Here is a 57,671-nt window from a genome sequence, read left to right as displayed (position 1 = left end):
ATGGTGGCCGCATCTTCACAAGGATGCACACCCACGGTATAACCGACATCTGCATGGCGTGCGGCAATTTTTGCCAGTTCGATATGGTCATCCAGATCGACCGAAATACTCATAAATTTAGATACGCCGGCTTCTCGCGCCTGCGCCAATGCCAGATCCAGATTTCCATCATACGGAGTTAAATCGAGCATGGTTAAATGACAATGCGTATCTACAAACACAGGCGTTTCCTACAACAACTTAGAACAGACTACATAGTGTAACTGTTTCGATTTGAAGACTTAAGTCCTGCCAGTAGTCTTTCTGCTTCTGCTTTGTAATACAGACCCTTTTCACCACTGAGTTGAATACCAAAGCCCTGTAATTTCACCCCATTCTGTTTTTGTGAAATCCAGATTACTTTACCGGTCAGTGGAATTTTTTGTGATTGTTCCGGCAAGGTCGCCAGTACAAAGATTTCTTCGCCCATCTGCACCGGTTGCTTGGAAGGAATAAACAGTCCGCCATCGACCACATAGGGCATATAACTTAAATAGAGCGTTTCTAGATCTGGAATATTGGCCTGAATAATTCCGCCCATACGTGGCTGCATACTGTTTCCCCTTAAAGATTCATCAATTTTATACACAGCTGATCAAGAATCAGATTGCTTTGAACATTCTGCTCTGTCATCTGTTTTGATTGTTGTATATCACTATAAATATCAAATAATGCTTCCAGCGAATACTGCTCGGCCAGCGCACTTAGTGTCAGGTCGATGTTTTTCACCGGTTGATTTAGCTTGACACAAATCAAATCTGACAACAAGTATTCAAACATCTGACCAAATTCACTAAAACTCAGCTCTTTATTCCACTTGGTTGCAATTGCCATCGGCATATTTTTCTGACTGACCAATTTTTGCCAGTCCTGTACAAAGTCGGCGCGCTTAAAGAACCAGTCCTGCTCGGCCACCTGAATGGCTTGCAGCGGCATCTGATTGGACAGATTCATCAGCAGCTGTTTTTGCTGCTCGCTGCTCTCCGGCAAGTGCTGGCTTAAAAAATCATGGGCCAGTTCCGGAGCAATCCGGTCAAGGGCAAAATGCTGTAAACGACTGCGAATAGTCGCGGGCAGCTTTAGGTAATGATCGGCCAGCAGGATAATCACCACCCGCTCGCCCGGCTCTTCCAGTGTTTTTAGCAAGGCATTGGCAGAAGCAATATTCAAGGCTTCTGCCGGCTCAATCACAATGACCCGCCAGCCATCTACGGTTTGTTGCACAAATGGTAATAAATCACGGATCTTCTCGATCTTAATTTTCGCGTTTTGTTTTTTATTCTCTTCATCGATCGTGACATAAACATAATTCGGATGCGTATCTGATTTTAACCATTGACAACTGCCGCACTCGCCACAGGGCAGATTGCGCTCATGACGATGCTGGCACAAAATCCAGGCCAGAAACTGCTGCGCAAAAGCTTCTTTGCCACAGCCTTTTTTACCATAAAACAGCAGTCCATGGCCCAACTGGGGAAATCTGCCCGTTAGTGTATCCCAAACTGTTTGCTGCCAGGGATAAATCTGCGCAGTCACTTCATTCTGCATGGCCAGCTCTACGATTCAAAATGCGCAAGATCAAGCGCATTCAGGCGATCCAGATCTTCCTGGGTATCGACACCCGGTGGTAAATTGGCTTCAGCCACGGCAATCGCAATCCGATGACCATTTTCCAGCACACGCAGTTGCTCCAGACTTTCCAGACGCTCCAGCAGACCCATGTCCCAGGTCACATATTCCTGTAGCAGTTTTACCCGATAGGCATACAGGCCCAAATGACGATAAGCCTGATCATGCAATTGCGGCACGGCATCTTTCGCCCCGTCACGATCATAAGGAATGGTCGCACGGCTAAAATACAAAGCCTGATTTTGCTTGGACATCACCACTTTGACAATGCTATCACGCTGAAACTCATCCAGCGCATGAATCGGTTCACACAGTGTCGACATCGAACAGCCTGGCTGATCGACCAAGAGCTGCGCCACCTGTTTCACCAGCTGCGCAGGCAACAAAGGTTCATCACCTTGCACATTGACAATAATGTCATCACTGGCCCAGCCTTTGATTCGCGCTACTTCACTTAAACGGTCAGTCCCGGAAGGATGATCTGCTGAAGTCAAGACCACATCCACCCCTTCAGCGCGGCAGACATCGGCAATACGTACATCATCTGTCGCCACACATAAGTCATCAAAACCTTCGACTTTTTTGGCCTGATCCACCACCCGTAAAATCATGGGACGGCCATGAATTTCAAGTAAGGGCTTACCCGGTAAGCGTGAACTGGCAAAACGTGCAGGAATAACGATGTGTTTCATAACTGTCCTTCATTCAGGGTCAAACCCAGCTGCGCTAACTGTTGATGCAAAACCTGATAACAAGCAGGTGACAATACCGCTTCAACCGGCACCACCCAGATTTCCCGGTTAAAATCAGGATACTGTTTCAGCAAGGGCAAAATTTTCACCGCATCTTTTTCGGTGGTAATAATCGGTTGATGATCTTCAAACTGCAAGTCATCAATTTCATAATCATGATGATCTGGAAATTCGTGGCACTGGAATTGCTGGATGCCCATCGACTCTAAGGTGCGATAAAAACGCTGCGGAAAACCAATCCCAACCACGGCATAAAAAGCCTCTTGCGGATTAAACACCTTACCCTCTATGGCATTAAGTAAATAAGGCTCAGCCACTTCCAGATGCATATTCAGCGCTGAACTTGGCTGTGCCGCATGTTCAATCACGGTTGCTGTATTCAGGCGGCTTTTCGGCTCTCGCAAATAACCTTCAGGCAGAATTTTTTCATTGCCCAGACCGCGGTTATTGTCCAGCACAATCCATTCCAATTGGCGATTGAGCGCCAGATGTTGCAAACCATCATCACTGATAATCAGGTCCAGTTCATGTCTGGACAGCAGCAATTCAATACTCTGCTGACGATTGGCACCGACCGCCATTGGCGCACCGGTAGATTGTACAATCAGACAGGGTTCATCGCCGACCATGTCCGGCGTCGATTCAAAATCAACATAGGCCGGGAATGGGCCTTTGCCGCCATAGCCGCGGCTAATTACGCCAACACGCACATTCAGGCTATGCAGATAATTAACCAGATGAATCAGCAGCGGCGTTTTGCCGCTACCGCCTACGGTAATGTTGCCAATCACCATCACCGGCACTGGTGCGGTATAGGCTGCTTTCATCCCCGAAGCATACAGCTTCTGATTCAGCACACTGCCACCACGATATAACAGCGCCAACGGCCGTAGCACAACCAACCATTTGGCTTGCTTGTTCCAAGCGTCCTGAATGAATTGTGCAAATGACATGGCTGATTATTCCTCGAAATTGCGCTGATGCAACTGATAATAAGCACCCTGCTGGTTTAACAGTTCCTGATGGGTACCCTGTTCAATAATACGCCCTTGATCCATCACAACAATACGGTCGGCATTTTCGATGGTAGATAAACGGTGTGCAATGACAATGGTGGTACGATTCTGCATCGCTGCATCAAAGGCACGTTGGATAAAGTATTCAGATTCATTGTCTAATGCACTGGTCGCTTCATCCAGAATCAGGATCGGTGCATTTTTCAAAATAGCACGGGCAATCGCGATACGCTGACGCTGACCACCGGACAGGTTTAAACCCTGCGCACCGAGTGGTGTGTCATAGCCTTGTGGTAAGGCCATAATAAAATCATGCGCATACGCCGCTTTAGCTGCCGCGATGATCTCTTCATCGGACGCACCTTCCAGCTGACCATACGCAATATTTTCACGCACGGTACGATTAAATAGCACCACCTGCTGATTGACCATGGCAATTTGGGTACGCAGGCTATTCAGTTCAATCTGATGAATATCCAGCCCATCCAGTTTGATCCCGCCTGAAGATAATTCCTGAAAACGCACCAGCAAATTGACCAGTGAGCTTTTGCCCGCCCCTGAACGTCCGACCAGTGCCACGGTTTCACCGGCTTTAACATTCAGGCTAAAGTCATGAATGGCATGATGGCCATCGGCATAGACCAGATTGGCCTGATCAAATTCAATATTGCCTTTTAAGGTTGGAGTTAAGGTACCAGTATTTTTTTCTTCCGGCATATCCAGCAGTTCAAATACAGAATGCGCCGCCGCCATACCGCGTTGCAGTTTTTCGTTGATATCGGTTAGCGCTTTAATTGGTTTGCTCAGCATCCCGGCAGCAGTAATATAAGCCACAAATTCACCAGCTGAGGTATCGCGTAAAATTTCCGGGCGCAGTGCAATCCAGATCACAATGGAAAGTGCAATCGACATGATCAACTGTACCACCGGGCTGTTTAGCTGCTGCACAGCTACCATTTTCAGGCCACGGCGCAAATTTTCCAGCGAGTTCTGTTTAAAACGTTCCTGCTCGTATTGATGACCCGCAAAACCTTTCACCACCAGATTGCCGTTTACGGTTTCCTGCACCACGTGGTTCACATCACCCATGGTATCCTGCACCTGAATTGACAGCTTACGCATACGCTTGGCGGCTTTCCGGATTAACAGGCCAATCAGCGGGGCAAAAATCAGGATACAGATGGTCAAACGCCAGTTGCTATAAAACAGGTAACCAAGCAAGGCGATGGTAATTAAACCCTGTTGCAGCAAGGTACGTAAAGATTCGGTGGAGGCTGCTGTCAGCTGCTCCACGTTATACATGATTTTGGCAGTAATGTGGCCACTGGTATTGTCCAGATAATACTGCGACGGTAAGCGCAGCAATTTGGCAAATACTTCCTGACGCACATTAAACACCAGATTACGTGAAATGACCGCGGTATAGTAGCCGCCCAGAAACAGGCCGACACCGCGAAAAAACATCAACAGCACCACCAGAAAAGGAAACAGGTGGGTGAAGGTGTAGTCTTTTTCCTGAATTGCCGTAATAATTTTTTCCAGCAACTTGGCCACTGATACCTCAGTCGCCGCATTGATGGCAAAACCCACCACAACCAGAATTGCGATTCCCCAGAAAGGTTTTAAATAACCGAGTAGACGCAGGTAGACTTTATAATCCGGATTCACTAATAGCCTCGAGTTGGTACTTTCGTACTGATGTTAATGTTGACGAAACCCAGTTGTCCCGCAACATCCATGACACGAATCACATCCTGATGAGAAGCTTTCGCGTCTGCCGCAATGATAAACATTAAATCACGTCGATCATTGGAAATTTGTTTAATTGCTGTATTTAAATCAGCAACTTCCTTGCTGGAAAGCGCCTGCCCGTTGACCGAATAATGCCCGGAAGCATCGACCACCACCTCGACTTTCTGGTCATAGGCTTTCGGTGGCACCCCTTGCGCTTCCGGCAAGGTCAGGTTCATCCGGCTAAACTGGTTAAAACTGGTGGACAGTAACAGGAACACCAGAATAAACAGCAAACAGTCAATCATCGGTGTCAGGTTAATATGAATATCTTCCACTTGCGAGCGTTTGAATTTCATAGGTCACCTTAGCCTGCTTTTTTAATGTCTTCATCAACAATCTGGGTTTTATGAAACAGCGCAGCATGAAACAACGTCGCCTGCTGTTCCAGCTCGGCCACATATTCCTGTACCAGACGCTGGAAATAACGGTAAGCAAATAAGGCCGGCACCGCAATCAGCATACCCGCTGCGGTGGTAATCAGCGCCTTGGAAATCCCCGGAATCATTAAAGTCGGGTTGCTTGAACTGATATCAATCATCAGGAAAGATTCAATAATCCCCAGAACGGTCCCCAATAAGCCCAGCAGCGGCGCCACAGCACTTAAAGTCCCGAGGAAATTAATATTTTTTTCCAGATAGCCAATTTCCTGAGAGGCTGTCGCTTCCATCTGCGCACGCGCAAACTGTTCAGACTGGTGTTTATTTTGCGCACCAGCCATAAAGATTCGGCCCAAAGTACTGTGCTGTAAATTTTCCGATTGCTGCAACTGCTGTAACACGCCTTGCACCGGCTGTCCGGTTTGTAATTGCAAGGCTTTCGGCACCACACCGGCACGCTTAAGACGTAAAAAACGCTCAATACTGATGGCCAGCGTAAACACAGAGCACAACAGTAACGGCAGCATCAGCCAGCCGCCTGCTTTTACCAATTCCCACATTCGATTTTCCCCAATAAATCTACAATAAAAATTAATCAGCCAAGCAGATATTTAAAATACCATCTAGTTCTTCTAAGGAGTGATAGCTGATCACCAGCTTCCCCTTACCCTGCTTGTTATGATCAATTTTGACATTGGCACTGAAACGCTCTGACAGACGTTGTGTCAGTTGCTGAATATCCGGTGCCGGTTCTGCTTTTGGTTTTTCTTTTTTTGGTGCGCTCCAGTCACGCACCAGCTGTTCGGTCTGACGGACCGACAAACTCTTTTCAATCACCAGTTCAGCCACTTTCAGCTGATCTTTGGCTTTTAAGGTCAAAATGGCGCGCGCATGGCCCATATCCAGCAGCCCTTGCTGCATCAGGTCTTTAACTTCTTCAGTTAAAGTCAACAAACGCAACAGGTTACTGACCGTAGTTCGTGCCTTACCGACGGTGTCGGCAATTTCCTGATGGCTCAGACCAAACTCGTCATGGAAGCGCTGCAAGGCCATGGCCTGATCAATCGGATTCAGATCCTGACGCTGAATATTTTCAATTAAAGCCAGTGCAATCGCCACCTGATCGGTCAGGTCACGGACAATTGCCGGAACTTCGGTGAGTCCCGCCAGCTGTGCGGCACGCCAGCGACGTTCACCAGCAATAATTTCATACGGATGCTGTTCGTCATCAATCGGACGAATCACAATCGGTTGCATGACCCCGTGTTTTTCAATCGAGGCGGCAAGTTCCTGTAAGTCCTGTTCATGGATAAAACGGCGTGGCTGATATTCACCCCGTTTTAATAAATGCACATCAATCTGTTTTAGCTGACCATGATCCAAAGACTGGGCTTCAAGTTGTAATTTTTCTTTCTGGATCGACCCAAGTAAGGCATCCAAACCACGACCTTTGGCGAGTCCGCGTTTTTTTATGGTCATGCTTTACTTCCTTTTTTCACTTTGCTTTTCTTTAACATTTCAGCTGCCAGATTCAGGTAAGCAACTGCACCCTTTGAACTTTTCTCAAAATAAATTACAGGCAAACCATGCGCCGGTGCTTCGGCCAGACGCACATTACGTGGAATCACGGTGTCATACAGTTTTTTGCCAAAATACTGCTGCAGCTCTTCAGACACATCACGGGTTAATGCATTACGCGCATCGTACATGGTTCGCAGCACGCCAATAATTTCCAGCTCTGGGTTTAAGGCCTGCTGAATCCGGTCGATGGTCTGGGTTAAATCGGCCAGGCCTTCCAGTGCATAGTATTCACATTGCATTGGAATCATCACGCCCTGTACCGCAGCCAGCGCATTCACGGTAATTAAGCTTAAGCTTGGCGCACAATCGACAATAATATAGTCAAAACTTTTTTCAATTTCGCCCAGTGCATCACGCAGAATAAACTCGCGCCCTTCCTGCTCGGCAATAGCCAGTTCCACACCGGACAAATCACGGTTTGCGCCTAAAACCTTATAACCCACTTCCGATTTGGTAATGGCCGTTTCAATTGGCACTTCGCCCAGCAACACATCGGTAATAGAATATAGAAGGTCGTTTTTTTGGATACCAGAACCCATCGTGGCATTTCCCTGTGAATCCATATCCACAAGTAAAACGCGCTTTTTCAAAACAGCTAACGATGCTGCCAAATTTACTGCGGTTGTAGTTTTACCGACACCACCTTTCTGGTTCGCAATCGCAATAATTTGTGCCATGGTAACCCCAATCCTTAGAATGAATTAAATATGTTTTAATAAAAGTAGATGACGCTGTTCGTCCAGACGTGGAACTTTTAGCTCGATAATTTCACAGCTGAACTCATCTTTCAATGCTTCAACCTCATCGGCCGGAATCAGACCTTTCATGGAAGCAATAATACTCTGTCCATGCATAAACGGTTTTGATGCCGCCACAAAATCGGTCAGAGATGCAAAGGCACGGCTGGTGATGACATCAAACTGGCCTAACTCACGGATACTGTCTTCATTTTCGACTCGGGTTTGGACCGCCACCACGTTTTGCAGTTTCAGATCGGCAATAAACTGCTTCAAGAAACGGATTTTTTTGCCATTCGAGTCCAGCAACACGCACTGACGTTCCGGCTGACATAAGGCAATGATCATGCCCGGCATACCGCCACCGGTACCAATGTCCAGCAAACGGCCGGCAGGTAAATCGTTGAGAATACTCAGGCTGTCGAGCAAATGCTTGACCAGCATTTCTTTCGGATCACGAATTGCGGTCAAGTTATACGCTTTGTTCCATAGCACCAAAGCATCTTGATATTGGAGTAATAAATTTAAAGTCTCATCGCTGAGCTCTAAACCCAAGGCCTGACTACCCTGCTTGAGTTCCTGAAAAAACGTATGCATAAACAATGAACGTCTCGAAAAAGTTAGCTGAAAGTATACCGATTTATCTGCCAAGTCACAGCAGCGAGTGCTTAGTGAATATGCACTTAAGCGTACACACCTTGCTGAATTTGTTGATCCAGTGCATTTAATCGCTCAGGAGTGCCAACATCTACCCAGACACCCTGCAATTTGCTGGCGGCAATTTTTTCATCCTGCATGGCCTGTTTCAATAACGGTGCCAGTGGACGCTTGCCACCTTCCAGGCCCTGGAACATCTGCGGATCAATCACGGCAATACCGCTATAGGTCAGATTTTCACCGGATTTTTCCTGATCAAAGGTATAGGCTTTTTGTTCCGACAAGGTGAAATCGCCTTGCGGATGCTGTGCCGGATTCTCTACCAGCACCAGATGCGCCAGCTGATTCTCTAGCTGTACCGACAATAATGGCGCAAAATCCATGGTGGTCCAGATATCGCCATTGACCAGAATAAAGGGCTCATTACCGAGCAGCGGCAGCGCGTTAATAATCCCGCCTGCGGTTTCCAAACCTTCGCCTTCATGCGACCAGAGAATATTAACGCCAAACTGGCTGCCATCCCCCAAAGCCTGAGCCAGTTTTTCACCCAGCCAGGCGGTATTGATCACAATTTCGGTTACGCCAATGCGCTGCAGTTTTTCGATATGCCAAACAATCAGCGGCTTACCGCCCACTTCCAGCAAGGGTTTAGGCTTATGCAAGGTTAAAGGACGCATCCGGTTACCTAAACCGGCAGCAAGAATCATGGCTTTCATCAGGCAGCTACCTCATAACGGCCATATTTGGCTTCAAATGCCGGCATAACTTTTTCACGAATAAACTGCATAAAAGGCTGCAATTCGGCATAAGGCTGCGATTCTTCCAGTAGATACCACATCACGCGCGGCAAATCTTTTAAGTAACCCGATTTGCCATCACGCTCGAACAGGCGCACAAAAATACCCAGAATCTTGATATGACGCTGAATCGCCATCAGGTCGGCGTCTTTCTTGAACTGCTCAAAATCACGCTCCTGTTTGGCGCTTTCCGGCAGCAAATCATAAAAGGTTTTAAACCAGTGATAGACACGATCTGCATTCCACTGCACGTAGGCATCACGGGTAATTGAAATCAGATCATAGGTATCGGCGCCAATTACCGCATCCTGAAAATCAATCACCCCAAGTTCGGTTTCACCTGCAATTTTCATCAGGTTCCGGCTGTGAAAATCACGATGTACAATCACTTGTGGCTGGGCCAAAGCCGCATTGGCCAGAATGGCAAAGGTACGCTTGATTAACGCGCTCTCTTCTGCGGTTGGCTGAATCTGTAATGAGGGCAACATCCAGTCGGTGAGCAGCTCCATTTCACTGATCAGTTTTTCATAGGAATAGTCCGGGAAATGGCCTTCGCCAGCAATGGACTGCAATTGGATCAGCTGCTTAAAGCTTTGTGCATAGTAGTCATCGACAGTCTGTTCATTTAACAGGGTCGAGAGCAATACATCACCAAAATCTTCCAGTAGCAAAAAGCCCTGCTGCAGATCTTTGGCGATGATATGCGGCACGCGTACACCATGCGCATCAAAAAATTCATCAATCGTCACAAAAGGACCACAATCTTCTTTTTCTGGTGGTGCATCCATCAGCATAAATGTTTTATTATTCAATTTGATTCGTGCATAACGACGGAAGCTTGCATCGCCTGCTAAAAAATGAGTTTCAAATTGATCTGAACCGAGTACAGATGTAATCCATGTTTGTATCAATTGTTCACGTTGTGTATTCATTTGCAATAAATTCTAATACAGGCTGAGTTTTTAAAGTGCTAAGTGTAGCTACTTCTGCGCTTTTTCTCTATGATGCGACAATAATTAATTGCGATTAAGCACTCTTGGTTAATGAGACAAATGAAGCATCAGTTTAAATTTAATCCTTTAGCGACTGCGATCTTGACCCTGTTATGTGGACACGCGATGAGCAGTCATGCAGAGACCACAGAGCCCGCTTCATCCATCACCAATCAACAACTCAAACAGAGCATTCAGGATGCTTATCCGGGCCAGTCGTTTTTTGAACAGTATTATGTCGATAAAACCGCGCCGGAAGCCCAGCAGCATTTTGGCCAAGAGCTGAGTTCAGCCTATTGTCAAGGCGCCTGGGTCACGCCAATTAGCCCGGACACCGTGGCCGTTGCTGCTGAAGAAGCCACCTCGACCGTTACCGCTGATTATGGTCACTATAATCCTAATGGGGATTCGGTTTTAGAAGGCAATGTGGTAATTGACCAGCAAGGCCGCCAGATTCGTGCCGATAAAATTACCATTGACCAGACCCAGACCTATGCCAGTGCCGAAGGCCGGGTACAAATGGCGCAAGCCGGTTTACTGGCGCAAAGCGACCAGATCAATTACAACCTGAAAACCCAGCAAGGCGATTTACACAACAGCTTCTATATTGCAGAAGAACAGCACGCACATGGCATGGCGGAAAAGATTGCCCGCACTTCAACCAATACCTTGGTATTGAACAATGCCACCTATAGCACCTGCCCGCCTGAACAGGCACCGACTTGGAAAATTCAGGCCGATGAAATCAAGCTAAATCAGGAAACCGGTCGCGGTGAAACCCGTGGCACCAAACTGTATGTAAAAGATGTGCCGGTGCTGGCAGTGCCATATTTTAACTTCCCGATTGATGACCGTCGTACTACCGGTATTTTGACCCCGAGTTTTGGCTTTACCAATGATGGTGGAGTTGAACTGGCGGTACCGGTCTACCTGAACCTGGCTCCAAACTATGATGCCACCGTGACACCACGCTATATTGGTGACCGTGGCCCGATGCTGGAAGGTGAATTCCGCTATCTGACCGAGAATTTTGGTCAGGGTCAGATCTGGGGCGGCTACCTGGCCTCTGACAATAAATACAATGATGAAGATCGTAAGGATTTTCACTTTCTGCATAACTGGCAGATTAACGAGCAGTTCAATACCAATCTGGAATATAACTACGCTTCAGATAAAGACTATTTTGCTGACTTAAACAACAACCCGAACTCCAGAACCGACCTGAACTTACGCCGCGCCTGGGAACTAAATTATCGCAATGGCATTCCGGGTTTAAGAGCGCAGCTAAAAGTTGAAGATTTCCAGACGCTGGACCCAACTATTCCAGATGAAGACCGTCCGTATGCGCGTTTACCACAGTTCTTATTGAACTATAAAACTGGTAATCCGCAAGGTTTCCAGATCGAGTTTAACCACGACACGGCTTACTTCAAGAAAGATATTAACAATCTGGAAGCCAGTGCCACTGACCTGAACAGCTATGAACCAAGTGGTACCCGTATCTATAACGATTTTAAAGTACGTTATAACTACCGCAACCCATGGTCTTTTGTGATTCCAGAAGTATCACTTCGCAACGTCAACACCTTCTTTGACAAAGACACCCAAAATGCGCTGAATCAGTTTGATTCGTCTAGCGAAACCAAATCGGTGACGGTGCCGCAGTTTACCCTGGACGCCGGTCTGACCTTTGAAAAAGAAGGTCGCTTCCTGCAAACCATTACCCCGCGCGCCTTCTATGCCTATGCGCCGTATCAGAAGCAGGATGGTCATCCAAATTTTGATTCAGCCACTGCTTCCATTAATTATGACCAGCTGTTTAGCCCATACCGTTTCTACGGCCATGACCGCCTGGAAGACAACAACTTCCTGTCGCTTGGTTTAAGCTACAGCCTGTTTGATGAAGTAGGTTTAGAGCGGATTCGCGCCAGCCTGGGTCAAAGCTTCTTCTTTGAAGATCGTCGTGTGACCCTGGAAAATACTGCAGACAGCTTTGATACCGAAAGCCGCACCGGCCCGGTAGTGAGTCTGGCCAGCCAGTTAACCGAAAACCTGAATATTGGTGCCAATGCCGCCTGGATGTCAGACGGTGACAATGCCCAGCGCGATCTGCACCTGTTCTATACCGGTGAACAAGGCAATTTATACAATGTCGGCTATATTAACCGTCGTCATATTCTAAACCGTCAGGATCATTATGATCAGGTGGTGGCTTCGTTCATTCAACCGGTCTACAACAACTGGCGTATTCTGGGTCATGCCCAATACGATTTGGACAATAGCGTCGCCCGTGAATATTTACTCGGTGTGAACTATGAATCCTGCTGCTGGGGCATCTCGGTCTACGGCCGCTCTTATTATAATGATCTGGATGATGTCTCCGATCACAACGTCAAGCCGAAACGCGCCATCATGGCTGAATTGAACCTGAAAGGCCTCGGCAGTTTCAACAATAAACTTGCATCTTTACTTGAAAACCGTATTTTAGGGTTTAATAGAACTAATCAAACTTGGACACAACGTTAATGAAGACACCACAGTTAAAACAATTTTTTAAAGCCACAGCCTTAGCTTTATGTATTTCTTCAGCTGCACCTGCTTTTGCACAAACTGTAGATCAGGTCGTGGCCGTGGTGGATAACAGTGTCATCCTACAAAGTGATTTAGCGCAAACCGCTGCCGAAATGCAGCAACAATTACAGGCACAAAACAAAACCGTGCCACCGGCCCAATATTTACAACAACAAGCCTTAGAACAACTGATCGTGCGTCAGGCACAGCTGGAACAGGTCAAACGTTACAACATCAAACCTGATGAAAAAGCATTAAATGAAGCGGTGATGCGTGTGGCCCAGCAAAATGGCAGCAAAAGTCTGGAAGATTTCCAGCAGAAAGTCGACCGTATTGCACCGGGAACCTACGCCTCGTTACGCAACCGTATTGCTGAAGATTTGGCAATTAACCGTCTGCGTCAGCAAGTCGTGATGTCACGGATTAAAATTAGCGATCAGGATGTCGATAACTTCCTGAAAACCCCGCAAGGTCAAGCCGCTTTAGGCAGTCAGGCGCATGTGTTGCATGTGCGCGTATCCGGTGAAAATGCACAGGCCACCGCGGAACAGGTTAAAACTGCACTGAATAACAGCAATGACCTCAATGCCATTAACAAGCAGTTCAGCACAGCTGCCACCAAAGTTGAATCGGCTGATATGGGTTTCCGCAGCCTTTCTGAAATTCCGGCTGAACTGGCTGCACGTGTAAGTGCACTTGACGTCGGTCAGACCACTGAGCTGATTGCAGTCAATGATGGTATTCATGTGCTGAAACTGGTCGATCGTAAAGCCGGTGAACAACGCGCGCTGGTCCCACAATATCAAACCCGTCATATTCTGATTCAGCCAACAGAAGTGGTGAGCCCAGAAAATGCCAAGCACATGATTGACAGTTTGTATAACCGCCTCAAAGCCGGTGAAGATTTTGCAGTGTTGGCCGGTACTTTCTCAACCGATACCGGTTCTGCCCGTGATGGCGGTAGCCTGGGCTGGGTTAGCCCTGGAGTGATGGTGCCTGAATTTGAACAGCAAATGAAAAGTACCCCGGTAGGTGAAATCAGCCAGCCATTTCAAACCCAGTTTGGCTGGCATATTCTACAGGTGACAGATACCCGCCAGCAGGACATGACCCGCGAATACCAGGAACGTATGGCACGCCAGATTCTAGGTGAACGTCAGTTTGATACCGAACTGGACAGCTGGTTACGTGAAATTCGCAGCAATGCCTTTGTCGATATTAAAGATCCAAACCTGGACCGTAAAAATAACTAGGTCTTAAAAAATGAAAAACCAGTGCCTGCACTGGTTTTTTTAATTCTGGCTTTTCACCTCGCCATCAATAGCAATAAAAAAACCGCTGAATTCAGCGGTTTTTTATAAGAGGACTTAAGCCATTAATATTGATTAACGGTTGTTGTCATCTTCTTGAGAATCTTCAAATTTAGAGTCGTTATCAAAACCAGAAGCTTGACCACCGAAGCCAGCGCCTTGACCACCGAAGCCACCTTGACCGCCGAAGCCGCCGCCTTGACCACCGAAGCCGCCTTGACCACCGAAGCCGCCTTGACCACCGAAGCCACCTTGACCACCGAAGCCGCCGCCTTGACCACCGAAGCCGCCTTGACCACCAAAGCCACCACCTTGTCCGCCGCCGAAGCCACCACCTTGACCACCGAAGCCACCAGCACCTTGAGCACCAGCAGGACGTGGATTACGTGCAGGTACAACTGTAGAAATCGCGTGTTTGTAAACCATTTGGCTTACTGTATTTTTTAATAGCACCACATACTGGTCAAAAGATTCGATATGACCCTGTAATTTAATACCGTTTACAAGGAAAATAGAAACTGGAATACGTTCTTTACGGAGAGAATTCAAGAACGGATCTTGTAAAGTTTGACCTTTAGACATGTTATAACTCCAAAAATAATTAAAAATCAGCGCAAAAACTATCTTTATTTTTCAATTAAAATTTATAAAAAAGACAGTTCATAAATTTTGCTTTATCCGTAACAGTTTCGCAAGTTTTCTTGAGCCTGCTTTATCGTAAAATATGTTTGAATTTTATGCGATTCCTGCAACGATCTGAGCCAAGTATATTGACGTTTTGCAAGTTGTCGTGTTGCAAATAGGGCCTTATCCTCCATTTCCTGCTTTTTATTGAGACTTTTATCACTTTTCTTTAGAAATTCTAAAGCTTGTCGGTATCCAACAGAGCGCATAGAGGGTAAATTCTCATCTAAATCGTATTTTTCAATAAGCCTTTCTACTTCATTCAAAAAACCCATTGACCACATTATTTCTAATCGTTTTTCTATACGTTGATGTAATTCTACCCGATCTGGCAGCAAGGCGTGATTATGAAAAGTGTAACGATATGGTACATTTTTGGGTTGTTCTGCTTGTAGTTTAGTAATGGGCTGGCCGGTTAACTTGAACACTTCTAAGGCCCGGATAATCCGCTGCTTATCGCTGACTTTAAATTTCTGCCCCGCTAAAGCATCTACCGCGCACAATTCGGCATACACGGCTTCCCAGCCCTCACGTGCCGCCTTATCTTCAATTTCAGCGCGCACCGCATAATCTGCACTTGGCAAATTACTGGACAACCCTTCTAGCAATGCCTTGAAATACAGCATGGTTCCGCCCACCAAAATGGGGGTTTTGCCACGCGCATGCATATCATCAATTAAAGCGCAGGCATCTTCCACAAACTGTGCAGCAGAATACACTTCTAAAGGGGTAATAATATCAATCAGATGGTGTGGATAACGCGTCTGCTCGGCTTTGCTTGGTTTAGCCGTACCAATATCCATATCCTGATACACCAAAGCGGAATCGACTGAAATCAGCTCAAAATGCCCCAGTTCATAGAGTTCACATGCCAAAGCAGTTTTACCGCTTGCAGTAGGTCCCATTAAATTGATGACCGGCAATTGATTTGACATGTACCACTACTCTCCTCGAGCAAAAAGTTTATCTAATTGAGCCAATGGAAAGGCACGCCAGGTCGGGCGGCCATGATTACATTGGCTGGCAAATTCGGTTTGTTCCATCTGGCGCAGCAAGGCGTTCATTTCAGACAGGCTGAGCATACGATGCGCACGCACGGCACCATGACAGGCCATGCCGGCCAGAATCTGGTCACGTTTTTGTAGCAGTGCTTGTGCTTCATCAGCCGGGTCCAGATCATTCAGTAGTTCAGGAATCAGGGCGTCAAAATTGGCCTTATGCAAAATCGCCGGCACCCCACGCACAATCACCTGTTCATCACCATATTGATCCAGATCCAGCCCTAAACGCGCCAGCTGCGGTTTCAGCTCTTCAATCCGCATCGCCTGCATCCGGCTAATGCTAATCACTTTAGGAATTAGCAGCTGCTGTGAGGTCCAGAATTCCGGCTTATCCCAGGCCGATTTCATTTGCTGTAATAAAATCCGCTCATGCGCCGCGTGCATATCGACAATAATCAAGCCTTCGGTATTTTGCGCCAGAATATAAATTCCATGTAACTGGGCGATGGCAATGCCGAGTGGATGTTCATCTACCGGAGCTGGCTGTGTATCATCCGCGACCGACTGTGGGCTGGACAATGCAGATTCATCCAGCTCACGTAACGGTGCCAGATAGCTTTTCAGCGCATTGTTCAGCTGCTGTGAGCCGGTATAGGCATTGCTATAACCCGTATTCTGACCACTGGCCATTTTCTGGCCTTGTGGCAGTGCATAATCCACACTTTGCGGGCGGGTGTCACTAAAATCTGTCAGTAATTCTGGCGCGGCCTGATTGGATACCGGTACGATGGCTTCGGCTACTTTATGCAACTGAAATTGTTCCTGATAACGTGGCTGCGCCGCAAACACTGGCTCCGGCGTCTCGGTTTTCATGGTCGTGGCCAAGTCGGCACTGGCGGTTTGGAACTGCGCCAGGGTTTCTTTGCCATAATGACGCACAAACTCATGCACTTCACGCTGGTTTAAAAAGCGGATTTCATGCTTGGTTGGATGCACATTGACATCAATATTTTCAGGTTCAACTTCCAGAAACAGCAAATACGCCGCATGCTGATGACCATGCAAAATACCATCATAGGCCATGCGTAGCGCATGTGAGATGGTCTTGTCTTTGACAATCCGGCCATTTACATAGACATATTGTAAATCGGCCTGTGCCCGCGCATCGGAAGGATGGCCCAACCAGCCCGACAGACGCATGCTGATACTATCGGCATCAATCCAGTAAGCATTTTCGGTAAACTGTCGTCCCAGCAATTGCTGTACACGCTGAAAACGCAGCTCGCCGCTGTCAGCAACCGGCAGGTTCAGCTTGATGCTGTTATTATGTTCCAGCACAAAACGGATATCAAAATGCGTCAGTGCCAGACGGCGCACAATTTCTTCAATATGGCCAAATTCGGTACCCGGCTTTTTTAAAAATTTACGGCGTGCCGGCACATTAAAAAACAGATCCTGCACCCGAATATGGGTTCCTTTCGACGCAGCCACCGGCACAATCTCCTGATGATCAAAAGCCGTGCCATTCACTTCAACCTGATAGCCCACCCCTTCATCTGTCTGGCTGCTGATCAGGCTTAAACGCGATACTGCGGCAATGGATGCCAGTGCTTCACCACGAAAACCGAGGCTGACAATGGCATGCAAATCATCGGCAGTTTGAATTTTACTGGTGGCATGACGCATGACTGCCAAGGGTAGATCTTCAGGGTGAATGCCGCGCCCATTGTCAATAATTTCAATCAGGGTACTGCCGCCCTGTTCCACCCGGATAATCAGTTCGGTCGCACCGGCGTCAATCGCATTTTCTAATAATTCTTTGACCACAGAAGCCGGACGCTCAATAACTTCACCGGCGGCAATCTGGTTGGCCAGTGCCGGATCAAGCGCGCGGATACGACGTGTACTTAAATCAGCCGACATGGGTAAAATTCTGCTCCAGAGCGTGTTGTAAAGCGGCAGAAGACGAGCTGAGGGTTGCGGTGCGGCTCAATTCATCTTCAGACTTTAGAATATTAATAATCAGGTCCGGTGCTGGAATTTCATCCCCACCTTTTGATGGCCATTCAAATAAAAATAAGGCGTTTGCTGTATCCAGATAATCACGGATGCCCATCAGTTCCAGTTCATACGGGTCATTCAGGCGATACAGGTCGAAGTGGAAAATATCCTGGCCATTGACCTGATACGGCTCCACCAGGGTATAGGTCGGACTTTTTACCGATCCCTGATGACCTAAGCTTTGTATCAGATAACGGGTTAGCGTGGTTTTCCCTGCGCCCAAATCCCCAATCAGATAAATCACCCCGCGCGGGAAATGCGCCGCCAAAACCTGAGCCAGATTTTGGGTCTCTTGTTCATTGTTCAGGTTCAGACAAAATGAATACTGCATAATACTCGCGACATGATTCAAAACAGCAATTATGATAGCATCGCAGCCGTTTAAAAGCCTATTCGACTGCGTCAGAATCTGTATTTTTTCACAGCATTTGTTGCCTAATTTGAGATGTGCACCCGTTCATGAGCTCCACTGCCGATTTTATTCCCCCGATGATTAATGGTGTTAGCGCCAGCAAAGTTTACTTGCAGCCATCATCGGCAAGTACAGTGTATGCCTACCTGTGCCAGCAGTTTCCGCATATTTCTGCAGCTGAATGGCTGTCGCGCTTTCAGGATGGTCTGGTCTATGATGCACATGGTCAGCGTCTAAACACAGACAGTCCTTTTCAGGCGCATACGCACTGTTTTTACTATCGTTTTTTGGCCCATGAAGTAACGGTGCCGTTTCAGCATCAGATTTTATTTGAAAATGAAGATTTGCTGGTGGTAGATAAACCGCATTTTCTGACCATGAGCCCAACCGGACAATATGTGCAGCAAACCTTACTGGTGCGTTTGAAACAGCAAACTGGCAATGAACAGCTGACCCCGATTCACCGTTTAGACCGGGAAACTGCCGGCGTGGTGCTATTTTCCAAACAGCCGGCCAGTCGTGGTCTTTATCAGCAAATGTTTGCCGAACGTCAGGTCCGCAAGACCTATCATGCGATTGCACCTTTTCGTGCCGATTTAAGTTTTCCTTGCACCACCCGTTACCGCATGGAAAAAGGTCAGCCGTTTTATACCATGCAGGTGGTGGATGGAGTACCCAACAGCGAAACCGATATTGAGCTGTTAGCGCATAACGGTCATTTGGCAAAGTATTTGCTTAAACCTGTCACCGGTAAGCAGCATCAATTGCGGGTGCATTTAAATCAGCTTGGAATTGCTATTTTAAACGATCCATTTTATCCGCAGGTGCAGCATAAAACGGAAGATGATTTTTCTGCGCCTTTACAGCTTCTGGCCAAAGATATTTGCTTTCAGGACCCAATCAGCAAAGCAGCAATGGCGTTTAGCTCCCAATTTGACCTGACACTGTAATCTAATTGTCATTACATTTATTTCAATTTTTCCTGTGTATGAATATTGAAATTACAAATGGTTAGATTAAAATGTGTCTACACAGTTAAGTGCACTTAAATTAATTAAAATCATGAGAAAAACTGAAGTTTATCAAATTCGCCTGGATTCTCAGGAAAAGAAACAGGCTTTTGCCGTGTTTAAACAGTTGGGGATTACACCGGCACAAGCGGTTCGTCTGTTCTTTAAACAGGTCGTTCTGACCAAATCTATTCCTTTTTCTATCGAAAACCAGAATATTAATCTGGAGCAGCTGATCAAGTTAAGAAAGCTCAAGCAAGAACAGCAAAATACTCAGGCCACACCAACACCTGCGCCCGTCAGCACCGACACTTCCCCACTGGACGATGAAGATCTGGACCTGTTTGCCGAATTAAATGCCCTCTTGGGTGAAACTGACAAAAGTTAACAGTGTTGTATTTATAAACAATATTTTAATTTAATCTGCTAAAAACTTGGTTATGCTGCATAGACAACAATAAGATATGCAGGGAGTCATGGATGATTGTCAGACGCGCAACCGTAGCAGATCTCGAGCAGCTGGCCGTATTATTTGATGAATATCGTCAATTTTATGGTGCATCTTCTAACCTGAAGCTTTCACACCAGTTTTTACAACAGCGTTTTGAAAATCATGAAAGCGTGATTTTTATTCATGTGAAAGATGAGGTGATTACCGGTTTTATCCTGCTGTATTTAGGCTTTTCTTCGGTGGCCTGTACCACCTATTATATTCTGGATGATGTCTATGTGACGCCGGTCTATCGTCGTCAAGGCTCGGCCAAACAGCTGATTGATACCGCAATTCATTTTGCCCGTCATAACAATGCACTACGGATTAGTCTGCAAACCCAGAACAACAACTATCAATCGCATCAACTATATGAACAGATGGGCTTTATTAAAGACAATGAGTTTCAGACCTACCACTGTTTCTTAAAATAGCCCAATCTATTAAAAGCCGGTTTAATCCTGCATCCGGGTACGCGCCTGCTGTACCTGGGCGTCATCTAAATAGATCCACTGCCCCAACTCGAGTTCTGGCAGGTTTAAAGCGCCAATTTGCTGACGATGCAGCTTTTCCACCTTATTGCCAACTGCTGCCAGCATCCGCTTTACCTGATGATAGACACCCTGATGAATGGTCATTTCCAGCTCGTGCTCGGCCAGACGGCAAATATCGGTGGCAGCAAAAATGCCGCTTTCATTGCGCAGTTCGACTCCATCTGCCAGTTGCTGGATTTGCGCATCTGTGACCGGATCTGCGGTGTACATGCGATAGACTTTGGCCACATGCTTTTTCGGATGGGTCAGCGCCTGTAAAAACTGGCCATCATCAGTTAGCAATAACAAACCGGTGGTGTCCTGATCTAAACGTCCCACACATTGCAGGCCACGGTTCAGCAAAATATCGTCAAACAGATCAAACACACTAAAATGATGGGTGGCCTGATGTGAACACTCATAACCTTGCGGTTTGTTTAACGCGATATAGACCTTCTCCCGATAGGTATAGTCCTGCCCATAGACCGAAAATTTTAAACCCTGCAACTGCAGTTTCTGTTTGGGTTGGGTGATGACTTCACCCTCAATGGCAATCGCACCATTTTGAATCAGCTGCTGGCAGTGTTTGCGTGAACCAAAGCCTTGCGATTGCAACATTTTTTCTAAAGTCATCGAATTACCTGTGGAGTGAAAGCTGTATCAATATGGAAGATGGCGTATTTTATACTGAAACCGCGCTGGAGTTGGAATCTATCAGCAGGCCCCGCTGAAAAAGGCTACAATAATGGCCTCTTTTTCTCCCATGCCACCGTGTTCAGCCTGTATGTCACACCTCGATTTAAACCTGATTGTTCTGCTTATTTTATTGGCCTGCGGTATTTTTAGTCACAATACTGCCGTCACCATTGCCGCCGCGGTGTTAATCGTGTTTCGCATCACACCACTGGAAGTATATTTTCCGCTCTTGCAACAGCATGGTTTAAATATTGGCATTATCATTTTGACCATTGGCGTACTAACGCCCATTGCCAGCGGTAAAATCCCCGGTGATGAAATCCTGAAATCATTTATGCACTGGAAATCCATACTCGCGATTGGCATAGGCCTGTTTGTGGCCTGGCTCGGTGCACGTGGGGTACAGCTGATGAGCCATCAACCGAATATTGTCGCTGGCCTGCTGATTGGTACGGTTGCTGGTGTGGCCTTGCTGCGCGGTGTGCCGGTCGGACCATTAATTGCCGCCGGCATTTTATCGTTATTGATTGGTTCTAAATAGCCGCTTCATACAGACACGGCTTTAAAGAGATACGGATACACGATTAGGCACGTACATCGGCCTGAAACAGCTTTTGGCATAATAGCCAGCCCATTGCCGAGAACGCAGCCATCACAATACCGACCCAGAACCAGTCTCCGGTGGCAGAAACAATCGCAGCAATTGCTGGTGGCAACAGAAACTGCGATGTCGCTGAGCACTGTAAAATCATGCCAATGGTCGCACTAATGGCCACCGGACTAGGCGCAAAACGCAAGGCTTGAGCAAAGACCACCGCGGCGACCAGACCACCAAATAACGAAAAGCTAAACACGCAGGCAAACTGCAGTAAAAATGGTAACTGGGCCTGAAAGATATAGAAACTTAAGGCACACAGCATCAAGATGATAAAACCGGTTTGGACTAAAGTTTTAGGCAGCAAACCGCGCTGCAACATGATGCCGCAGGCAAAGGTCCCGACTGCATTGGCAATCGCCACCGAGGCAGTTAATGCGCCTGCCAGCGTCAAGGAAATCTCGTTTTGCTGATAAATCGTCGGTAAGAAACCGACCAGACTAAACCATTGTCCGGCATAGGTGCCGAACATCAATGCCAGCATCCACGCTGGTGGATGTTTGAGCGTGGTTTTGATCAGCTGAAACACTTCAATTTTCTGGGTTGATTGTTGCGGTTTCGGCACTCGGGTGGCGACCAGCGCAAACAGACTTAAGGTCAGTAGTGTTAGCGTCAGCCATACCCCTTGCCAGCCCATCATGGTGATTAGCCACGGCGTCAGTAATAAGGAAATCCCCATGCCGCCGCCCATATAGGCACTCCACAAGCCCATTTTGGCGGAAATTTCTTCTGCCGGCACCAGCTGGCGAATATAGGCCGGACCACTTAAGGTCACCAGTAAAAAGCCAAATCCTTCCACTACCCGCAGCAGCAGCAAACTGCTGACGCTTTGGCTAAACCCACCGAGCAAACTGGCTGCGCTTAGTAAGCCCAGTCCAAGCAAGACACAGCGTTTCAGTCCAATTTTTTCGACATAACTGCCCAAGGTCAGTGCAAACAGCATACCAGCCCCTTGCACCAGCGACAGCAACAAACCAGCTTGTACCAGCCCGATCCCCAGTTCCTGCTGTAATACCGGCACCGCTGGCGGTAATTTACCGACATGCATCGCCGCGACAAAACCTGCACAAATAATCCAAATATCCCTGCTGAACCATTGTACTTTGGACATACCCTTACTCACTTCAATCTTGTGACTTGAGCTTATCAAGTTCAGTAACTGCCATTTATTAAAAAAACATCTCATCTTATGTTTTTCCTGAATAAATGGCGTAGCTGGCAGATGATTCAACGACCTGAATCCTCACCATTATTTACTCAAAAATTACGCTATTTGTGCGGATGTTATTGTGCATAGTAATGACTACGCTTTTGCGAAAATTTTTCCAGCTGTTTCAGGAAGCCTTCAAAATAGCTTTTTTCTTTTTCTTCACTGCGATAACCAGCATACAGCGTGCGGCGTAGTCCTTCTGCCGAAACACAATGCAGACGGCGTGAAGTGACCCAACCTTTTTGTTCATATTCATTTACCACCCAGTCCGGTAAGGCCGCCACACCCCGACCGCTGGCCACCAGCTGGATTAACATCTGGGTTAAATCTGTGGTGCGAATGGCTTTCGGATAGATATTGGCCGGAATAAACAGCTTGGCCATAATATCCAGGCGGTGTTTATCCACCGGATAGGTAATTAAAGATTCTTCGGCCAGGTCCTGCACCGAAATGTCCGCAGCACGTACCAATGGATGGGTATTGGACAGCACCAGACGCGACTCATATTCAAAAATCGGGAAATACTCGATGCCTTTTAAGGCAATCGGGTCGGCGGTAATCAGCAAATCAAATTCGGCATGTTGTAATAATTCATGCGGATTGGCTTCAAAGCCGGAAGCAAAATCCAAATCAACATCGGGATATTGCTGGCGGTACTGATTTAACAGCGGCATCAGCCAGTCAAAACAGCTATGACATTCCGAAGAAAAAATAATCCGGCCGGTTTGCCCATGCACAATCCGGGTAATATCGGTTTGGGCAATCTGGATCTGCGGCAAAATATCATCTGCCAGTTTCAGCAAACGCTGCCCCACATTGGAAAACGTCACCGGACGCGAGCGACGATTGACCACTTCCACCCCATACCAGTGATCCAGCTCTTTCAACTGATGGGAAATGGCAGATGGGGTCAGACATAAATCATTGGCCGCGGCCACCAGTGAACCATGTTCGCGTAAGGCCAATAAGGTTTTTAAATGACGAATTTCAAGCATGGGAAATGAAGTATCTCAAAATCAGGAGATGCACTGCGTTGAATGCAATGTCGCCCTAAAAATAAAAATATGAATTAAATTCATCTTAGCATAAATTCCATGAGTTGGTTTCATTATTCTAAATAAGGCAGCTGTTAAGAGATGGCGCTGTTTTTAAGCAAGATGAAGATGAGTTGAAATACGTCTAAATAACGAATAAGCATAAAAAAGAGCATCTTTAAGATGCTCTTTTATTACGGAAGGATGAAAAGTTTATTCTACATATAGCAAGGCCAGACGCACCTGATCATAGCCCATGCGCGGACTGGTCAGCTCGACAATCGGGCGCAGCTTGATCGTGCCATCATCATTAAAATGATCACTTTGCTGACGTTTTTGCAGGCGTTTATAAATTTTGCGGATTTGCTCCACCACTTCCTCACCCGGATGCGCCACCGAAATATCTAGTCCCTGTTCCTTATGCAAACGTGCCAGATGGTTAATAATCGTCGCTGGAGTCAGGCCACGTTCATGGGCAATATCTTCAATCTCATAACCTTCTTCAAACAAGGCCCGGGTTTCATCTAGCGTTGCCGAGGCATAATTCTGCTTACCGCCACTGCGTGCGATTTTCCGTTCATTGCGTTCAATTTCAACCTCATTCAAGGTGCCGCCACAATGCCGGATGAAGGCTTTATGCTGTGCGGTCAGGTCAATTTCGGCAAAATTCTGTTCTGCTTCCTCTGACAGTTCCTGAAAACGGCGATCGGCTTTAATTGCCAGACTGTCCAGCTCCAGCGCCTGCTCGTTAAAGCCCAATAAACGCAGGCCATCTAAGGTTTTTAATCGTGACAGTGCCACATAGCCCTGACCTTTTTCAAAGGTATGGCTCAGGTTAATTTCTGCCGCTTCTAAAGTCATACCTTGCGATTTATGAATGGTAATTGCCCAGGCCAGACGCAACGGAATTTGCTGGAAACTGGCAATGGTTTTTCCGGCTTCATTATCAATCGACCAGGTTTCTGGTTCGACCAGCAGCACCGTGCCATCAGTCAGTTTGACTTTCGGCAGGCAGCCATATTCATCATCTTCTTCAAAGCCAATCACCTCGCCCAGACTGCCGTTGATATAACCCATATCAAAGTTGTTTTTAACAAACATCACTTTGGCATGTTTTTTTAGGGTCAAGGTTTCAGGCGCACGCACCGAAGATTTTAAGGTTTCAATCAGTTTGTCATTCCCATCACAGCTGGCATCGAACTGGCGACTTTCAGCATCAATTTTATTTAAATGCTTAAAGTTGATGGTATCGACATCCATATTGTGAGTATATAAACGGGTAAAGGTGTCGCCAATATCCTGCTGACGGGTATTTTGCAGCGCCTGCAGATGCTGCGGGCCAATATCCTGACGACGAATCGCATTGAGAATATCGTTTAAAAAGTCATTGCCCTGACGATGCTGCTCGGTCAAATAGCAGACCCGGAATTTGGCCTCGACCCAGGCCTCCGACATAAAGCAGAATTTATCGCGATTACGTTCATCATTTCTGCCCACTGGCGGCAACTGGAAGAAATCACCAGCGACAATCACCTGAATACCACCAAAGGCTTCATCGCTTTCCTTAAAATATTTCAGCACCTGATTGACCAGATTCAACTGCTTGGCATGCAGCATCGAAATTTCGTCAATAATCAAGACCTGCGCATTTTCCAGATGTTCTTTCAGGTATTTGCGCTCTTTCATATTTTTCAGGTCGGCATCAGACAAGACATCTTTAATACCAATGCCGGCCCAGGTGTGAATGGTCATACCATTCATATGTGTGGCGGCAATTCCAGTCGAGGCCGTAATCGCCACCGGCACTTTACGTGCTTTTAAATAGTTGATGTACTGATTGAGCGTATAGGTTTTCCCTGCACCGGCCGAGCCTGTTAAAAATACATTTTCGCCCGCTTTTAAGAGTTTGAGTGCAGTTTCCTGTTTCATAAGACCTATACCGTAGATGAACGGCTATAGCCTACCCATTTTTCAGCAAAAAGTTAAGGCAAAAACCACATCTGGCGACATCACTTGTCATAAAGTTCCGGCAGATGGGTCCTGTTTTAAGCGGCTGTTCAGCCATTGAATAAACTGTTCCGCAATATTGACCAGCAACTGTTCGGCTTTATGATTGTTCGGATATTCCAGCTGATCAAAGCGCAGCTGTCCATCGAGCAGATGACAACCCAGCGTTAAGGACTGGCGATAACACGGCGATGACATATGAAAAGCCACATATTCGCCTTCAATAATTTTCTGGCTATAACTCACCGCCAGACAATGATGAAAACTGCGCGACTCCTGAATAATCCGGTCCAGACTGTTCAGTTCCTCAAAGCACCAGCCCAGATACTGGGTTCTGCCTTGTAGCGATACGGGCGGCCAGTGGCTGACGTTTAACTGTTTTTTCAGCTTAGCCAGAATTTCGGCTTTATGTACTTCATGATGCCAGCGCACCGCACGCTGAAAAATACTGCTCCAGCTGACATTTTTCGGGGTGTAATTTTTTTCATTAAAATAATCGACCAGATAATCGCGCACATAAGCATCAAACACCGATTCACGCACCGGCCCGGCCTTTAAATAAAACAGCTGCCGGAATTGCTCCAGCGTCAACTGATGACGGCGTAAACAGTGCATAAAGTCACGCGATTGCTGACTCTCCGGATGAATAAACTGCATTAATTCAGCCGGCAGTTCTGCCGTGACCTTATGCAGATGCAGCATATAGGCCTGCATCACCCGGCTTAAACGTGCATAAACCTGTTTCACCTGCAGTTCATCCTGTGCCGCAACAATCGCCAGCAAATTCATCCATTCATCTAAATACAAAATAGACGGGCTGATGCTAATTCGCGGGTCTTCCAGTGACTGGCGCTGGCCTTTTTGCACCACCCGAGAATTATGCTGATGTTCAAACCATTGATGTTGCAGCGCAAAATGATCACAGCTCTGAATAAACAGCCGCGCCGAGGCATACTGGAAATACTGCAAGGTGGCCAGAATAATGCGTGGATGAATCTGGCTGCAATCGACAAAACTTAGCGCCACCACCGCCACGCGGACACTGGAATGATGAATATTGTCACTGAGCCAGTCCAGCACCAGTTTCGATTGCCGAAACAGCCAGTTGACTGCACGTGGATAATCAAACAGTGGCAAGCGCGCAACTTTGGTCTGCCAGATGCGGGTATTTTTTTCCAGAAAATGCCGTTTGGCCAGAATATTATCTTCGGCCCAGACCGCGCGGTTCATAATCCGGACAAAGCCTAATAAATGACTCTGCTCTACCGAGTGTCGATACAACAGCCGAATATCGTCCTGATGATCGATTAAATCCTGTAAATTAAATCGCTCTGGAAATGAGATACTTAAAATACGATACATGGCTTTAGGCAGAAATTCTGCTGCACTAAAACAAAAATCATCATAACTTAGCATCAGTGCTTGCACTGGCAAAAAGGTTTCACCCTCTACAAATTCCAAAGCGCATAGTGTCGATAAAGCAGTTAAAACATCTTCAGGAATCGGCTGCCCTTGCTGCACAAATTTGGTCAATACTGGTTGATACTGATCGTCTACCTGCATTAATGCCTGATCTAAAATTTGTGCCTGCATAGCATCTAAATGCAACAACAATTGCTTAACCCGTGCTGCACCATCTACCCAAAGATAAACTTGCTGCAGAATCAATTGCCGCAATTGCTGCGCCTGCTTACGCAAAAATAAGGAATGCTGCGGTTTTAAATCCCCTGTCAAAAAATGCAGATCATGTAAGAAAAAATCTTCAAACGCTTCTTGCTGTTGCCCCGCAAATTCAAAGTGGGTTTCTATTAAATTTGTATGCGATTTTGGCGAATAAAATTCTAGGCTAAACAGACCATTCAACAATTCGACCCGATGCTGCAAAGGATCAATTCGAAAAATATTTTGTGCTGTAAAATGCCCAACCAGATCCATTTGATCTTGATAGATTTCTGCGGCCACACTGGAAATACGAACCAATTGCTGTGCAACGGCATGCAACTGGCTATGCTGGCGACTTGGCTGCATATACGCTCCTCATGCTTAAGTGCGGTCTATCTAAGTGTCATCTTATTTTTATTTGATTACACCGAATAGACCCATCACGTGATACATCCCTATTTTTTGTTTTTTATTTCCCATCCGCAAAAAGTGGACAATTCTTCAATCTAGCTTAAGCCACTTATTAATTGAATTACACTTTAAATATGTGTGTGCTGTATTCACACCTTAAAATTAGAGATACAAAAAATACTATAAACAAGATTTGTGCTCTTGCCTATAGACTGCGCACTACTTCAGATAATAAAACAAATTAAAAATCCATAATTTTCAAGTGATTATTTTACACTCTTTGATCAGCAACTAGGGTTGGTATTTGGTAGGTAGGATTTCACAACAAAGCAATGGATACTCAAATTACGGTTCAACACCGCGATAACAACACATTATTCCAATATCCAATGCAAGAAGGAATCTGAGCATGGCTTTTAAAAATATTGCAGATCAAACCAACGGTTTTTATATTCCTTGTGTGTCACTCTTCGGCCCTGGTTGTGCCAAAGAAATTGGCGTAAGAGCACAAAATTTAGGCGCCAAAAAAGCCCTAATTGTGACTGATGAAGGACTGTTTAAATTTGGCGTTGCCGATACCATTGCAGGCTGCCTCACCGAAGCAGGCGTTGCCAGCCATATCTTTGCTGGTGCAGAGCCAAATCCGACCGATATTAACGTGCATAACGGTGTTGATGCCTACAATGCCAATCACTGCGACTTCATTGTGTCCTTAGGTGGTGGTTCTTCCCACGACTGTGCCAAAGGCATTGGCTTAGTGACCGCAGGTGGTGGGCATATTCGTGATTATGAAGGCATTGATAAAAGTACTGTGCCAATGACCCCACTGATTGCCATTAACACCACTGCAGGTACAGCTTCGGAAATGACCCGTTTCTGTATTATTACCAATACAGACACGCACGTTAAAATGGCAATTGTCGATTGGCGCTGTACACCACTCATCGCCATTGATGATCCAAAACTCATGATTGCCAAACCTGCAGGTTTAACCGCAGCAACGGGCATGGATGCCTTAACCCATGCTGTAGAAGCCTACGTTTCAACTGCAGCCAATCCTATTACCGATGCCTGTGCAGAAAAAGCCATTCGTATGATTAGCCAGTGGCTTAGCCCTGCTGTGGCAAATGGTGAAAATATTGAAGCACGTGATGCCATGAGCTATGCGCAATATTTGGCAGGTATGGCATTCAACAATGCCTCTCTAGGCTATGTGCATGCCATGGCGCATCAACTTGGCGGTTTCTACAACTTGCCGCACGGCGTTTGTAATGCAATTTTATTGCCGCATGTTTGCGAGTTTAACCTGATTGCCTGCCCTGAGCGTTATGCCGATATTGCAGAATTGATGGGAGTCAATACTGATGGATTAACCATCACAGAAGCTGCCTATGCCGCAATTGATGCAATTCGTGAATTATCTAGCTCGATTGGTATTCCAACAGGTTTAGCTGAGTTAGGCGTTAAAGAAGATGACTTGGCGATTATGGCTGAAAATGCACAAAAAGATGCTTGCATGCTCACCAACCCACGTAAAGCCAATCATGCACAAGTGGTCGAAATTTTTAAAGCCGCGATGTAATTTGAATCTCCTGCTGAGTGAATTACGATTTGCTCAGCATCTCCCATCGTTTTTCTCAAATTTCCTCTGTTGCTGTTTTATTTTTATCCTTCCCTTTGGCAGAACCACCTCAGATGCGTTCTGCTTTTTTTTGCTGTTCAGAACAAAATGATCTCGCTGCATAAAACTAAAGCGATGTAGATGCAGAGAGTCTGCATAATTCAATTTGACAAATGCGCACCACTCATCAAGGATATAGTCAAAATAAAATGGATGACGAACACCTTATGCTGTTAGGTAAAAAACAAAAAACAACACCAAGCTATCAACCCGATATTTTGGGTGCCGATTACCAACAAATGACGCTGGATTTTCCTTCGGATTATGAAGGCAAAGTGATTGCTACCTTGGTACGCAAAAAAGCCGAACAGAAAACCCGTAAAGCCGTACTTTATATTCATGGTTTTATTGACTATTTTTTTCAAACAGAAATGGCAGACCAGTTTAATCAGCGCGGTTATGACTTTTATGCGTTGGATTTGCGTAAATACGGGCGTTCGCATTTGTCACATCAACATTGGTACAATGTGCGCAGCTTGTCTGAATATGATGCAGAAATTTCCGCTGCACTTGAGCAAATTGCCACAGAAAAACATGACTCGGTGATTTTGGCGGGACATTCAACAGGTGGATTAATCACCACGTTATATGTAGCACATCATCCCAATCATCCACTGATTCGTGGTTTATGGTGTAACAGCCCTTTTTATGATTTCAATATGAGCGAGATTGAGAAAAAAGTCGGCATTCCTCGTTTAAGCCAATTGGGCAAATTACTGCCAGAAATGAAATTTCCAAGCCGCCTTAATCCATTTTATGTACCAAGTCTACACAAGCAATATCATGGTGAATGGTTATTTAATTTGGAATGGAAAAAACCGCGCTATCCTAAAGTGCGATTAAGTTTTGTACGTGCAATTCATGAAGCGCAAAAAGAAATTCATGCCAGTGTGCATTTAGGTGTACCCACCTTAATTATGCATTCGAGTCAAAGTAGTTATCCACGCCAATGGAATGAGATTGCGCAACGCACTGACGTAATTTTAAATGTTGCAGATATGCAAAAATATGGGCATCACATGCATGGTGATATTGTGCTTTGCCAAATTGAAAATGGCGTGCATGATTTGGTACTTTCTGCGCCCGAAGTCCGTGCGGAAGTGTATCAGTCCTTGTTTGACTGGTTAAACCGCAAGGGGCTATAAAACTAAAAACTAGAACTAAAGGAAGTGAATTAACGGCTAAATGACTTGATGCATCCCTTAAGCTGTGTATTTTGATAAAATTTGATGTGCAGGATGCCCCTTGGGCATCAATTCAATTAAACGCTCCACTGCGTCAATCGCTTCAGGGCTGCGTGCCAAATGTTTTAGCAATACATCGGTATCTTGTGCATTAAAAATAGCATCACTCAGGCGAGATTCTAAGCAATCTCGCCATGCACATAAAAATGGACTTTCAGTTTTCGCCAAAAATACTCCTGCACACGTTTGTAAGGCAGACTGCACATAACCAGCATCTAAAGCCTGCTCGGCTTGTAAAAAATCGGCTTCTATATGCGCCAAAATTCGGTAAGGACGCGAACCAAGCATCCCGCCTAGAATATCACGTAATTGAGACATCTCAGCTTTAAGCGTGCCCATACTGACTTTACGCTCACCATATAGAGCTTGGTGTAAAGTATCTAAACTCATGCCTTGTGGACAAAGTGCTAAAATCACCAATATTTCAATTTGACGCGGTGTCATCACCACCACTTTGCCATTAAATAACACCTGTGGCACGCGAAACGCGCGAATATAAAGCTGCTGTTTTTGCTGATCAAGCAGTGCATTTTGAATCAAAGAAGCACAGCGTTCTGCTGCCAACATCCCCAAACTGTTATGGTTTTTCCAAGTAGTCGATAAATCAATTACACCCAATACTTGTTTGGAATAAGGGTCTAAAATAGGCGCTGCATAACAAACCCAGTCATGTAACGATGACATAAAGTGTTCACTGGAAAACACACAACTTGCTTGCTGAGTTTTAAGTGACAAAGCCAAAGCATTGGTACCCACCAACTCTTCACGCCACTGCCCGCCTTCTACAAAATGCACCTGTTCCGCCACATTACGCATTTGCGCGCTCGCTGCCGTCCAAATAATTGTACTGCCCACATCGCCCACGGCTGCCACCATGTCGGACTGCTGTGCGATATGCCTTAAATCTTCTGCACAGTTTTGCACAGCACGTTGTAAGGCCGAACCACCATGTGTATGCGTTAAACTATAATTTAACGGGGCTGCCAACCGATCAACAGGAATTTCAGCAATTTGAGAGCGTTGCCATGATTTTAAAATACTCTGCTGAATTTGCTGCGCATGCAGCGGCGATAAACTGCTGCTTTGTCTAAATTGTTCAATATGCTGCCTTTTTTCCAATAGGTCTTGTTTTTTCATCATTATTGATTCTCACAATCCTGTGGGCATTACATCCATTGTACCGCTTACTTTTGTAAGGATTTGTTCGCTGCTTGTAAACCTGCAACTTTCCAACCTTTTTCCAACCTTATATTGGTATGCTAAACAAATAACGTACTAAAGTACCTTATACCTTAGCCGTAAATTTAACCTGATTTTAGATACAGGATTGTGCTAAACGGTAAAGATGACGGCAGATTATAAAAAACCATCAAAGGAAGAGAATTATGCGTTACGTAGATCCCAATCAACCCGGTTCAAAAGTTCAATTTAAAGCACAATACGAAAACTTTATTGGTGGCGAGTGGGTCGCCCCTGTAAAAGGCGAATACTTTGAAAATATCTCTCCTGTAGATGGCAAAGTATTTACCAAAGTCCCACGCTCATCGGCAGAAGACATTGAACTGGCTTTAGATGCAGCCCATAAAGCCAAAGCACAATGGAACAGCTCATCTCCTACAACACGTTCTAACATTTTATTAAAAATTGCAGATCGTTTAGAACAAAATCTAGAATTATTGGCAGTGGCAGAAACATGGGATAATGGTAAGCCTGTTCGGGAAACATTGGCTGCCGACATTCCATTGGCGATTGACCATTTCCGTTATTTTGCAGGCTGTATTCGTGCCCAAGAAGGCGGAATTTCTGAAATTGATGAAGATACCATTGCCTATCACTTTCATGAGCCGTTGGGCGTTGTGGGGCAAATTATTCCATGGAACTTCCCAATTTTAATGGCAACATGGAAACTTGCACCTGCTTTGGCTGCGGGTAACTGTATCGTACTTAAACCTGCAGAACAAACCCCTGCCAGCATTTTAGTTTTGGTTGAACTGATTCAAGATTTATTGCCAGCAGGCGTATTAAACGTAGTCAATGGTTACGGTGTAGAAGTGGGTCGCCCATTGGCAACCAATCCACGTATTGCCAAAATTGCATTCACAGGTTCGACCCAGGTCGGTCAATTGATCATGCAATACGCCACTGAAAACATCATTCCAGTGACTTTGGAGCTTGGTGGTAAATCTCCAAATATTTTCTTTGAAGATATTATGGCGCAAGATGACGACTACTTAGACAAAGCACTCGAAGGCTTTGCTATGTTTGCGCTGAATCAGGGTGAAATTTGTACTTGTCCATCACGTGCGCTCGTACAGGAAAGTATTGCTGACCGTTTCCTTGAAAAAGCCATCGAACGTGTTAAACGTATTAAAACAGGTCACCCGCTTGATACTGAAACCATGATTGGTGCGCAGGCGTCACAAGAACAACAAGACAAAATCTTGGGTTGTATTGCGACAGGTCGTGCCGAAGGTGCGCAAGTTTTAACGGGTGGCGGTGAACGTCATGAAGTTGGCAGTGGTTTCTATATTGAGCCGACAATTTTCAAAGGCACCAATGACATGAAAATTTTCCAAGAAGAAATTTTCGGCCCAGTGCTTTCTGTGACTACATTTAAAGACTTTGATGAAGCCATTAAAATTGCCAATGACACCATTTATGGTTTAGGCGCAGGCGTCTGGTCGCGTTCTGCACACACCTCTTACCGTGCCGGTCGTGCCATTCAGGCGGGTCGGGTCTGGACCAACTGTTACCACATCTACCCTGCGCATGCCGCTTTCGGTGGTTATAAAAAATCAGGTATTGGCCGTGAAAACCACAAGATGATGTTAGAACATTATCAACAAACCAAAAACTTGTTGGTGAGCTACTCAACTAAACCTGCTGGCTTCTTCTAAAGACTCATCTTTAGGATTCCAACAGCGTTGAAGTTACCGTTTCAAGCTGCGCCCGATGTATTTGCATCGGGCGTTTTTATTGCAACATAGAATGCTATGACTTTCGCAGCACGCTCTTTCAGCGTTGTATAAACCGGGAGATCAAGTTAAAAATCTATCCTTTATTCATACGCTACGCTTTAGTTCGAGTGTATTTCACGTTACATTAAATCTCCCTTTCAGCCTGAAGTATCTGCCATGTTCGATTTACCCGACACTGTCTATACCATTCAACATCTTGCGTTTGAAGACCTCGGCGCGTGGGAAGATGTCCTGTATGAACAAGGTTTACGGGTACGGTATTTTGAAGCCGGTGTGGAAAATCTAGAAAAGGCGTTTGCGCATGAAGGATTGGTGATTATTTTGGGTGGCCCAATTGGCGTTTATGAAACCACAGACTATCCTTTCTTACAAAAAGAAATAGACTTACTAAAAGTACGTCTGGAAAAGAAATTACCCACTATTGGTATTTGTTTGGGTGCACAGCTCATTGCTCATGCCTTGGGTGCCAAAGTCTATGCCGGCCATGCCAAAGAAATTGGCTGGAGTACGCTCAGTCTGGCTAATGCCGCCCATCATCCACTGGTGGCATTAGCCGATACACCGGTGTTGCATTGGCACGGCGATACTTTTGATTTACCAGCACAGGCTGAATTACTGGCCAGCTCCGACCTGTATCCGAATCAGGCATTCCGGGTCGGACCACATATTCTGGCACTACAGTTTCATGCTGAAGTTGCAGCAGACAGTTTAGAAAAATGGCTGATTGGCCATACCTGTGAATTACGTCAGGCCCAGATTGATATTCCCACCTTACGCGCCGCTCATCAGCAATACGCGCCGCAACTGCAACAGGTTAGCGCGACGGTTCTTGGTCAGTTTCTAGCCGGCTTAAAATCTCAAAGCTGACCGGAAAGCTTTAGATTATTCTCACATTAATCATTGTCATAAAAAAAGCACCCTGAAGCGGGTAATGCCAGTCAGTTAAGAGATTGACTGGCTTTTTCTTGGGTATTTTTGAGGTTTTCCTTTTACAACTCTTGGGTAACTCCTCATCCGTCTCTCAGGTAAAACATATCTATCAGATTTCTCCATTAAACTTTCCAGATGTTTGGGTAGATTACCTGCAGAAGCCAAAGAGTCGAATCTGAGTAAATTAAGAAGGGCAATAGATGCAATATGAAAACTGATCCTCAACGGGCTTACTTTGGCACGTTGAGCCATATATTTCATTTGTCTTCTTAGAACATTATAAGCAATCAAGACACCCCATAATTCTTGATAAATTAAGTCTGGCTGTTTACTCCTTAAGTGCTTACCTTCCTGTAAATTGCTTTTAATTTCTCGGTAACACATCTCTATCTCCCAACGTTGAGCATATAACTTTGCTAAGGCTATAAGTGGGTATGTCTTTGAATCTAATAATGAAGTAATGTAACGTCTGATTTTTCCTGCCTGCTCAACTTCAATTAAACGTGCTTCCCAGTAATCTCCTAATGCTGGATTAAGTTTTTTGGCTCTTGCTGATATTGGCATCCTGATATGAAAATCATGTGGGGAATTCCGTTTAATTATGTCATAACGTAAATTATCTTTAGCTCGCATAAGCCAATGGCTTGATTCTCCACGTGTTTGCCAGCCTATTAAAAAATCAGCAGAGAAATAAGCTCGATCAAACAAAGTAATACTTTGTGCTGGAGGAGATAATTGATTTGCTAATGTGAGTTCACCTTGATCCATACTGCCTATTTGGGCATCTATGATTTCATGAGTATTGGTATTCACTAAACACGTGGCTCTAACTTGTGGGTAAGGTGCTACAGCAGTTTTACCTTTAGATGAGCCAAAATGATTAAAATTCTCCTTGGTCAATGGCATAGACCAAACCACCCCGTCAACAGCACATACACTAAGACCTTGAAAGCTTGAATATTGTTGTTGTGATTCATCAAACCATGCTTGGCTGATTAAGGAGAATAAGGCAGCTAAGGGTTTTCGACCTAAACGTTGTCGAGCTTGGACAGCTGCACTAGGAACACAATAATCTGTTGTACCAAACACGAGTTTTAATTGTTCTACCACATAGCTGATGGGTTGATTGCGAAACAAGGCAAGCCCAAGAACAAGCCAAACCACGTGCTCAGCAGGTAATTTTCTCCTTCTGATCGATGCCTTACCTGTTTGATGCAGAGATGTTTCAATCCAATTTAAGTCAATAAGTTCACAAAAATGGCTAAGTGATGGGAGAGCATGTTCAAGAGTGGATTCTAAATGTTCAGATAAAGACATAAAAAAATGAGCGTATTTACATACACTCATTTTTACTACATTTTTCTAATATTTGCTTAACTGACTGGCATTACCCTGAAGCGGGTGCTTTTTTAGCTGTTCTTACGATTATTTTTTCGCAGCAACAGAAGCTTCAGTCGTGATGTTTACAGTAATTTTATCACCTACATTAGGTACAAAACCAGCGATACCAAATGCTGAACGGTCAAATGACGTGGTGGCATTAAAACCAACAGTTGCCGCTTTGGTCATTGGATGTGGACCTTGTTTGTTCAGTACCGCATCCAGAACTACAGGTTTCGTTACACCTTTCACGGTTAAATCACCTGTGATTTTAAAGTTCTTTTTGTCCTGAGTTTCAACTTTGGTACTTTTGAAAGTAATAGTTGGATATTTTGCTGCATCAAACCAGTCTGCTGCCATTAAGTGCTCATCCAGCGCTTTGACGTTGGTGTTCAGGCTGTTTAATGGAATAGTCACGTTGACAGATGATTTTTCTGGCTGTTTCTCATCAACATTAATGGTACCTTGAATGTTAGAGAAGTTACCTGATGGCGTAGAGAAACCAAAGTGATCCCAGCTAAATACAGTTGCAGTATGGGTCGGGTCAATTTGATACGCCACTGGTTTTGCCAACGCAGCTGTTGCTACTGAAGTAACCGCCAAACCAAGTACAAGTGCTTTAAAGTTCATGCTTTTATCTCGCTTTTTGAATGCTTATTAGTGTATAGATTTCTTGTTAGAGTTCATTGCTACAGATAAAACGTTCTGTTGCAGCAATGAAACGATTAACGCATGGATGCCGTTACAGACTTTGTTTATATTGAATAAATCCGGTCTTGTGTGCCACTTTATCATACAATATTTGTGCAGTTTGATTGGCTTCTTGTGTCAGCCAGTAAACCCGGTCGCACTGGCGTTTTTTGGCTTCCATATAGACCTGTTCAATCAGTAATCTGGCCACACCCTGCCCGCGATAATCGGGGTGAGTAAATAAATCCTGCAAATAGGCATAAGGCCTGAATGTCCAGCAGCTGTCATGTTCCATCACATGAACAAAGCCGACCATCTGCTGTTCAAACAGTGCCGCAAAACCATACATATGCGCAGACTCGGCTGATGTCAGACGCTGCCAGGTATGGGCACTCAGTTCATCTGATAACTTGGTTTGATAAAAGGCCTGATAACCGACCCAAAGTGCTTGCCATTGCGGCTGACTGGTCTGTGCCAAAGGCACAATACTGATTGCTGTCATGTGGGTCTTCTTTTATATCATTCAGCCTTTTAAACTAGCATAAAAAAACGCCCCATTCGGAGCGTCTTTTTTGAAATTTCTGAGCGATTAAGCCGTCAGTTCTTTCACCGCAGCAACTACTGCTTCCGTGGTAATACCAAAGTGCTGGAACAAATCTTTGGCTGGTGCAGATTCGCCGTAAGTGGTCATACCAATCACGCGGCCGTCCAGACCCACAAATTTCCACCAGTAATCGACATGCGCTGCTTCAACCGCAACACGGGCACGGATATTCGATGGCAGAACCGCTTCACGATACGCCGCATCTTGCTGCATGAATTCTTCAGCACATGGCATAGATACTACACGTACACCTTCAAGCTGTGCATGTGCTTCCATCGCCAAGGCCACTTCAGAACCAGTCGCAATGATGATTGCTTTCAATTCCCCTTTTTCTTCAGCCAGCACATAACCACCTTTGGCCGCGTTTTCAATTTGCGCTTGAGTACGCGCCTGGAATGGCAGGTTTTGACGAGAGAAGATTAACGCAGATGGACCTTCCGCACGGCTTAAAGCAGATTTCCAGGAAATCGCAGCTTCAACCGTGTCACATGGACGCCATGTGTTCAGGTTTGGCGTACCACGTAACGATGCGATCTGCTCGATTGGCTGGTGCGTAGGACCATCCTCACCCAGACCAATCGAGTCGTGAGTATAAACGTGAATTACGCGTTGCTTCATTAACGCCGACATACGTACGGCATTACGCGCATATTCCATGAACATTAAGAATGTTGCTACATAAGGAATGAAACCGCCGTGCAGCGCCACACCGTTGGCAATCGCGGTCATACCAAATTCACGTACGCCGTAGTGCACATAGTTACCTGCGGCATTGTCATGTACGCCCTGGCAACCTTTCCAAAGCGTCAGGTTTGAACCAGCCAGGTCCGCAGAACCACCCAATAATTCAGGTAATAATGGACCAAAAGCCTGTAGCGTATTCTGGCTGGCTTTACGGGTCGCAATGGTTTCTGCTTTCGCGTTCACTTCAGCAATATAGGCATCGGCCTGTGCCAGGAATTCTGCTGGTAATTCACCGCTTAAACGGCGTTTTAATTCAGCCGCTTCTGCAGGATATTTTGCTGCATAGGCAGCAAAAGTAGCATTCCAGGCAGCTTCAGTTTCAGCACCTTTGGTTTTCGCATCCCAAGCCACGTATACATCTTCAGGAATTACAAACGCTTCATCGGTCCAGCCCAGCGCTTCGCGAGTTAACACGATTTCATCATTACCCAGCGGTGCACCGTGACAGTCTTCTTTACCCTGTTTGTTTGGTGAACCTAAACCGATAATGGTTTTACAGATAATAATGGTTGGTTTAGCGGTTTCAGCTTTGGCAGCCACAGTTGCTTCACGAATAGCATCTGCATCATGACCATCAACTTTCAGTACTTGCCAGCCATAAGACAGGAAGCGCTGTTCAGTGTCATCAGAGAACCAGCCTTCAACTTCACCATCAATTGAAATGCCATTGTTATCATAGTAAACCACCAGTTTACCCAGACCTAAAGTACCGGCCAGTGAACATACTTCGTGAGAAATACCTTCCATCAGGCAGCCATCACCCAGGAAACAGTAGGTGTAATGGTCAACCACTTGCATATCATCTTTATTGAACTGCGCTGCCAGCGTCTTTTCAGCCAGAGCAAAACCAACCGCATTGGCAATACCCTGACCAAGTGGACCAGTGGTGGTTTCAACCCCTGGTGCATAGCCGTATTCCGGATGACCTGGTGTTTTAGAGTGTAGTTGACGGAATGCTTTTAAATCTTCAATTGAAAGATCATAACCGGTTAAATGTAACAGTGCATAATGCAGCATAGAGCCATGACCATTGGATAAAACAAAACGGTCGCGGTTAGCCCATTGTGGGTTCGTCGGGTTATGATTTAAAAATTCACGCCACACCACGTCAGCGATGTCTGCCATCCCCATCGGCGCACCTGGATGTCCGGAATTTGCTTTTTGCACGGCATCCATAGCCAATACACGAATTGCGTTTGCAATACGACGTTCATTAAGCGGGGTCGTCATAGGTCAGAGTCCAAATAAATCGTTTAATAAAGGAAGATGAATAGGAATTCAAAACACGTCTATTGTCTTAAAAAAAGCGTATGGGGTAAAGCCTCAGCGGTAATTTTTCGGTATTTATTCGTTTGCCTGCGCATTTTCGTACAATTCCTGGCTAGAGGCATGAGAAAATTGAATTTCTGGCGAATAACCGGGTAGCTCATCCGGATTTTCCCGTTACATAACTGACCTGTTTGGATGGTTTTTTATACAAAAAAGCGCTCATTGTGAAATTCATTCAATTTAATTCAAAACTGCACAATCCTGCTCAACAGTAACAGACTTCATTTTAGAGCATGATGACGACCAAAAGATGACAGACAGCATTTTCCCAAAACTCTAAAAACAAGATAATTGGTTGATTCCTAATATAAATTATAAGAATACAGCCGCTTTTAAAATAGTGATTTATTGAATTAAAACTCAAGTTTATCCGGATGATGAATCTATACCGTTTTGGATTTTATATCAGTTTTTTAAATGCCTATATCAGATAAAAAGTCATTGAATTGAAATAAATTCAGCCAATTTGGTCGTATTGAGCTAGTCCTAAAGTCTAACTCGATGTAACATATTGCGTCTTTTGAAATAACTGTGATAGGACTTATGCGCGAGTACGCTGTATTTACCTCGGAATCTGTAAGCGAAGGCCATCCAGATAAAATGGCTGACCAAATCAGTGATGCCATTTTGGATGCAATCTTAAAAGAAGACCCATATGCGCGGGTTGCTTGTGAAACGCTTGTAAAAACCGGTGCGGTCGTACTTGCGGGTGAAATCACAACCACAGCCAATGTGGACTTTGAAGCGATTGTACGTCAAACCGTAAATGGTATTGGCTATCATCATTCTGACCTCGGCTTTGATGGTTCAACCTGTGCCGTGATTAACATGATTGGTAAGCAGTCACCAGAAATTGCCCAAGGTGTAGACCGTCAAAAACCTGAAGATCAGGGTGCCGGCGACCAGGGCTTGATGTTTGGTTATGCCAGCCGTGAAACGGATGTGCTGATGCCTGCGCCAATTTCTTATGCGCATCGCTTAATGGAAAAACAGGCTGAACTGCGTCGTAGCGGTGCCCTGCCTTGGTTACGTCCAGATGCGAAAAGCCAGGTGACTTTTGCCTATGAAAATGGCAAACCGGTACGTTTAGATGCGGTGGTGCTGTCAACCCAGCATGATCCTGAAATTAGTCAAGCACAGCTGAAAGAAGCCGTGATTGAAGAAATCGTGAAAAAGATCATCCCTGCGGACATGTTCCATGCCGACACCAAATTCCACATCAACCCGACCGGGATGTTTGTGATTGGTGGCCCAGTGGGTGACTGTGGTCTGACTGGCCGTAAAATTATTGTAGATACCTACGGTGGTATGGCGCGTCATGGTGGTGGTGCCTTCTCTGGTAAAGACCCATCGAAAGTAGACCGCTCTGCTGCTTATGCCGGTCGTTATGTGGCGAAAAATATTGTCGCTGCTGGCCTGGCAGACAAATGTGAAATTCAGGTGTCTTATGCAATTGGTGTGGCGGAGCCAACTTCAATTTCAATTAACACCTTTAACACCGGTAAAGTGGCTGATGAACTGATTGTTCAGCTAGTTCGTGAACACTTTGACCTGCGTCCATACGGCATTACCCGTATGCTGGACCTGTTACAACCAATGTACAAGCAGACTGCTGCCTACGGTCACTTTGGCCGCGAAGGTTCAGACACTGCCTTTACCTGGGAAAAAACCGACAAAGTCGATATCTTAAAAGCCGCTGCTGGCCTTTAAGCTCTGAAGATATTAAAAGACCCATCCACGTGATGGGTCTTTTATTGTCTGCTTTATCGCAATTCTGGGCAGAAATATCATTTTATAAAAACATAAAGTGTTTACAATAAGATGGAACATTTAAAACAGGATGAACATGATGGCGGTAATTCTTCAGGTTGATTTCCCTTCAAATGGCCCTTTTGGCGCAGAAATGGCCACGGCCTATCGCGAGCTGGCAGCCAGTATTAACCAGGAACCAGGTCTCATCTGGAAAATCTGGACCGAAATTAGTGACACCCAGCAGGCTGGCGGGATTTACCTGTTTGATACAAAGCATCATGCAGAACAATATTTACAGATGCACACGGCGCGTCTGCAAAGTTTTGGCATCGACAAGATTCACGGGAAAATTTTTGACATTAATACTGAACTGTCGGTGCTGAATCAGGCCGCTTTTCTGGCGTCATCCCGCTAAACGAAAGTTGAGTTAAGCTCATCAGATTCAAGGAATCCAGTTAGCTGGATTCCTGTTTTAAGACTTCCAATAAAGTCGGCTGTGTCGGGGTTTCCTGATGGTCCTGCAAATAGACATGCACGACTTTAAAAATAACCGCAAAGGCCAGACAACTTAAAATACAGAACATCCAGAAACCATAAGGACTACGAATATTGTGTGAACCGCAATTTGGACATTCTTTTTCTGTTGACGCCACCACTTGATTGCAACATGAGCAATGGTATTGATGGTACAGCATAGGCAGTTCTCCTAATTTACTGTAATTCTTGTTTTTATTTTTACATCATGCGAAAAACGCTTTTTGTAATATTGTTTTATCTTATGTGAGCCTGTGTAGCATAGCAAGCTCTATTACTGGTGAGTCTATGTAAGCTTAAGTAAACCCTGCCTGCTTTTGTTGACTTTATTTATCTTTTTATGCACGCTTTCAGACACTTAAGCTGCTGCTTTAACACCGTATTCTCTGCCAATAATTTTATCGGACTACTCTTAAGTCAGATGCATCCGGCTGCCCTTTTGTTTAAACTAGCGAACTGAAATACAGGAGGATGAAGATGGTACAACTGATCAAAAAAGGCGGATTACGCGAACGCGCCAACCGCAGCCGCCGTTTTCATGGCTCTGAAAATACCGAAACCACTCTGGCACCAAACCGTTATTCATCTGCCCATAAAAAAGCAGAAACGGCTGTTTCTGCTTTGGTTAGTGAACAGGATCAACCAGATTCTGAATCAGAACATACCGATGGCGTCATAGCCCAGCCACAGGGCAAAAATCAGGAATAAGGCGCCCGATAAAATATCAATATAACTGCCTGAACGCTGGTACACTGCCTTAATTTTCGGCTGTGACAATAACAGCATCAGCAACACAAAGGTCAGGAAGGTTTGCAGCGGAATAATCACTGCCAGCTGTGCTTTTAAATAATCACTGGCCGATGAACTGAGCGCCAATGAAAATACACTGCTAAAATAAATCAGGGTTTTAGGATTAGATAAATTGGTGAACAGGCCCAGTAAAAAATAGTTTTTCTGTGCAGAGCTCTGTGCCTGCACATCCTCCAGTGCACTAGACTGTTTTAAACTGCGTAGTCCGCCACTGAGCATGGCCCAGCCCATTTTCGCCAGAAACAAACCGCCTATCAGCATCAATACCTGCTGAATCCATGGAAACTGCTCGACCAGAACGGTAAAGCCCAGCAGGGTTAAAACCACCCACAGCACAATGCCCAATGAAATTCCGGCAATAATATGAATGGTATTGCGACGTGTGGTCGATGCCGAGCTTTTGGCAATCAGAATAATATCGGGGCCGGGACTAAGCTGTGCCACAAAATGTAAGGCACAAATGGTCAACAGTAAGGACATAACACAGGGAGAAGCTTAAAAAGTCATTTATTATATCGCCCGTTCAAAAATATACGAGCACTGCAAGCATAAAAAAACCGAATCCTTGCAGATCCGGTTTTTCAAATAAAGATGGCTTAGTGTTTATTCACATCTTTCATTTCAATTTTTTTTGCTTCTGGCGTCACTTCGCGCGCTTCACCATCAATAATAGTCGAGTCGCGGCCCGCCTGCTGGTTTTGCATGTCCTGCATCTGACGCATCAGATCGGCGAACGGATTCTGGCCTTGTGCACCACCACCCATGCCATTCATATCGCCCATCATGCCCCCCATCATCTGGTTCATCATGGCTTGCTGACGTTTCATCATCGCTTTCATCATGGCCGCTTTAAAGGCATTTTGTACGCCCGGAATCATAATCAGCACAGCCAGCACATCGGTGATCAGACCTGGAATCAACAGCAGGAAACCTGCAAAGATTTTAGGCAAGTTATTGCTTAATGCCGGATCTGCACTCATTTGTCCCATCTGCATCTGCTGCATTTGTGGCATGATGCCCGCAGAATACTTACGGATCAGATTCATACCAATAAAGAAGGCGGCAATAAACCAGAAGAACACGTACCACATGCTACCGACCAGGTCACCCACGCCGATCCAGACGAATACTTCCAGAATTAAACCAGCCAGAATAATAAGAAATAATTTCATGAAAATTAATCTAATCTCAACAAAATAAATAGAGTGCAGGCATCAACTGCTTAATCAGCATCAAGCTTTTTTTGACACGCTTATGTAACAATATGGGCATTATTCTATTTTTAAAGTGCAGGCCTGTCATTAATATTTTCAATGACAGACCTGAGCTTTATGCTGTAGCACGATAAAAATAAACATAAGTCGCATACACGAGCAGCAGCCACAGCCCGATAAACACTGCCGCGGCCACTGTACTGCACGGCTTTTGACTGTAGATGTACAGTATAAACCCCGAAACTTAAGCCAAAATGAAGATGCAGCCTTTTTTACCAAGATAACCTATATATTGTCCCTGCTATTTTTAATAGCAGCTCCAGCGAGTTTGAAGCATTGTTGATAGTCTTGAGTATCCGCACCGGTTGCTGCAAATTCCCTCACACAATACCGCTGTAAAATCATATAATTCATTTTGATGTAATTTTTTAAGGCTTGGCATGTCACTGATTATTGGTATCGATCCCGGTTCCCGGCTTACCGGTTACGGCATTATTGAGCGTGATGGCTCAAAATTGCGTTTTGTAGATGCCGGCACCATTCGGACCGAAACCACGGAAATGCCTGAACGCCTGAAACGTATTTTTGGTGGTATTGACCGGATTGTAAAATTTCATGGCCCGACTGAGGCCGCAGTTGAACAGGTTTTTATGGCGCAAAACCCGGACTCGGCACTGAAACTGGGTCAAGCGCGTGGTGCTGCCATTGCCGCACTGACCAATCTGGATTTACAGGTGGCGGAATATACCGCCCGCCAAATCAAGCAGTCTGTGGTCGGCTATGGGGCAGCTGATAAAGAACAGGTGCAGATGATGGTGATGAAGCTGTTAAATTTAAGCATTAAACCGCAAGCTGATGCAGCTGATGCGCTGGCCGCTGCCATCTGCCATGCCCACGCCTCCGGCAGTATGAGCAAAATGGCGCTACTGAATGCCCTGGGTGGTATGGCGCGCGGCCGTAGCCGTTCTAGCAGCAGACGGCGCTAACTGGAAGCCATCTTGATCCCGGTGAGGGGATGTCCAAATCGGGAGTTTCTACTTAACGGATCATCTGGAAATGGGTGTATTCACGTTCTGCCGGATCAAACGGGATGCGCTCAATTTTAGTGACCTGTGCCCGCAATGGTCCAACCAGACTGCGTTTCAGAATTTCCTGAATCTGCATTTCCTCGCCAATAATTTCTGCTTCGACATCACCATTGTCCAGATTTTTGACATAGCCGGTTAGCTGCAGTTCTTGCGCCTGCTTTTCAAACCAGCGGCGATACCCCACGCCCTGCACATTTCCCTGAATAATAATTTTAAGTGCTTGCATCTCTCACCTGTTCACGACCTGATAAATGGCCTGATTCATCTGCTGTGCCTGAAGTCCGCGCATACCGGATTCCGCCAGTACATCTCCAGCTTGCGCATGTAAAGTGACAATCTCATGTAAACTGAGTTCAGTATGATATTGCGCTTTTAAACTGGCGATCATGCCGGACAGGACATCGCCCATGCCACCTGTGCCCATTCCGGCATTGCCGGCAGTACATAGCCAGAGCTGATCTTCCAGAATCAGGCTGCCCGCGCCTTTAAGCACCCACTGGCCGCCATAACGAGCCTGTAATTCCTGAATAGCCTGTAAGCGGTTCTGCTCAACTTCCATTGTCGTTAGGCCTAAAAGTTTCGCCGCCTCACCCGGATGTGGCGTTAAATAACTACCTTCAGGTAACTGCTGCGGATGTGCGGCCAGAAACCATAAGGCATCGGCATCGAGTACCCGTTCCAGTTCAGCCTGTAACAGTTTCGGCAACCATCGTGCATATTGACGGGCAGCCCAGTCATCACGTCCAAGTCCCATACCAAAACAGATGGCATCGACCTGCTGTAGCAGCTGTTCAATGGCATCATCCTGCAGAGTGTTAATATCGCGCAGCATGATATTCGGAGCGCGACTTAAAATAGCCGTATGATGTTTGGCATCACAAACCACGGTCACTTTGCCACAACCGGCCGCAAACGCTGCTTCCGCCGCCATTATTACCGCGCCACCCATATCAGCATGACCGCCGACCACTAGCACATGCCCATAACTGCCTTTATGACCAAAAGCCTGTCGTGGTGGCAGCTGAATCTGGGTGGGTACCAATTGGGCGATGGCATGTAATTCGGCATCGGGAGGAATGGCAGCAATCACTTCCACCTGTCCGGCGTAGGCTTTGCCCTTACCGGTAAAGAGTCCAGCTTTTAAACCCAATACGCTATAGGTCAAATCGGCCTGAATTGCACAGGGTAAAGGCTGACCGCAATTGGCATCCAAGCCACTTGGAATATCAATTGCGACTTTCAAGCCACGTTGCTGATTCATCTGATGAATAATCTGTTGCCACTCAGCGCTCAGTTCACGATTCAGGCCAATCCCAAACAGCGCATCGATATAGACCTCATAAGACTGCTGAAACTGAAAGCCGGATTGAATATCCAGGCCAGCCGCTCGGGCCTCGTGTTCAGCCTGCTGCAAATCAGGCGAGGAACACAATTCAGCCGCATAAATATGCACCTGAAAACCGGCCTGCTGTAAATATTTAGCCAGCAGATAGCCATCCCCGGCATTATTGCCCTGCCCGCAGCAAACGGCTACATATTGATAGTCGTACTGCTGTAAAACGGGAATGATGCGCTGGGCAATCGACCAGGCCACCTGCTGCATCAGGCCATAAGACGAGTTTTGCCGAGCAAACCAGCGCTGCTCCCATCCTTGAATATCACGGCTATGATAAACTTGTGGATGCATTGTTTTTCCCTTGTTTTGTCATTATGAACTCATCGCCTGCCATGCAGAATATTCCGGTCAATCAACTTGATCCCGTCCAGTTAAAAGCATGGATTAAAGCGCAGGCTTTAGCACTGGGCTTTGCTGATTGTGTCATTGCCCGGCCCGATGCTCAAGCAGAATTACCCCGTTTGGAAGCCTATTTAGCGCAAGGTTATCAGGCAGATATGCATTTTCTGGGCGAAAATCTGGAGAAACGTGCCAACCCGGCCTTACTGGTGCCGGGCACCAAAAGCATTATTTGTGTGCGCATGAATTATCTGGTCGATCGGCCTGCGCCACGACACGTGCCAGATGCACCCAATAGCGCCATTATTGCGCGTTATGCCCGCGGCCGCGATTATCATAAAGTCATGCGCGGTCGTCTTAAAACTCTGGCCAGCCTGATTCGGGACAAAGTTGGTGATTTTGAATCGCGCCCTTTTGCCGATTCAGCCCCCATCTTTGAAAAATCGCTGGCCGAAAGTGCCGGCATGGGCTGGACCGGTAAACATACCCTGCTGATTCATAAAAAATCCGGCTCATTCTTTGTATTAGGTGAGCTGTTTAGCTCGCTTGAGTTGCCGTTTGATGAACCGGCCACGGCGCACTGCGGTTCCTGTAGCGCCTGTATCGACATCTGCCCGACCAAAGCCATTGTCGAGCCCTACGTGCTGGATGCTGGTAAATGTATTGCCTATTTAACCATTGAATATAAGGGAATTATTCCTGAAGATTTGCGCCGGCCGATTGGCAACCGGGTTTTTGGCTGTGATGACTGCCAGTTAATTTGCCCCTGGAACAGTTTTGCCCAGCTGACTCCGCTGGATGATTTTGCCCCGCGTCATGGGCTAGACCGGATGAGCCTGCTGGAGCTCTGGCAATGGGATGAAGCCACCTTTTTGGCCTGCACCGAAGGCAGTCCGCTCAGACGGACCGGTTATCAGAGTTTTAAACGCAATATTGCGATTGGTCTGGGCAATGCACCTTATTCCGCAGATATTATTGCCCAGCTACAACAGGCCAAAACGCTGCATGATGAGGTGGTGAATGTGCATATTGACTGGGCCATTCAGGAGCAGTTGACCAAATCTGCATAATTTTTCATTTCTTTACCTGAGCTCACAGATCCCCACACAAGCCCTACAGCGCGTGATACTGAATTGTGGCTCAATAGAGGAATCCAACAGAAAAGATGTTGTCATCAGGAGGAATTTATCATGCAAACGCATCATAAAAACCAACAGCAGCAGAAACAACAGCAAAAGCAGCAACTTGAACAACAAACTGAACATTTAAAACAGCAACAGCAGCAACCCCAAGGGCCTATTGATAGCCCTAAAAACAACCAGCATGAACAGGATGACCGGATGCTGAATAAACAGCACCGTGCCGATCTGCAAAACCAGAACATGCACGGCAATCATCGTGAATAATGCTGAAGTTCATGTTCCCTCACTCAACAAAGTCCACTTCAGGTGGACTTTGTTTTTGGATTACGTCATATTTTGCTAATGAAGCGCCTGCCGCTTTTGCTTAATATGTAGTATGCAAAATATGGATAATTAGGGACAGACTTATGAGCAGTATGCGTCCGGTACGTAATGATTGGTCTCGTGAAGAAATTGAGGCACTTTATCAGCAACCGTTTTTAGATTTGGTTTTTGAGGCGCAGCGTGTACATCGTGAGCATTTTGCTGCCAATACCATTCAGGTGAGTACCTTACTCTCGATTAAAACCGGTAAATGCCCGGAAGACTGCAAATACTGCTCTCAATCGGCTCATTATGATTCACAGCTGGAAGCTGAAAAACGTATTGCCGTTGAAAAAGTGATTCAGGAAGCCAAGGAAGCGCTGGAATCAGGTTCTTCACGTTTTTGTATGGGCGCAGCGTGGCGCAATCCCCATGAACGCGATATGCCTTATGTGCTGGAAATGGTGCGTGAAGTAAAAGCGCTGGGTCTGGAAACCTGTATGACGCTGGGTATGCTGAACCAGTCTCAGGCAGAACGCCTGAAAGATGCCGGCCTGGATTATTACAACCATAACCTCGATACTTCGCGCGAATACTATGCCAATATTATTAGTACCCGCAGCTTCGATGACCGTTTAAATACCCTAGAGCATGTGCGTAATGCCGGCATGAAAGTCTGTAGCGGCGGTATTGTCGGTTTAGGTGAAGATACTCAGGACCGGATTGGCCTGTTACATGAACTGGCCACCTTGCCGATTCATCCGGAATCTGTACCGATTAACATGCTGGTACCAATTGAAGGGACGCCACTGGCCGATGTAGAAAAACTCGATGTCACCGAATGGATTCGTACCATTGCCGTGGCGCGCATTATCATGCCAACCAGTTATATCCGCCTGTCTGCCGGTCGTGAATCTTTATCTGATTCAGATCAGGCCCTGGCTTTTATGGCCGGTGCCAACTCACTGTTCTCGGGTGAAAAGCTGCTAACCACCCCAAATGCCGGTGAAGGTAAAGACCGTCAACTGTTCCAGAAACTGGGACTGGTGGCGGAAAAAGCCAAACCGACCGTTCAGGAACTGTCGGTAGATGCGATGGCGGTTTAATCCGCATCACACGAAAAAGCCCATCTTCTGGATGGGCTTTTTTTTATGAGGTAATTAACAGGCCATAATTGGCATTCAGATACATACCCGGTTTAATCAGATCGGCACCATTGGCATGATAAACCGTGAGTTCCTGCTGGATGACATCAAAATGGAAGGCATCAAAACAGTCCTGATGCTGACACAGCCAGGCCAAGGTATCGCTGAGCTGATCATCTACAATATAGGTCGGGGCATTAAAATCTTTGGCCATATGCATATTCAGTTATAGAGAGATGTCAGGATTTTAGCCTGAAACGGCAGTAAATAAAGCAGCTTGGAATGAGATTTATTTAACGGCTGAGATGAGCCTGCGCGGATGTTAATGCAGCGTATAAACAAAAAGAAGTGAGTCTAGCCCACTTCTTTTTTGAATCCGGTTTGATCCCCTCTATGATTTATTGGCCCCACACTTACGACACTCAATATGCGCACCAATTTCCTCCATTTGCTCATATTCATAAATATGTAAACAGAAAAAGTTTTTTAATAATTGAAGCATCCTAACACTCCTATTTTTGATTATTTTTTCATTCAGCTTCTTACCGCTTATTTCATCCTGAAACAAGCATAACCAAAATTGGTTATACTCATTTTTTAACACATTTTTTAAAAAGATCAAATGTTATTTCAATGGCTTCTTTTGAACTTCATTCATCATACTTATTGAAGCTTTTACTCTATATTCAAATAGCTAGCGCATTTTTTGGTTTAAAAGTGGTACAAAACAGATTTTTTGTAATCCCCTCTTGATTTCATCACGCAAGTGTTTAGGATTAAAAAAACAGCCTTTTTCGGCAATGATGCCTCGGAAAAGTAGTCAAGAAACAAGACATTATTTAAACAAAAAAATGGAATAAGGATATCAACATGCTTGGACGTATGATGTATCAACCGTTATTGATTAGCTCGCTGATTGAACATGCAGCACGCTATCATGGCGATACACCCATCATTTCAAAAAATACCGATGGCAGTATGAGCAGCACCGACTGGGCCGCTGTGGCAGAGAATGCCAAACGCTTTGCCAATGCACTGCAGGCCTTGGGCCTAGAGCAGAGTGACCGTGTGGCGACCATTGCCTGGAACAATCATCGTCACCTGGAAAGCTGGTATGCGATTTCCGGGAGTGGTCTGGTCTGCCACACCATTAACCCGCGTCTGTTTCCTGAACAGCTGATTTTTATTATTAATGATGCCCAGGACCGGGTGGTGATTTTTGATAAAACCTTCCTGCCGCTAATTGTCGGGGTCAAACAGCATTTGCCGCAGGTGGAGCATTTTATCTGTCTGGATGCACCGGATGATGCGGTCCGGGAAAAATTGCCTGAAGTTCAGTTTTATGATGATTTGATTGCCGCCCAGTCCAAGACATTTGACTGGCCAGAACTGGATGAAAATATGGCCAGTTCCCTGTGCTACACCTCAGGCACCACCGGTAATCCAAAAGGCGTGCTCTACAGCCACCGTTCCACCTTGCTGCACAGTTATGGCATCAGCCTGCCCGACTCCCTGAATTTATCGGCCAAAGATGTAATGCTGCCGGTGGTTCCAATGTTCCATGTCAATGCCTGGGGCACGCCATATGCTGCGGCGATGGTTGGCTCAACCCTGGTGTTGCCGGGACCAGGGCTGGATGGTGCCAGTCTGGTACAGCTCATTGATAATTATAAAGTGACGGTGGCCTTGGGTGTGCCAACCATCTGGCAAGGTTTACTGGCCGCAGCCAAACAGTCTGGCAGCACGCTGGAAAGCATGAACCGCAATGTGGTCGGTGGCTCGGCCTGCCCGCCAGCGATGCTGAAAACCTTTAAAGAGCAGTATAACTGCGACACCATTCATGCCTGGGGCATGACTGAAACCAGTCCGCTGGGTTCTGCCAACCAGCTCAAAGCCAAGCATGAACTGCTCAGTCCGGAGGAGAAAACCCAGTTACGACTGTCTCAAGGTCGTCCACCATTTGGGGTAGATTTACGTCTGGCTTCGGCAGAAAAAGGCACCGACTTGCTGCCACGTGATGGCCAGACCACCGGCAATTTACAGATTAAAGGCCACTGGATTATTGAGCGTTACTTTGGCAAAGAGGAATCTGCCCTGACCAGTGATGGCTGGTTCGATACCGGCGATATTGCCAGCCTGAACAGTGATGGTTTCCTGCACATTAGCGACCGTTCTAAAGACCTGATTAAATCGGGTGGTGAATGGATTTCATCGGTAGAACTGGAAAATCTGGCCATGTGCCATCCGGAAATTGCCATGGCCGCAGTGATTGCCGCCAGCCATCCAAAATGGGATGAACGTCCGGTAGTGATTGCCATGAAAGTGCCGGATAGCCAGCTTACCGAAAACGAACTGCTGGATTATTATGCCGATAAAGTGGCCAAATGGCAGATTCCCGATAAGGTTATTTTTGTTGACAGTATTCCGCTCAGCGGGACCGGCAAAATGCTGAAAAAAGATTTACGCGAACAATATGGTCAGGTGTTGATGGAAGCGCCCGTGTAAATATTGGTCTATGTAGAGATAAGATAGAACAAAGCGCTGATGGATTCAGCGCTTTTTTATGGGATCAACAATGCGATATACCTAAGGATCACTGCTATTTATATTCACTTAAGCGTTTTTTTTAATCACATGCTCGGCGGAAAAATCGCGATAGGTACGGCGTGAGGCAGTTTGTTCAGGCAATGGCTCAACCTCGTGCATGCTCTGCAGACAGCGTGCAGTCAGTTCAATATATTGCTGGGTGCCATGACGTTTCCAGGCAATTTCCTTGTCTTCCAGTGGCCGCACCACCTTGGCTGGACTGCCGAGTGCCAGGACATTGGCCGGAATCTGGGCTTTGGCTTTCACGGTACTGTTGGCACCAATAATGGTATTTTCACCAATTTCCGCTTCATCCAGAATCACGCTATTCATGCCAACCAGTACGTTTTTACGAATGATGCAGCCATGCAAAATTGCCCCATGTCCGATATGGCCATATTCTTCTACCAGCGTCACGCTGTCTGGAAAACCATGCACGGTACAGGAATCCTGCACATTGGCATTTTGCTGAATAAGGATTTGGCCAAAGTCGGCACGTAAGGCAGCAAATGGGCCAATATAAGCCCCGGCTTCAATAATCACATCGCCAATAAGTACAGCAGTTGGATGCACATAAGCCTGTGGATGCACCACAGGAATCACACCATCAATGGAGTAACACGGCATATTTTATTCCTTTAAAATAAGCGGAGTAGATGCTTCCCCGCCACGAAGCAAGGAAGCTCTATGAATAGACTCAAGCCAATGAGCTGGGTTCTTCTATTTTAATACCGCCAAAACGCTTCAAGAATTGCGGATGCGCCGGTGGCATTGAACCTTCCGACGTGCGCGCCAGTTCCATAAAGAATTCTTCTCCGGCACTGACCACACGCTGATACAGGTTGCTACTTAAGTTGCGTGCATTCAGCGATAACCAGTCCGATGGCAGCAGCTCAAACGGCAGGTTCGGATCTTTCAGCAAAATCCGGCGATACTGATGAATCAGCAAAATCCGGATCTGGAAGGCTTGCACCGGGTCCAGTTCATCTTCAGCATCAACCAGATTCAGAAATTCGCGGAAATCACCCATGAATTTTTCATAACGCTGATGCAGTTCCGGCACTGGCCAGTTGGTTGCCACCATGCGTTTGATGGTTGGATACGACTCCTGCCATAACTGCAAGGTTTCGGCTTTAAAGATCACCACCTGATCGGTCATTTGCAGATTCAGTAGCAGATTTTGCAGTTTCAGATGATCACAACCCGGATAAGCCATCACGTTGGTGGCAATATTGGCAAAACCGAGCCATTCCAGTTCTTTCTTTAAAATGGCTTTATTGTCCAGCTCGACCGAACTGAGCAGTACCAGATCCCATTTCTGGTCCCATTCCTTGTGCTGGAAGCTGTAAATTTTCTGGTCCGCCATAATAAAACGCTGGCGGCTGTTTTCGGTAATACGGTAATAACTGGTGCGGCCAATTTTTTCCGACACCAGCCAGCCGTTTTGTACCAGACGAAACACAGCGGTACGCACCGAACGTTCGTTCAGGCCAAACACATCCATCAGCTGGATCAGGCTAGCCAGACTGATAATCCCACCGCGATGAAAAATACAGTCACCAAATACGGTCATAATCAGCGATGTGCCACTTAAGGCTTCATGCTGAATAAAATCATCAATACTTTGTTTTAGTTTTGGATTCATTGCGATGTATTCACACCCTGTTTGTGAGGGCAATTGACCGCAGTCAATCGCCCACTGAACCTATGCAGACTTTCGGATATCAAATACCCGCTGCGCCTTACCTTCTGAGCGTGGCAGACTACCTTCCGGCAACACATCCACCGTCACGCTAATGCCCACCATGGTTTTAATCTGGGCTTTTAACTGCCCCGCCAACTGGTGCGCCATAACATCATTGGTATCTTTACGCATTTCTGCCTGAATATGCAATGTGTCGAGGTGTCCCTGTTTACAAATATGAATCTGATAATTCGGAATCAGCTGCGGAATATGCAAAATCTGCTCTTCAATTTGTGACGGGAACACGTTCACACCGCGGATAATCATCATATCATCGCTACGTCCAACGATTTTGTCCATACGACGCATGGTGCGTGCCGTGCCGGGTAACAGACGGGTCAGGTCACGGGTACGGTAACGGATCACCGGCATGCCTTCTTTGGTGATGGTGGTAAAGACCAGCTCGCCCAGTTCACCATCTGGCAGGACTTCACCAGTTTCCGGATTGATAATTTCCGGATAGAAATGATCTTCCCAGATGGTTGGGCCGTCTTTGCTTTCCAGACATTCCATTGCTACACCCGGCCCCATTACTTCAGACAGGCCGTAAATATCCAGTGCATCAATGCCCAAGCGCTCTTCAATCTCCTTGCGCATTTCATTGGTCCACGGCTCGGCACCAAAAATACCGGTACGGATAGAACAGTCTTTGGCTGTGCCAAATTTCTTTTCCAGCGCTTCAATAATATTCAGGCAGTAAGATGGCGTAACCATTAAAGCAGTAGGCTTAAAGTCATGAATCAGCTGCGCCTGACGCTCGGTTTGGCCGCCCGACATTGGAATAACCGTGGCACCTAAGCGCTCTACGCCATAATGCGCCCCCAAACCGCCAGTAAACAGACCATAACCATAGGACACCTGAATGGTATCTTTGGCACTTAAACCGGCTGCACGTAAGGAACGTGCTACCACATCTGACCAGGTCTGAATATCCTGCTGGGTATACCCGACCACGGTCGGCTGGCCGGTGGTGCCAGATGAGGCATGCACACGCACAATCTGTTCCTGTGGCACGGCAAACATGCCAAACGGATAGTTGTCACGTAAATCTTGTTTGGTGGTAAACGGGAATTTGGCCAGATCTTCCAAAGTGTTGAAATCATCAGGATGGACCCCTGCTTCATCAAACTTCTTTTGATACACCGGGCTGTTCTGGTAGGCATGCTGCAGCGTTTTTTTCATGCGCTGTAGCTGGATGCTACGTAACTCATCGATTGAAACAGTTTCGATTTTTTCCATTGCATTGTTATTCATCTTATTACTCCTTTTCAATCATCCTGATTGAGTGCTGTATTTTTTACTTGGATGTGTCCTCATCCACATTTTCGATAATCATGGCCACGCCCTGGCCCACACCGACACACATGGTGCACAGTGCATATTTCCCTTGACGACGTTTTAATTCTTTCATGGCGGTAATCACCAGACGCGTTCCACTCATCCCGAGTGGATGTCCCAAGGCAATCGCGCCACCATTTGGATTGACCCGGGCATCATCATCCTGCAGGCCCAGTTCACGGGTCACCGCCAGTGCCTGTGCGGCAAAGGCCTCGTTCAACTCAATGATATCCATCTGATCTAGGGTTAGCCCGGTCAGCGCCAGTACTTTACGTACCGCCGGCACCGGCCCAATGCCCATATATTTAGCTTCAACACCGGCACTGGCCGAGGCCACGACTTTGGCTAAAGGTTTTAGCTGATGTTGATTCACAAAAGCCTGATTGGCCAGCATGACACAGGCAGCGCCATCATTTACCCCGGAAGCATTACCAGCAGTGACTGAACCACCTTCTTTACGAAACGGGGTTTTCAGGCTGCCTAAAGCCTCCAGCGTGGTGTCAGCACGTGGATGCTCATCGGTCTGGAAGATGATGCTGTTTTTCTTACGGTCTTTAATTTCAACCGGCATAATTTCTTCGGTCAGAATCCCGTTTTGCTGGGCCACTGCGGTTTTCTGCTGGCTACGATAGGCAAACAGGTCCTGATCGGCACGATGAATCTGGTATTTTTCTGCAACGTTCTCGGCGGTTTCCGGCATGCTATCGACGCCAAACTGCGCTTTAAATTTCGGGTTAATAAAGCGCCAGCCGATGGTGGTATCAAAAATTTCCGGGGTGCGGCTAAAAGCGGTTTCCGGTTTGGACTGGACAAAAGGTGCACGGCTCATGGACTCAACCCCACCGGCCAGTACAAACCGCGCTTCACCGGCCTTGATCATACGCGCGCCTGTGGCAACCGCATCTAAACCTGAGGCACAAAGACGGTTTAGGGTGATGCCCGCGACATTGTCCGGCATGCCGGCCAGCAAGGCAGCCATACGCGCCACATTACGGTTATCTTCACCAGCCTGATTGGCACAGCCTAAAATCACCTCATCCAGTTCCTGCCAAGGCAGTTCAGGATGCTGGGCTTTTAAATACTGTATTGGCAAGGCAGCCAGGTCATCTGCACGGATGCTGCTGAGTGCACCGGCATAACGGCCAATTGGGGTGCGAATTCCATCGCAAATAAATACCTGTTCCATGTCCTGTGGTTTCCTTAGCCTGCTTGGCGAAATTCTAATTCTTGCTGTGACTGCGTACGTTCCTGTGCAGCCTTCTTGCTTAAATATATACTACAACGGTAGCGTTCTTCAGCATAAATACGATACATATTTTTCAAAATTTGTAAAATAGTGTTATATCCAATTTTTTCTGCCCACTGGAATGGCCCTTGCGGATAATTCACACCATATTTCATTGCTGAATCAATATCTTGTTCGGTTGATATAGCATGCAGCACTGCTTCACTGGCTTCATTCACCAGCATGGAAATGGTACGCAGCACATACAGACCTGCATGATCTTTAGTCCAGATTGGTATCAGATCAATCGAGGCAAAAAACTGCTCGACTTTGGCGATATCGGCTGCGTTACAGGCCGGTGATGCCACGATTGGTAGTGCCTGTGCTGCATTCCAGTCAGCATGCCAGTCCATCAGCACCACTTTGTCCTTGCTATAGTCCAGCTCGACCGATTCACCGCGGCTTAAACGCAGGCGTACATCACCCAGTACAATTTCTTCATCTGCCTGTGGCTGACGCTGCACTTTCAGCTGTGAGGCTGCCTGAATCCGCGAGATCAAGCCGCTAGAATGTGACCAGCTTCCATTGACTGCAAGCTCAAGTTCACCCGGTGCAACGCTCGGCATGGCCGGCAAACGATAGGCCGGTGAACGTTCAGCCTGACGATAATCATAAAAACCCTGCCCGCTTTTACGGCCGAAACAGCCGGCATCCACCAGTTCTTTCTGGATTAAAGACGGACGATAGCGCGGCTCATAAAAGAATTCCTGATACACGCTTTGGGTCACGGAAAAATTGACATCCTGCCCGATTAAGTCGGTCAGTTCACATGGCCCCATAGCAAAGCGGCCACATTCACGCATGATAAAATCCAATTGTTCAGGCGTGGTGACATTTTCCTGTAAGACACGAAAAGCTTCGGCATAATAAGGACGCGCTACCCGGTTGACAATGAAACCCGGCGTTGATTTGGCCGTCACTGGCACTTTATTCCAACTTTGCATCAGGCTGAACAATGCCTGTGCAATCTGGGCTGAGGTTTTCAGGCCACGAATAATTTCTACCAGTTTCATTACCGGTGCCGGATTAAAAAAGTGCAGTCCGACCACACGCTCAGGCTGTGGAATTGCCGCGGCAATGGCGGTAATGGAAATGGATGAGGTGTTAGAGGCAAAAATGGTTTCCGCTGGACACAGTGCTGCCAGTTGCTGAAACAGCGCTTGTTTGACCTCTTTCTTTTCCACAATGGCTTCAACCACCAGTTGCGCATTCGCCAGTGCCTGAAGATCGCTGGCAATCGTTAAATTGGCCAGCGTTTGCTCTAACAGCTGCGCTGTCATTTTCCCGGCCGCGACAC

56 protein-coding genes (2 of these 56 only partly in view) are annotated in these 57,671 nt (G+C 46.2%); 18 read left to right on the top strand and 38 right to left on the bottom strand.

Annotated features, from left to right (window positions below; genetic code table 11):
• The 13 genes from P253_RS03350 to P253_RS03290 form a co-directional block, all read right to left on the bottom strand.
• Positions 1-221, bottom strand: the beginning of a protein-coding gene (locus P253_RS03350; protein ID WP_005177502.1) for a TatD family hydrolase. Its footprint begins 553 nt before the window's first position; 221 of the gene's 774 nt are visible here — the first part of the coding sequence; its start codon is at positions 219-221; the stop codon falls past the left edge of the window.
• A 29-nt stretch (positions 222-250) separates the two neighbouring features.
• Positions 251-592: a PilZ domain-containing protein gene (locus P253_RS03345; protein ID WP_005177501.1), complete on the bottom strand. Its 342-nt coding sequence runs from the start codon at positions 590-592 to the stop codon at positions 251-253.
• Positions 593-603: 11 nt separating this feature from the next.
• Positions 604-1,587 carry a DNA polymerase III, delta' subunit gene (locus P253_RS03340; protein WP_005177500.1) on the bottom strand — a complete coding sequence of 328 codons (984 nt, stop codon included), beginning with the start codon at positions 1,585-1,587 and terminating at the stop codon, positions 604-606.
• A gap of 8 nt (positions 1,588-1,595) precedes the next feature.
• Positions 1,596-2,360, bottom strand: a complete 765-nt coding sequence (gene kdsB, locus P253_RS03335) for a 3-deoxy-manno-octulosonate cytidylyltransferase (protein WP_016658224.1) — start codon at positions 2,358-2,360, stop codon at positions 1,596-1,598.
• A complete protein-coding gene (gene lpxK / locus P253_RS03330; protein WP_016658225.1) occupies positions 2,357-3,373 on the bottom strand; it encodes a tetraacyldisaccharide 4'-kinase in 1,017 nt (338 codons plus the stop codon). Before lpxK ends, kdsB begins: the two co-directional genes overlap by 4 nt.
• Positions 3,374-3,379: 6 nt before the next feature.
• A complete protein-coding gene (gene msbA / locus P253_RS03325) occupies positions 3,380-5,104 on the bottom strand; it encodes a lipid A export permease/ATP-binding protein MsbA (RefSeq protein WP_016658226.1) in 1,725 nt (574 codons plus the stop codon).
• The gene (locus tag P253_RS03320; RefSeq protein ID WP_005177483.1) at positions 5,104-5,526 is read right to left on the bottom strand and encodes an ExbD/TolR family protein; all 423 of its coding nucleotides are present in this window, start codon (positions 5,524-5,526) and stop codon (positions 5,104-5,106) included. Before P253_RS03320 ends, msbA begins: the two co-directional genes overlap by 1 nt.
• Positions 5,527-5,534: 8 nt before the next feature.
• Positions 5,535-6,167 carry a MotA/TolQ/ExbB proton channel family protein gene (locus P253_RS03315; RefSeq protein ID WP_016658227.1) on the bottom strand — a complete coding sequence of 211 codons (633 nt, stop codon included), beginning with the start codon at positions 6,165-6,167 and terminating at the stop codon, positions 5,535-5,537.
• 31 nt (positions 6,168-6,198) lie between these two features.
• Positions 6,199-7,086 carry a ParB/RepB/Spo0J family partition protein gene (locus P253_RS03310; RefSeq protein ID WP_016658228.1) on the bottom strand — a complete coding sequence of 296 codons (888 nt, stop codon included), beginning with the start codon at positions 7,084-7,086 and terminating at the stop codon, positions 6,199-6,201.
• On the bottom strand, positions 7,083-7,865 hold the full coding sequence (locus tag P253_RS03305) for a ParA family protein (protein WP_005177476.1): 783 nt from the start codon (positions 7,863-7,865) through the stop codon (positions 7,083-7,085). Before P253_RS03305 ends, P253_RS03310 begins: the two co-directional genes overlap by 4 nt.
• A gap of 24 nt (positions 7,866-7,889) precedes the next feature.
• Entirely contained in the window at positions 7,890-8,522 is a 633-nt protein-coding gene (rsmG, locus tag P253_RS03300; protein ID WP_016658229.1) for a 16S rRNA (guanine(527)-N(7))-methyltransferase RsmG, read from the bottom strand.
• 86 nt (positions 8,523-8,608) lie between these two features.
• The gene (murU, locus tag P253_RS03295; protein ID WP_016658230.1) at positions 8,609-9,298 is read right to left on the bottom strand and encodes an N-acetylmuramate alpha-1-phosphate uridylyltransferase MurU; all 690 of its coding nucleotides are present in this window, start codon (positions 9,296-9,298) and stop codon (positions 8,609-8,611) included.
• The gene (locus P253_RS03290) at positions 9,298-10,311 is read right to left on the bottom strand and encodes an aminoglycoside phosphotransferase family protein (protein WP_016658231.1); all 1,014 of its coding nucleotides are present in this window, start codon (positions 10,309-10,311) and stop codon (positions 9,298-9,300) included. Before P253_RS03290 ends, murU begins: the two co-directional genes overlap by 1 nt.
• A gap of 120 nt (positions 10,312-10,431) precedes the next feature.
• On the opposite strand from P253_RS03290, the gene P253_RS03285 reads away from it, so the two are divergent.
• Together P253_RS03285 and P253_RS03280 are read left to right on the top strand one after the other, a co-directional pair.
• Entirely contained in the window at positions 10,432-12,897 is a 2,466-nt protein-coding gene (locus P253_RS03285) for an LPS-assembly protein LptD (RefSeq protein ID WP_016658232.1), read from the top strand.
• Entirely contained in the window at positions 12,897-14,195 is a 1,299-nt protein-coding gene (locus tag P253_RS03280) for a peptidylprolyl isomerase (protein ID WP_016658233.1), read from the top strand. Before P253_RS03285 ends, P253_RS03280 begins: the two co-directional genes overlap by 1 nt.
• A 132-nt stretch (positions 14,196-14,327) precedes the next feature.
• On the opposite strand, the gene hfq is transcribed toward P253_RS03280, so the two are convergent.
• The 4 genes from hfq to tsaE form a co-directional block, all read right to left on the bottom strand.
• Positions 14,328-14,834: an RNA chaperone Hfq gene (gene hfq, locus P253_RS03275; RefSeq protein ID WP_016658234.1), complete on the bottom strand. Its 507-nt coding sequence runs from the start codon at positions 14,832-14,834 to the stop codon at positions 14,328-14,330.
• Between the two features lie 92 nt (positions 14,835-14,926).
• A complete protein-coding gene (gene miaA / locus P253_RS03270; protein WP_016658235.1) occupies positions 14,927-15,871 on the bottom strand; it encodes a tRNA (adenosine(37)-N6)-dimethylallyltransferase MiaA in 945 nt (314 codons plus the stop codon).
• Positions 15,872-15,877: 6 nt separating this feature from the next.
• Positions 15,878-17,860: a DNA mismatch repair endonuclease MutL gene (gene mutL, locus P253_RS03265; protein WP_016658236.1), complete on the bottom strand. Its 1,983-nt coding sequence runs from the start codon at positions 17,858-17,860 to the stop codon at positions 15,878-15,880.
• Positions 17,850-18,329 (bottom strand): tRNA (adenosine(37)-N6)-threonylcarbamoyltransferase complex ATPase subunit type 1 TsaE, encoded by a 480-nt coding sequence (gene tsaE, locus P253_RS03260; protein WP_016658237.1) that lies wholly within the window; start codon positions 18,327-18,329, stop codon positions 17,850-17,852. The genes mutL and tsaE overlap by 11 nt, the downstream gene beginning before the upstream one ends.
• Before the next feature lie 128 nt (positions 18,330-18,457).
• Here tsaE and P253_RS03255 point away from each other — a divergent pair, with 128 nt between their 5' ends.
• The 3 genes from P253_RS03255 (at position 18,458) to P253_RS03245 (ending at position 20,344) form a co-directional block, all read left to right on the top strand.
• On the top strand, positions 18,458-19,360 hold the full coding sequence (locus P253_RS03255) for an RluA family pseudouridine synthase (protein ID WP_016658238.1): 903 nt from the start codon (positions 18,458-18,460) through the stop codon (positions 19,358-19,360).
• A gap of 112 nt (positions 19,361-19,472) precedes the next feature.
• Entirely contained in the window at positions 19,473-19,808 is a 336-nt protein-coding gene (locus tag P253_RS03250; RefSeq protein WP_005177448.1) for a type II toxin-antitoxin system RelB/DinJ family antitoxin, read from the top strand.
• 92 nt (positions 19,809-19,900) lie between these two features.
• Positions 19,901-20,344 (top strand): GNAT family N-acetyltransferase, encoded by a 444-nt coding sequence (locus P253_RS03245; RefSeq protein ID WP_005177446.1) that lies wholly within the window; start codon positions 19,901-19,903, stop codon positions 20,342-20,344.
• Between the two features lie 21 nt (positions 20,345-20,365).
• Here P253_RS03245 and P253_RS03240 read toward each other — a convergent pair whose 3' ends face one another.
• A complete protein-coding gene (locus tag P253_RS03240; RefSeq protein ID WP_005177444.1) occupies positions 20,366-21,076 on the bottom strand; it encodes a pseudouridine synthase in 711 nt (236 codons plus the stop codon).
• A 151-nt stretch (positions 21,077-21,227) separates the two neighbouring features.
• Between P253_RS03240 and P253_RS03235 the strand changes: the two genes are divergently transcribed.
• Positions 21,228-21,680 carry a DUF441 domain-containing protein gene (locus tag P253_RS03235; protein ID WP_034597660.1) on the top strand — a complete coding sequence of 151 codons (453 nt, stop codon included), beginning with the start codon at positions 21,228-21,230 and terminating at the stop codon, positions 21,678-21,680.
• Between the two features lie 43 nt (positions 21,681-21,723).
• Here the strand turns inward: P253_RS03235 and P253_RS03230 are convergent, their stop codons facing one another.
• From P253_RS03230 to P253_RS03215, 4 genes are all read right to left on the bottom strand, one after another.
• Positions 21,724-22,905, bottom strand: a complete 1,182-nt coding sequence (locus tag P253_RS03230; RefSeq protein ID WP_228128863.1) for an MFS transporter — start codon at positions 22,903-22,905, stop codon at positions 21,724-21,726.
• Positions 22,906-23,078: 173 nt separating this feature from the next.
• Positions 23,079-23,999, bottom strand: coding sequence for a LysR family transcriptional regulator (locus P253_RS03225; RefSeq protein ID WP_016658241.1), 921 nt, complete (start codon positions 23,997-23,999; stop codon positions 23,079-23,081).
• Positions 24,000-24,251: 252 nt separating this feature from the next.
• Entirely contained in the window at positions 24,252-25,967 is a 1,716-nt protein-coding gene (locus P253_RS03220; protein WP_016658242.1) for an AAA family ATPase, read from the bottom strand.
• A gap of 87 nt (positions 25,968-26,054) precedes the next feature.
• Positions 26,055-28,073 (bottom strand): hypothetical protein, encoded by a 2,019-nt coding sequence (locus P253_RS03215; protein ID WP_016658243.1) that lies wholly within the window; start codon positions 28,071-28,073, stop codon positions 26,055-26,057.
• Positions 28,074-28,527: 454 nt separating this feature from the next.
• On the opposite strand from P253_RS03215, the gene mdh reads away from it, so the two are divergent.
• Together mdh and P253_RS03205 are read left to right on the top strand one after the other, a co-directional pair.
• The gene (gene mdh, locus P253_RS03210) at positions 28,528-29,700 is read left to right on the top strand and encodes an iron-dependent methanol dehydrogenase (RefSeq protein ID WP_016658244.1); all 1,173 of its coding nucleotides are present in this window, start codon (positions 28,528-28,530) and stop codon (positions 29,698-29,700) included.
• 248 nt (positions 29,701-29,948) lie between these two features.
• On the top strand, positions 29,949-30,944 hold the full coding sequence (locus P253_RS03205) for an alpha/beta hydrolase (protein WP_016658245.1): 996 nt from the start codon (positions 29,949-29,951) through the stop codon (positions 30,942-30,944).
• Positions 30,945-31,001: 57 nt separating this feature from the next.
• Here P253_RS03205 and P253_RS03200 read toward each other — a convergent pair whose 3' ends face one another.
• A complete protein-coding gene (locus P253_RS03200) occupies positions 31,002-32,183 on the bottom strand; it encodes a sigma-54-dependent transcriptional regulator family protein (protein WP_016658246.1) in 1,182 nt (393 codons plus the stop codon).
• 245 nt (positions 32,184-32,428) lie between these two features.
• Between P253_RS03200 and exaC the strand changes: the two genes are divergently transcribed.
• Both exaC and P253_RS03190 read left to right on the top strand, forming a co-directional pair.
• Entirely contained in the window at positions 32,429-33,940 is a 1,512-nt protein-coding gene (gene exaC, locus P253_RS03195) for an acetaldehyde dehydrogenase ExaC (protein ID WP_016658247.1), read from the top strand.
• A gap of 237 nt (positions 33,941-34,177) precedes the next feature.
• The gene (locus P253_RS03190) at positions 34,178-34,888 is read left to right on the top strand and encodes a glutamine amidotransferase (protein WP_016658248.1); all 711 of its coding nucleotides are present in this window, start codon (positions 34,178-34,180) and stop codon (positions 34,886-34,888) included.
• Positions 34,889-34,963: 75 nt separating this feature from the next.
• Here P253_RS03190 and P253_RS03185 read toward each other — a convergent pair whose 3' ends face one another.
• The 4 genes from P253_RS03185 to tkt all read right to left on the bottom strand — a co-directional run bounded on the left by P253_RS03185 (position 34,964) and on the right by tkt (position 39,599).
• Complete coding sequence (locus tag P253_RS03185; protein ID WP_016658249.1) at positions 34,964-36,268, bottom strand: IS4 family transposase; 1,305 nt, start codon at positions 36,266-36,268, stop codon at positions 34,964-34,966.
• Positions 36,269-36,376: 108 nt separating this feature from the next.
• Complete coding sequence (locus P253_RS03180) at positions 36,377-36,961, bottom strand: YceI family protein (RefSeq protein WP_005177424.1); 585 nt, start codon at positions 36,959-36,961, stop codon at positions 36,377-36,379.
• A gap of 112 nt (positions 36,962-37,073) precedes the next feature.
• Positions 37,074-37,523: a GNAT family N-acetyltransferase gene (locus tag P253_RS03175; RefSeq protein WP_016658250.1), complete on the bottom strand. Its 450-nt coding sequence runs from the start codon at positions 37,521-37,523 to the stop codon at positions 37,074-37,076.
• Positions 37,524-37,610: 87 nt separating this feature from the next.
• A complete protein-coding gene (gene tkt, locus P253_RS03170; protein ID WP_016658251.1) occupies positions 37,611-39,599 on the bottom strand; it encodes a transketolase in 1,989 nt (662 codons plus the stop codon).
• 642 nt (positions 39,600-40,241) lie between these two features.
• On the opposite strand from tkt, the gene metK reads away from it, so the two are divergent.
• Positions 40,242-41,408, top strand: a complete 1,167-nt coding sequence (gene metK / locus P253_RS03165; protein WP_005177421.1) for a methionine adenosyltransferase — start codon at positions 40,242-40,244, stop codon at positions 41,406-41,408.
• A gap of 139 nt (positions 41,409-41,547) precedes the next feature.
• The gene (locus P253_RS03160; RefSeq protein WP_035362998.1) at positions 41,548-41,865 is read left to right on the top strand and encodes a monooxygenase; all 318 of its coding nucleotides are present in this window, start codon (positions 41,548-41,550) and stop codon (positions 41,863-41,865) included.
• 40 nt (positions 41,866-41,905) lie between these two features.
• On the opposite strand, the gene P253_RS03155 is transcribed toward P253_RS03160, so the two are convergent.
• Entirely contained in the window at positions 41,906-42,142 is a 237-nt protein-coding gene (locus P253_RS03155) for a hypothetical protein (protein ID WP_370459256.1), read from the bottom strand.
• Positions 42,143-42,461: 319 nt separating this feature from the next.
• Between P253_RS03155 and P253_RS03150 the strand changes: the two genes are divergently transcribed.
• Positions 42,462-42,692, top strand: a complete 231-nt coding sequence (locus tag P253_RS03150) for a hypothetical protein (RefSeq protein WP_005177416.1) — start codon at positions 42,462-42,464, stop codon at positions 42,690-42,692.
• Here P253_RS03150 and P253_RS03145 read toward each other — a convergent pair.
• Together P253_RS03145 and P253_RS03140 are read right to left on the bottom strand one after the other, a co-directional pair.
• A complete protein-coding gene (locus P253_RS03145; RefSeq protein WP_005177415.1) occupies positions 42,639-43,274 on the bottom strand; it encodes a LysE family transporter in 636 nt (211 codons plus the stop codon). The genes P253_RS03150 and P253_RS03145 overlap by 54 nt on opposite strands.
• 116 nt (positions 43,275-43,390) lie before the next feature.
• Entirely contained in the window at positions 43,391-43,966 is a 576-nt protein-coding gene (locus P253_RS03140) for an FxsA family protein (protein ID WP_016658253.1), read from the bottom strand.
• A gap of 482 nt (positions 43,967-44,448) precedes the next feature.
• Here P253_RS03140 and ruvC point away from each other — a divergent pair, with 482 nt between their 5' ends.
• Complete coding sequence (gene ruvC, locus P253_RS03135; protein WP_005177410.1) at positions 44,449-44,994, top strand: crossover junction endodeoxyribonuclease RuvC; 546 nt, start codon at positions 44,449-44,451, stop codon at positions 44,992-44,994.
• 52 nt (positions 44,995-45,046) lie between these two features.
• Here the strand turns inward: ruvC and P253_RS03130 are convergent, their stop codons facing one another.
• Positions 45,047-45,322, bottom strand: a complete 276-nt coding sequence (locus P253_RS03130) for an acylphosphatase (protein ID WP_016658254.1) — start codon at positions 45,320-45,322, stop codon at positions 45,047-45,049.
• Between the two features lie 3 nt (positions 45,323-45,325).
• Positions 45,326-46,783 (bottom strand): bifunctional ADP-dependent NAD(P)H-hydrate dehydratase/NAD(P)H-hydrate epimerase, encoded by a 1,458-nt coding sequence (locus P253_RS03125; protein WP_016658255.1) that lies wholly within the window; start codon positions 46,781-46,783, stop codon positions 45,326-45,328.
• A 41-nt stretch (positions 46,784-46,824) separates the two neighbouring features.
• Here P253_RS03125 and queG point away from each other — a divergent pair, with 41 nt between their 5' ends.
• The 3 genes from queG (at position 46,825) to bioB (ending at position 49,382) form a co-directional block, all read left to right on the top strand.
• Positions 46,825-47,901: a tRNA epoxyqueuosine(34) reductase QueG gene (queG, locus tag P253_RS03120; protein ID WP_016658256.1), complete on the top strand. Its 1,077-nt coding sequence runs from the start codon at positions 46,825-46,827 to the stop codon at positions 47,899-47,901.
• Between the two features lie 120 nt (positions 47,902-48,021).
• The gene (locus P253_RS03115) at positions 48,022-48,237 is read left to right on the top strand and encodes a hypothetical protein (protein WP_016658257.1); all 216 of its coding nucleotides are present in this window, start codon (positions 48,022-48,024) and stop codon (positions 48,235-48,237) included.
• A 143-nt stretch (positions 48,238-48,380) separates the two neighbouring features.
• Complete coding sequence (gene bioB, locus P253_RS03110; protein WP_016658258.1) at positions 48,381-49,382, top strand: biotin synthase BioB; 1,002 nt, start codon at positions 48,381-48,383, stop codon at positions 49,380-49,382.
• A 43-nt stretch (positions 49,383-49,425) separates the two neighbouring features.
• Here bioB and P253_RS03105 read toward each other — a convergent pair whose 3' ends face one another.
• Positions 49,426-49,635, bottom strand: coding sequence for a hypothetical protein (locus P253_RS03105; RefSeq protein WP_005177384.1), 210 nt, complete (start codon positions 49,633-49,635; stop codon positions 49,426-49,428).
• A gap of 656 nt (positions 49,636-50,291) precedes the next feature.
• Between P253_RS03105 and P253_RS03100 the strand changes: the two genes are divergently transcribed.
• Positions 50,292-51,926 carry a long-chain-fatty-acid--CoA ligase gene (locus P253_RS03100; protein WP_016658260.1) on the top strand — a complete coding sequence of 545 codons (1,635 nt, stop codon included), beginning with the start codon at positions 50,292-50,294 and terminating at the stop codon, positions 51,924-51,926.
• A 108-nt stretch (positions 51,927-52,034) separates the two neighbouring features.
• On the opposite strand, the gene P253_RS03095 is transcribed toward P253_RS03100, so the two are convergent.
• The 5 genes from P253_RS03095 to P253_RS03075 form a co-directional block, all read right to left on the bottom strand.
• Positions 52,035-52,634, bottom strand: a complete 600-nt coding sequence (locus tag P253_RS03095; RefSeq protein WP_016658261.1) for a phenylacetic acid degradation protein — start codon at positions 52,632-52,634, stop codon at positions 52,035-52,037.
• Between the two features lie 70 nt (positions 52,635-52,704).
• Entirely contained in the window at positions 52,705-53,652 is a 948-nt protein-coding gene (gene paaX, locus P253_RS03090) for a phenylacetic acid degradation operon negative regulatory protein PaaX (protein WP_016658262.1), read from the bottom strand.
• 60 nt (positions 53,653-53,712) lie between these two features.
• Positions 53,713-55,005, bottom strand: coding sequence for a phenylacetate--CoA ligase PaaK (gene paaK / locus P253_RS03085; protein WP_005177377.1), 1,293 nt, complete (start codon positions 55,003-55,005; stop codon positions 53,713-53,715).
• Positions 55,006-55,048: 43 nt separating this feature from the next.
• A complete protein-coding gene (gene pcaF / locus P253_RS03080) occupies positions 55,049-56,275 on the bottom strand; it encodes a 3-oxoadipyl-CoA thiolase (RefSeq protein ID WP_016658263.1) in 1,227 nt (408 codons plus the stop codon).
• Positions 56,276-56,289: 14 nt separating this feature from the next.
• On the bottom strand, positions 56,290-57,671 hold the 3' portion of the coding sequence (locus P253_RS03075) for a 3-hydroxyacyl-CoA dehydrogenase (RefSeq protein ID WP_016658264.1). Its footprint extends 172 nt past the window's final position; only the last 1,382 of its 1,554 coding nucleotides appear in the window; its start codon lies off the right edge, out of view — the gene reads right to left on this strand; its stop codon occupies positions 56,290-56,292.

Source organism: Acinetobacter indicus CIP 110367 (assembly GCF_000488255.1).
Classification (GTDB): domain Bacteria; phylum Pseudomonadota; class Gammaproteobacteria; order Pseudomonadales; family Moraxellaceae; genus Acinetobacter; species Acinetobacter indicus.
The sequence above is the reverse complement of the archived record's forward strand: the minus strand, read 5'-3'. Positions and strand labels throughout refer to the sequence as shown.

Coding starts and splice junctions, on each gene's coding strand:
- P253_RS03345 (WP_005177501.1), bottom strand. CDS start 592: ATGCAGCCACGTATGGGCGGAATTATTCAGGCCAATATTCCAGATCTA.
- P253_RS03340 (WP_005177500.1), bottom strand. CDS start 1,587: ATGCAGAATGAAGTGACTGCGCAGATTTATCCCTGGCAGCAAACAGTT.
- kdsB (WP_016658224.1), bottom strand. CDS start 2,360: ATGAAACACATCGTTATTCCTGCACGTTTTGCCAGTTCACGCTTACCG.
- lpxK (WP_016658225.1), bottom strand. CDS start 3,373: ATGTCATTTGCACAATTCATTCAGGACGCTTGGAACAAGCAAGCCAAA.
- P253_RS03320 (WP_005177483.1), bottom strand. CDS start 5,526: ATGAAATTCAAACGCTCGCAAGTGGAAGATATTCATATTAACCTGACA.
- P253_RS03315 (WP_016658227.1), bottom strand. CDS start 6,167: ATGTGGGAATTGGTAAAAGCAGGCGGCTGGCTGATGCTGCCGTTACTG.
- P253_RS03310 (WP_016658228.1), bottom strand. CDS start 7,086: ATGACCATAAAAAAACGCGGACTCGCCAAAGGTCGTGGTTTGGATGCC.
- P253_RS03305 (WP_005177476.1), bottom strand. CDS start 7,865: ATGGCACAAATTATTGCGATTGCGAACCAGAAAGGTGGTGTCGGTAAA.
- rsmG (WP_016658229.1), bottom strand. CDS start 8,522: ATGCATACGTTTTTTCAGGAACTCAAGCAGGGTAGTCAGGCCTTGGGT.
- murU (WP_016658230.1), bottom strand. CDS start 9,298: ATGAAAGCCATGATTCTTGCTGCCGGTTTAGGTAACCGGATGCGTCCT.
- P253_RS03290 (WP_016658231.1), bottom strand. CDS start 10,311: ATGAATACACAACGTGAACAATTGATACAAACATGGATTACATCTGTA.
- P253_RS03285 (WP_016658232.1), top strand. CDS start 10,432: ATGAAGCATCAGTTTAAATTTAATCCTTTAGCGACTGCGATCTTGACC.
- P253_RS03280 (WP_016658233.1), top strand. CDS start 12,897: ATGAAGACACCACAGTTAAAACAATTTTTTAAAGCCACAGCCTTAGCT.
- hfq (WP_016658234.1), bottom strand. CDS start 14,834: ATGTCTAAAGGTCAAACTTTACAAGATCCGTTCTTGAATTCTCTCCGT.
- miaA (WP_016658235.1), bottom strand. CDS start 15,871: ATGTCAAATCAATTGCCGGTCATCAATTTAATGGGACCTACTGCAAGC.
- mutL (WP_016658236.1), bottom strand. CDS start 17,860: ATGTCGGCTGATTTAAGTACACGTCGTATCCGCGCGCTTGATCCGGCA.
- tsaE (WP_016658237.1), bottom strand. CDS start 18,329: ATGCAGTATTCATTTTGTCTGAACCTGAACAATGAACAAGAGACCCAA.
- P253_RS03255 (WP_016658238.1), top strand. CDS start 18,458: ATGAGCTCCACTGCCGATTTTATTCCCCCGATGATTAATGGTGTTAGC.
- P253_RS03250 (WP_005177448.1), top strand. CDS start 19,473: ATGAGAAAAACTGAAGTTTATCAAATTCGCCTGGATTCTCAGGAAAAG.
- P253_RS03245 (WP_005177446.1), top strand. CDS start 19,901: ATGATTGTCAGACGCGCAACCGTAGCAGATCTCGAGCAGCTGGCCGTA.
- P253_RS03240 (WP_005177444.1), bottom strand. CDS start 21,076: ATGACTTTAGAAAAAATGTTGCAATCGCAAGGCTTTGGTTCACGCAAA.
- P253_RS03235 (WP_034597660.1), top strand. CDS start 21,228: ATGTCACACCTCGATTTAAACCTGATTGTTCTGCTTATTTTATTGGCC.
- P253_RS03230 (WP_228128863.1), bottom strand. CDS start 22,905: ATGTCCAAAGTACAATGGTTCAGCAGGGATATTTGGATTATTTGTGCA.
- P253_RS03225 (WP_016658241.1), bottom strand. CDS start 23,999: ATGCTTGAAATTCGTCATTTAAAAACCTTATTGGCCTTACGCGAACAT.
- P253_RS03220 (WP_016658242.1), bottom strand. CDS start 25,967: ATGAAACAGGAAACTGCACTCAAACTCTTAAAAGCGGGCGAAAATGTA.
- P253_RS03215 (WP_016658243.1), bottom strand. CDS start 28,073: ATGCAGCCAAGTCGCCAGCATAGCCAGTTGCATGCCGTTGCACAGCAA.
- mdh (WP_016658244.1), top strand. CDS start 28,528: ATGGCTTTTAAAAATATTGCAGATCAAACCAACGGTTTTTATATTCCT.
- P253_RS03205 (WP_016658245.1), top strand. CDS start 29,949: ATGGATGACGAACACCTTATGCTGTTAGGTAAAAAACAAAAAACAACA.
- P253_RS03200 (WP_016658246.1), bottom strand. CDS start 32,183: ATGATGAAAAAACAAGACCTATTGGAAAAAAGGCAGCATATTGAACAA.
- exaC (WP_016658247.1), top strand. CDS start 32,429: ATGCGTTACGTAGATCCCAATCAACCCGGTTCAAAAGTTCAATTTAAA.
- P253_RS03190 (WP_016658248.1), top strand. CDS start 34,178: ATGTTCGATTTACCCGACACTGTCTATACCATTCAACATCTTGCGTTT.
- P253_RS03185 (WP_016658249.1), bottom strand. CDS start 36,268: ATGTCTTTATCTGAACATTTAGAATCCACTCTTGAACATGCTCTCCCA.
- P253_RS03180 (WP_005177424.1), bottom strand. CDS start 36,961: ATGAACTTTAAAGCACTTGTACTTGGTTTGGCGGTTACTTCAGTAGCA.
- P253_RS03175 (WP_016658250.1), bottom strand. CDS start 37,523: ATGACAGCAATCAGTATTGTGCCTTTGGCACAGACCAGTCAGCCGCAA.
- tkt (WP_016658251.1), bottom strand. CDS start 39,599: ATGACGACCCCGCTTAATGAACGTCGTATTGCAAACGCAATTCGTGTA.
- metK (WP_005177421.1), top strand. CDS start 40,242: ATGCGCGAGTACGCTGTATTTACCTCGGAATCTGTAAGCGAAGGCCAT.
- P253_RS03160 (WP_035362998.1), top strand. CDS start 41,548: ATGGCGGTAATTCTTCAGGTTGATTTCCCTTCAAATGGCCCTTTTGGC.
- P253_RS03150 (WP_005177416.1), top strand. CDS start 42,462: ATGGTACAACTGATCAAAAAAGGCGGATTACGCGAACGCGCCAACCGC.
- P253_RS03145 (WP_005177415.1), bottom strand. CDS start 43,274: ATGTCCTTACTGTTGACCATTTGTGCCTTACATTTTGTGGCACAGCTT.
- P253_RS03140 (WP_016658253.1), bottom strand. CDS start 43,966: ATGAAATTATTTCTTATTATTCTGGCTGGTTTAATTCTGGAAGTATTC.
- ruvC (WP_005177410.1), top strand. CDS start 44,449: ATGTCACTGATTATTGGTATCGATCCCGGTTCCCGGCTTACCGGTTAC.
- P253_RS03130 (WP_016658254.1), bottom strand. CDS start 45,322: ATGCAAGCACTTAAAATTATTATTCAGGGAAATGTGCAGGGCGTGGGG.
- P253_RS03125 (WP_016658255.1), bottom strand. CDS start 46,783: ATGCATCCACAAGTTTATCATAGCCGTGATATTCAAGGATGGGAGCAG.
- queG (WP_016658256.1), top strand. CDS start 46,825: ATGCAGAATATTCCGGTCAATCAACTTGATCCCGTCCAGTTAAAAGCA.
- P253_RS03115 (WP_016658257.1), top strand. CDS start 48,022: ATGCAAACGCATCATAAAAACCAACAGCAGCAGAAACAACAGCAAAAG.
- bioB (WP_016658258.1), top strand. CDS start 48,381: ATGAGCAGTATGCGTCCGGTACGTAATGATTGGTCTCGTGAAGAAATT.
- P253_RS03105 (WP_005177384.1), bottom strand. CDS start 49,635: ATGGCCAAAGATTTTAATGCCCCGACCTATATTGTAGATGATCAGCTC.
- P253_RS03100 (WP_016658260.1), top strand. CDS start 50,292: ATGCTTGGACGTATGATGTATCAACCGTTATTGATTAGCTCGCTGATT.
- P253_RS03095 (WP_016658261.1), bottom strand. CDS start 52,634: ATGCCGTGTTACTCCATTGATGGTGTGATTCCTGTGGTGCATCCACAG.
- paaX (WP_016658262.1), bottom strand. CDS start 53,652: ATGAATCCAAAACTAAAACAAAGTATTGATGATTTTATTCAGCATGAA.
- paaK (WP_005177377.1), bottom strand. CDS start 55,005: ATGAATAACAATGCAATGGAAAAAATCGAAACTGTTTCAATCGATGAG.
- pcaF (WP_016658263.1), bottom strand. CDS start 56,275: ATGGAACAGGTATTTATTTGCGATGGAATTCGCACCCCAATTGGCCGT.